This window comes from Halalkalicoccus subterraneus (assembly GCF_003697815.1).
In the GTDB taxonomy this organism is placed as follows: domain Archaea; phylum Halobacteriota; class Halobacteria; order Halobacteriales; family Halalkalicoccaceae; genus Halalkalicoccus; species Halalkalicoccus subterraneus.
The window spans coordinates 1-46952 of sequence record NZ_RDQG01000034.1 but is presented as its reverse complement, the minus strand read 5'-3'; the positions used below and the strand labels follow the sequence as shown (position 1 = coordinate 46952).

Here is a 46952-nt window from a genome sequence, read left to right as displayed (position 1 = left end):
CATCACGGCTCGCTCTCGAAGGAGGCCCGGATCGAGGTCGAGGACGCGTTCAAGGCGGGCGATCTCGACGGCCTCCTCTGTACCTCCTCGATGGAGCTGGGAATCGACGTCGGGCAGGTCGACCACGTCGTCCAGTACGCGAGCCCCCGTGAAGTCTCGCGGCTGCTCCAGCGCGTCGGCCGGGCGGGCCACCGAAGCGATCAAGTCTCGCAGGGTACGGTAATAGCCACAAGCCCCGACGACGCGCTGGAGGCGCTGGCGATCGTGGATCGCGCCCGGCGTGGAGACGTCGAACCCGCGGAGATCCACACCGGCAGCCTGGACACGCTTGCGAACCAGGTCACTGGGATAGTAATGGGCCACGGGGAGATCAATGCACGGGAGGCGTACGGGATCGTCACCCGCGCGGCGCCCTTCGCCGAATTGCCCGAGGAGACCTTTCGGGAGGTAGTGCGGGAATTGAGCAGTAACAGAGTCCTCTGGCTCGACGAGGAAGCGGACAGCCTGGAGAAATCCGGCGGAACGTGGCAGTACGTATATGCGAACCTCTCGATGATCCCCGACGAGGCGACCTTCGAAGTCCGCGACGTCGCGAGCGGCAGGGGCGTCGGCACCCTCGACGAGCGCTTCGTCACTACCTTTGCGGAACCGGGCGCGACGTTCATCCAACGGGGCGAGATGTGGCGGATCGTCGAGATCGACGAGGAGGAGGAGAAGGTTCGGGTGAGCCCGGTCGAGAACCCGACCGGCGAGATCCCCTCGTGGGTCGGCCAGGAGATCCCGGTCCCCCAGGCGGTCGCCGAGAACGTCGGCGAACTCCGGCGGGTCGCGGCCCCGCAGTTCGAGGGCGGCGCGACCCGGGAGTCGGTCGCCCGCGAGTTCGTCTCCCGATACCCGACCGATCGCCACACCGCCAGCGAGGCCCTCGAACCGATCGAGCGCCACGTCGAGGCCGGCCACCCGATCCCCGCAGAGGACCGCCTCCTGATCGAGTTTTCAGGTGGGACGGTAGTAGTGAACGCCTGTTTCGGCCACAAGGTCAACGAGACTTTGGGACGGTTGCTGTCGGCCCTGTTGGGCCAGCGTACCGGCTCTTCGGTAGGGCTCGAAACCGACCCGTATCGGATCGAGCTGACCGTTCCCTCGCGGATCGCCGCCCGCGACGTGATCGAAGTCTTCGAGGAGACTGATCCCGAGCACGTCGAGGCGCTGATCGAGTTGAGTCTGAAGAAGTCGGACGCGTTGAAGTTCCGTCTGGCGCAGGTCGCCGCGAAGTTCGGCGCGCTCAAGTCGTGGCAGGGCTCGCGGGGCTCGATCTCGATGGATCGTCTGTTGGGTGCCCTGGAGGACACCCCGATGTACGAGGAAGCCATCAGGGAAGTCTTTCACGAGGATCTGGACGTGCCCGGAACGGCTCGCGTGCTGGAGCGGATCCAGTCGGGCGACCTCGCCGTCTCGCGCGTCGGCGAGCGAACCCCGTTGGGAATCGGCGGGCGCTCGTCGAGTACGGAACTACTCTCGCCGGAGAACGCCGACGCGAGCGTGATCGAAACCGTGAGGGAGCGGATCAAGGAGGACCGCGTGCTGCTGGCCTGCCTGCACTGTAAGGAGTGGGACCGGACCCAGACGGTCGAGCGAGTGAGTGAGAAGCCCGAGTGTCCGAAGTGTGGATCGACGATGGTCGCCGCGCTCAACCCGTGGGCCGAAGAGGTCGTCCAGGCCGTCCGGAAAAACGAGAAGGACGCCGAGGAGGAGAAGGCCACCCGACGGGCGTACAAAGCCGCGAGCCTCGTTCAGGGCCACGGCAAGCAGGCCGTGATCGCCTTGGCGGCCCGCGGAGTCGGGCCCCGTAACGCCGCCTACATCATCAACAACCACCGCGAGAGCGAGGACGACTTCTACCGGGATATTTTGGAGAAGGAACGCGAGTACGCCCGGACGCAGGCGTTCTGGTAGCTTCGTTCAGGGACGATAGCCGACGAGGACCGAGACGTTCCGCCCGAGATATCTGAGACTGGAGGCGACGATGGTGAGACCGAAGACGACGCCGAGCGCCATGAGGAGGACACCTCTGTTGAACGAGGACGCGACGATCAGCAGTCCGAAGACGGACGAAAACGCGAAAACAACGGTGAGGAGGCTCGATTTCGCCGTCTCCCTGAGGACGTCTTCGACGACTCGTTCGACGATATCATGCTCTTGATCCATCTGAGACTCGGTGTAGTATCATCATACAACATACATATATATCTGCTGGCGACCGTCGGTCGGTTCGGATGCTGTGCTGAAAAGGGCCTCAGACAGCACTTAGCGCAAGCGAAAGACCCGTATGACAGGGGGTTGAATCGCGAGCCATGAAGTTCGCCTCGGGAGCGTGGTGGTACGTCGTGCCCCTGTTGTTGCTCGCCTTTCCGGCGTTCGTCGTCAGCCCGATGCTCGGAGGGCTGTTCGTGATCGGTGCCGCCGGGACGCTGTTTTTCTTCCGGGACCCCGAGCGCACGCCGCCCTTTACGGGGATCGTCTCGCCCGCCGACGGCAAGATCTCGGAGATCAGAACGGAGGGCGACCAGCTGCGAGTCTGCATCTTCATGAACGTCCACGACGTCCACGTCGTGCGCGCGCCCGACGACGGCGTCGTTCAGCACGTCGAGCACGAGTCGGGCGGCTATCGCCCCGCGTTCTCGAAGGAGTCGGACAGAAACGAGAAGGTCCGGATCGGGTTTCCGGACAGCGAAGTGACGATGATCGCCGGGGCCTTTGCCCGCCGGATCACGCCCTACGTCGAGGCGGGCGACGAACTCGAACGCGCCGACCGCCTCGGCCACATCGCCTTCGGGAGTCGGGTCGACGTCCTCCTTCCACCGGAGATACGCTATCCCGACCTGCGGGTCGAGCGCGGCGAGAAACTCACGGCGGGCGAGACGAAGATCGCGAGCAAACCGGGGGCGAACGACGAGTGGGAGTGGCCCGAAAGCACGGACAGCGCGGGAACCGTCGAGGCGGACGAGACGGACGAGAGTGCGGAGCCGGCCGACTAACGGGAGGGCTCGATCCCCTCGCGTGCGGCCTCGAAGTGTTCCTTCCTGATCCGGATCTCGTCGGCGCGTTCGATCGCCTCCTCGGGGCCGTACTCGGTTGCGATCTCCCGGATCGCGCGCATCGAGGCGGCCCGACAGAGCGCCGCCAGATCCGCGCCGGTGAAGTCGTCGAGTTCGCTCGCCAGTTCGTCGAGATCCACGTCCTCGCCCAGCGGCTTCTCGCGGGTATGGATCTCCAGAATCGCTCGCCGGCCGGCCTCGTCGGGCGCGGGCACCTCGATATGCGTTTCGAGGCGGCCCGGGCGGATCAACGCCCGGTCGAGCGCGTCTTTCCTGTTCGTTGCGGCGAGCACCACGAGGTTGGGGTTGTCCGCCAGCCCGTCGAGTTCGGTCAACAGTTGCGAGACGACTCGTTCGGTCACCTCGTGGCCCTGCCCGCGTTCGGCGGCCAGCGCGTCGATCTCGTCGAAAAACACGATCGACGGGGCGGTCTGGCGCGCACGCTCGAACACCTTGCGGACGGCTTTCTCGCTCTCGCCGACGTACTGATCGAGCAGTTCGGGGCCGGCGACGTGGATGAAGTTGACCCCGCTCTCGCTGGCGATCGCGCGCGCGAGCAGCGTCTTTCCGGTTCCGGGCGGCCCGTAGAGAAGGACACCCGATGGTGGTTCGGTTGCGGTCTTCTCGAACAGCTCGGTATACGAGAGCGGCCATTCGATGGCTTCCTGTAACGTCTGTTTCGCCTCGTCCAGCCCGCCGACGTCCGCAAAGCTCGTCCGTGGGGTCTCGGCGACGAACTCGCGCATCGCCGAGGGATCGACCGCGGCCCGCGCTCCATCGAAATCCGCGCGAGTGACGATGAGATCGGCGAGAGCGCCACCATCGGAGCGAAAGCGCCGAAGGGCGTTCATGCCCGCCTCGGTCGCCAGCGCGTGGATGTCCGCGCCGACGAAGCCATAGGTGCGCTCGGCGAGCCGATCCAGCGAGACGTCCTCCGCGAGCGGCATCCCTCTGGTGTGGACCTCGAAGATCTCCCGGCGGCCGACGGCGTCGGGTACCCCGATCTCGATTTCCCTATCAAAGCGCCCGCCCCGGCGCAGCGCCGGGTCGAGCGAGTCCACCCGATTGGTCGCGCCGATGACGACCACGTCCCCGCGGGCGTCCAGCCCGTCCATCAGGCTGAGCAGCTGGGCGACCACGCGGTTCTCGACGTCGCCCGAGTCGTCGCGCTTTCCCGCCACGGAATCGATCTCGTCGAAGAAGACGATCGACGGCGAGTTCTCCCGAGCCTTCTCGAAGACCTCCCGGAGCTGTTCCTCGCTCTCGCCCTTGTATTTGGACATGATCTCCGGGCCGGAGACGGTGTGGAAACTGGCGTCGACCTCGTTTGCCACCGCGCGGGCGATCAGCGTCTTGCCGGTACCGGGCGGGCCATACAGGAGGACGCCCTTCGGCGCGTCGATACCCACCTGTCGGAAGAGTTCGGGTTCGGAAAGGGGTAGCTCGATCATCTCCCGGACGAGGTCGAGTTCGTCGTCCAACCCGCCGATGTCCTCGTAGCTGATCCGGCCGTCCGACGCCCCGTCGACGGTTTCTGCGGCCTCGACGTCGGCGGGTACCGTCACTCGGGTGGAGCCGGTGATTCTGACCGTCCCGTCCGGATTCGTGTCGGTGATCGAGAAGGGGCCGACCCCGAGGCGTTCGATCCGCACGCGCTCGCCGGTTCGGACGGGCCGGTCGCGCAGGTCGCGTTTGACCGCCCGCTGGACGCTTTCGGCGTCCTCCGCGGAGATCGAGACGGGCGGCGTGATCGTCACCGACCGGGCGTCCTCGACGGTCTGTTTTCGTACTCTCACCGTATCGCCGATGCTCACACCGGCGTTCGCGCGGGTATCGGCGTCGACCTGGACGGTGCCGCCTTCAGCGCTCGGGCCGGCTGGCCAGACCTTCGCAACGGTGGTTCGCTCGCCCTCGATGAGGACGGTATCGCCGCTGAGAACTGAGAGGACCTGGCGGGCGTCCTCGGGCAGACGGGCGACCCCGCGACCCGCGTCGCGCTTCTCGGCGCCGCGGACCGTCAGGGTCACGTCGGAGTCGCTCATGGCGGGATCTGGGAGTCGGCCCGTCTTTACCGTTCGGGCTCGCCGCCGTCGTTGGGATCGACGTAACGCATTTGGTTCGTCCTAGCGGACTATGTGCTATGGTAGTACAGACCGAGCGCGACGACGGGACGTGGTACGAGTGCGAGGCCTGTGGACTCATGTTCGACGAGCGAGACGACGCCCGCCAGCACGAGGACAACTGCGACGCCGAGGACCCCTCATACATCCAGTAGCCGTCGGCCCGTTCACTCCTCGGTGTCGTTGACCAGTTCGTAGGAGTGTTCGCTCATGTCGTCCTCGGCGAAGACGAACACCCGCCCGCGGGCGACCTGAGGATCGGCATCGACGAGGATTCGATGGCCTTCCGCGCGGACCTCGACGCCCGGGAAGGCCTCCTCGCGCTCGCCGGGTTCGACGATCACCCGCCCGACGCCGGTCGATTCGAGCACGTCGTCATGGGTCTTCAGGTCGTTGACGTACAGCATCACGCCCTCGGTTTCGGTCGGATCGGTCACGAGGACGTGGACTTCCTTTCCGGGTGGCGTTCTGAGGGTTTCCGAGACCGTCTCGGGGATGCCGTGGTAGAACACCTCACGGCCGTCGGTATACCGGACTGCGATCCCGCTGTCGGCGAGTTCGATTCCCAGCGTCGATGGCGAGACGTTGCTTCGCTGGCTCATTACCTGTCACTACGTGCCTCGGCGGAAAAGCGCCGCGTTCGAAGCCGATAAATGGGGTCTCCGAGTGGATCCGGTATGGACGGCCGAGCACACGCGCCCGCGGCGGGCACGATCCTCAACGCCCTGGCCAACGAGCGGGGCGCGGCGTTCGCGATCGATCTCGAAACCACCGCGACCGTCTCGCTCGATGACTCCCGGGAGGTACGCGGCGAGATCGACGGCGCACCCGAGGCTGACACGGCGCTGATCGAGCGCTGTGTCGAACTCGCGATCGAGGAGTACGGCGACTGCGGCGAGCGCTCGCTCGGCGGTACGGTACGAACCGAAAGCGAGGTACCCCTCGCCGCGGGGCTGAAGAGTTCGAGCGCCGCCGCCAACGCGACGGTGCTCGCGACCTGCGCCGCGCTCGGCGTCGACGTCGATCTCCTCGACGCCTGCCGGCTGGGCGTGCGGGGGGCCCGCGAGGTCGGGGTCACGGTAACGGGAGCGTTCGACGACGCCTCGTCGTCGATGCTCGGCGGCGTGACGGTCACGGATAACGCCGAGGACGAACTGCTCGCGAACGAGGCCGTCGAGTGGGACGTTCTCGTGTGGGCACCCCCCGAACAGGCCTTCAGCGCCGACGCCGACGTCGCGAGCTGTCGGAAGGTCGCCCCGGTCGCCGACGTGGTCTGCGATCTCGCCCTCCAGGGTCGGTACGGGCGGGCGATGACGGTCAATGGCTTTGCCTTCTGTGGCGCGCTCGGCTTCCCGACTGAACCGATGCTCGACGGGCTGCCCGACGTTCGGGGCGTCTCGCTGTCGGGCACCGGCCCGAGCTACGTGGCGATCGGCGAACGACAGGTTTTAGCCGAACTTCGAGAACAGTGGGAGGTACGGGACGGAACCACATGGCTAACAACGACGCGAACCGAGGGCGCGCGGACGGAGTGAGCTTGGACGAACTACGCGAGGAGATCGAGGAGATCGACCGCGATCTCGTCGAACTGATCGCTCGGCGGACCTACGTCGCCGACACCATCGCCGAGGTGAAAGACGAACGCGACCTGCCGACGACCGACGAGGGTCAAGAACAGCGCGTGATGGATCGCGCCGGCGCGAACGCCGAGCAGTTCGAGGTGGACTCGAACCTCGTGAAGGCGATCTTTCGGCTCCTGATCGAACTGAACAAGGTCGAACAGCGGGAGAACAGGTAGCCGGATTCGGGCAGTTCAGGGATTTTACTGCTGTTCGGATTGCAAACGTTTCTTCCGGTAGTTGCTCTTTCGTTCCCGAATCGGTGAACGATAGTATCGATTCGCAGGAGCCACGAACACTGATTCAAAACGGAACCTTACGGCAAGTGAGGAGATATTCGACGCGTTCGTTCACGAGGCAGTCTACTGCTGGAAATCGCTACTCCGTCGATGCGTATCGATAATCGGCGTTCAGTAGTCCGTTAGATAACGGGTCGTGTGCTGCATATAGAGACTACATTCAACACGTCGCGAAAGATCGCGCGGTATTTTCACCGACCCTCACCTACGATCGGTCTATGCCAGTGATCCAGTGCAACGGGGCAGACCTCTACTACGAAGACCACGGTGAGGGGCAACCGATCGTATTCCTTCATGGAGCCACAGCGGGTCTTCGATACTTCGAACCGCAGTTAACAGGAATGTCTGGCGAATATCGGACGATCGGAGTCGATTTTCGAGGTCATGGTCGATCCGAGAAGACCGATATCGGTCACACCCTACAGCACTATGCTGAGGATATCGAAGCGTTCCTCGAACAACTCGAACTCGACGACGTCGTTCTCGTCGGCTGGTCGATGGGAGCTATCGTTACGTGGGAGTATGTCCATCAGTTCGGAACTGATCGGATTCGGGCGCTCGTAGATATCGACATGGAACCCTCGCCGGTGAAACGAGAGGACTACGACTACGGGAGCTATGGCATCGATGACCTCAAGGAGGCCATCAGTCAGATTCAGACGTCTCCTCTCGAACTGCTTGACCAGCAAGCGCCGGCAATGCTCAAAGATCCGCCATCGCGGGAACTCCACAATCTAATACTCGACGAAGGGTCACGATCGCCCGCATCAATCCAAGGGGCGTTACTCTTTGCGTTACTGTACCTGCGTGATTACCGGGATGTACTTCCGAAGATCGACGTACCAACGTTAGTGTGTGCTGGAGCAGATGAAACGTGGCGGAGCGTTGCATCCGTCGAGTATGTCACAGAACTCGTACCGAACACTCAGTTCGAACTTTTCGAAAATAGTGGTCACTGTCTCACGGTTGAAGAGCCCAAGCGGTTCAACCAAGTTCTCATCGACTTTATCGGTACGTTGTGACCGAGACGCGCGATGTCTGTAGCACGGTTCCTGAAACCGATCACTGATTGATGGTTTCCACAAGTAGAACACAGGCACGTCAGAAATAATCGCTTGGATTACGCGGTACAGCGGCCTTTCTTTCACAACCTCTTCTCGCTGACTGGCTGTTCAGTAGAGGCGAACTACAGAATGGCCAACAGCCAGAGAGGGACAAGACAGATATCTCCTGACTATTCTTTTTTTATGTAATGTCCTCCAGGCGTAAATCGATTGGAATCCAACTCGGAATTTTTGCTGTGGTGCTGCTTGTTGGAATCGCCCTATTCATCGTGTCTCAGCCACCGCCAGATACGCCGAACGGGGAGACTATGCATATTGAGTCCTATCCATCTGGTCCCGAGAAACCGAGTCCGTTGAATTCCTCGAGTGCCGTAAACTATACTGTTACGTACGAGGAGCGCCTGTTCTATAACGACCTGCTTGCGAGCAATAACCACCGTTTCGATAGCGGTGAGCGGGTGGTAGCCGACTGTACCAACATCTCCGTCTCAAACACGGATACGGACGGGTTCCGCGTCCGTTTAGAGTGCGGAGGCGGGGTTACCGACGCATCGCAACTGCCCGAGTCGAAGGAATTCACTTACTCAGTGACCTACCGTATAACGGAGGATGCGACAGAACAGGCCGAACTTCAGAAGTACCCCTTTGAAACGGATAGAAGATTCAATAACGAGAGAACCTAAGTCAGCAGTAGTCGATGAGAAGTTCTTTCATTCAGATTTGAGGGTAAAACTCGCAGTAAGCCCGCAGGTGTACTTTGCGAATCCCACTCGTTGTTTCCCCTGGGGAGTCAGTGACTGAGGGGGAGCTTCGCCTTTTATCGAATGGGTAGGTTGGCTTGGGGCGTCGTTGATCCTCGTTTCCGATGGAACAGAGGGGTCCACCGGATCGACGCGACCGTTCTGGAATTTGGACGCAACCAGCGACGGGCTCGATCGGAAGCCGATCGAACGCCCGGCATGAGATCCGATCGACCGAGACCGACACGTTCAAACGGGCGAATCGGTACGATGAAGTACAGTGGTTCATATACGCGTCAACTCACGGGGAGCGGTCGCTATGAGCAGGCAGTGGTCGAGGACCTGCCGCCGATTCTGGGGTGGATCCGCCGATCGAGTTCGGATGACTATCGGGGACGACTGAGATGGATCCGTGGGCACCGTTCGGACTCGAAGGAACCGATCGGGCGACCAAGGGGTTTTTCTTCGGGACGATCACCGCACTCGCGGCGCTCGTGCTCGTCGGACTGCTGTACCCCACTCTCTTGGAGAACGTGCTCAACAGCGCGTTCGAATGGGTGATGTACCGTTTCGGCTGGTGGTTCATGGCGCTGGGCGTCGCGCTGGTGGTCTTTACGTTCTTCATGGCCTTCTCCAGGTACGGCCGGATCCGGATCGGGGGCGAGGGCGCCGAACCGGAGTTCGATACGTTCTCGTGGATCGCGATGGTCTTTACCGTCGGGTTCGGGAGTTCGATCATCGTCTGGGGGGTCGGCGAGCCCATCTCGATCGTCACCCAGCCGCCGCCGTCCTCGCCGGTTCCGGGCGCGTCGATCGAGTCGCTCTCGCTTGCCTTCATGTTCCTCCACGAGTCGTTCCCCGGGATGGCGATGTGGTATCTCCCCTTCGCGCTCGGTTTCGGCCTGATGGCGTATACGAGCGGGAGCGACGACTACCGCATCAGCTCGATGATGTCGGTGGTCCTCGACCGGGAGGACCACGGCTGGCTGTTCTGGCTGGTCGACTTGACCGCGCTGATCGCCATCGTCGGCGGGCTCGCGACCACGCTCGGGTTCACCGCCCAGCAGCTCGCGACGATCCTGAGCGACGTTTTCGGAGCTGAGACGAACCTCGTTACGTATGGCTTGTTCGCGCTCATCGGACTCGTCTTCCTCGGCGACGTCTGGCTCGGGCTCCACAAGGGGATCCGCAACGCCGCACGCGCCACCTTCGTGCTGATGCTGATCACCTCGGGCGTGCTGCTGGTCGTCGGCCCGACACTCTTCATCCTCAACATCACGCTGGACGCGACGGGAATCTGGCTCAACAACCTCCCGCGGCTCGCGCTGTACACTGCCCCGACCGAGGGCGCACAGTGGCCCCAGAGCTGGACGAGCTTCTGGTGGGCGTGGTGGGCCGCCTGGGGACTGTTCGTGGGAAGTTTCGTTGCCCGCGTCTCGAAGGGCCGGACGATCCGCGAGACCTTCGTGGCGCTGGTCGCCGCGCCGACGCTCTTGACGTGGCTCCAGCACGGCATTATCGGTGGCTGGGTGCTCGCGCCGGGTTACATCGGGCCCGTAAGCGAGGCGTTCGCCCAGAACGACATCCCCACGGCGGTCGCGACCGCGATCACGCTGACGCCCTACAGTACGGTGCTCGGCGTCCTGCTCGTCCTCATCATGGCGGGCTACGTGCTCACGACGCTCGATTCCGCCGTGTATATGCTCAGCGCGATCACGCTCGGCGAGGAGGATCCCAACGCCAAAAACCGGGCGTGGTGGGGCGCTCTGCTGACCCTGATGGGGGTTATGACGCTCAACCTGCCCGCCTTTAGCGCGATGGAGTCGTTCTCCCCGGTGATGGGGCTGCCCTTTACGCTGTTTTTCGTCGTGCTGATGTACACGAGCTACATCACTGCGCGCCGCATCTACCGCGAGGAGTACAAGGAGTCGGGCGAACAGCCGTACTTCGAGATCTCCCGCCCGAGTGACGAGGACGAGGGGACGTAGCCGACCCGCGATCCGAGCGGCTTTGTCGCCGGGTTTCCTACCGACAGGCGGATGGAGACGTTGTACGACGTCCTCGGCGTCGCTCCGGACGCCGACCCCGAGACGATCCGCCGGGCCTACCGCGAGCGGGCCAAGCGTCGTCACCCGGACGCCCCCGACGGCGATACCATGGCGTTTCGCCGCATCACGACCGCCCGCGACGTGCTGCTCGACGACGCTCGACGGAAGCGCTACGACGCGCTCGGTCACCGCCGGTACGCCCGCCACCACTTGGGCGAGGAATGGCCGGCCGAGGCCCCGTCGCGTGCCGTGGGATCCGGACGGCGGTCGCGGTCACGCCGGCGAGGCGAAACCGGATCCCGACCTCGGCGACGACGGACGCGACGGCGGCGGCCGAACGGGGAGCGACGCGAGCGCCGGGAGCAGTCGAACGGGCCGGCCGACGCCGCCGTGGCCCTCGGAACCTATCGGTCGGTGCTCGTCCGGGCCGGACTGATACTCCTCGCGCTGTTCGCCCTCGCGGTCGTCCTCTCGGCGCTGTCGATCTAGTAGTCCGCCGCGAGCCGGTCGAGCGCCTCGTGGTGCTCGGTCGTGTGGGGCGCGGTCAGCGGGGAGACGCTGACAGCGCCGTCGACGACCGCCCGCCGGTCGGTCCCCTCGGGGTCCTCGATCTCCCCCTCGGCCATCGCCTCCCACGAGAGGTCGTGCAGCGTGATCGAGTCGCCGTCCTGGGTCGCGGCCATCTCGTAGACGGTGGATGGGCGGGTCACCCGCATCGGTGCGGACTCGTCGCCGGGAAGGGGCGCGTTGACGTTCAGGTACTCGGCGTGCTCGAAGACGCCGTTTACGGGCGCGCACTCGACGAGGTATCGGGTGGCGCGGCAGGCCTCCTCGTACTCCTCGACGCCCGTCTCGCGGGGCCACTCGTCCTCGGGGATATAGAGGGACACGGCGATCGCCGGCACCCCGCAGAAGGCGGCCTCAACGGCGGCGCTGACGGTGCCCGACCGCCCGAGGACGTAGGCCCCGAGGTTCGCACCGGTGTTACAGCCCGAGACGACGAGGTCCGGATACGACCCGAGCGCTTCGAGGCCCGCGACGATACAGTCGGCGGGCGTGCCCGCGATGGCGAACCCGAGTTCGTGCTCCTCGACGCCGACCTCGCTCGACATCGCCCGGCCCACGGCGCTCTGATCGCTTGCGGGCGCGACGGCGGTGACGTTCGCCACCGCCGAGAGGGCGTCGTAGAGCGCGCGAAAGCCGGGACTGTCGATCCCGTCGTCGTTGGTCAGTAGGACCTCCAGATCCGTGTCCATACGTCCGTCTCGAACCGGGGGACGAAAAACGCAGTTATCCGGCCCGATCGACCACGCTCTCATCGTCGACCACGAGGTTGTACGCCCCCTCGTCGTCGTTCCAGAGGACGAGGGTCGACTCGAAGACCAGGACGTCGCCGTAGTCGGCCTCGACCAGCGCACGGTTGAGCGCCGTCTCGCGGGTGAGGACGGCGTAATGGCTCTCCGATTGGCTGCCGTCGCCGAGCAAGAAGAGGGGGTTCCCCTCCGACAGGGAGTGACTGAGCTTGACCGCGATGCAGTCGACCCGGTCGGTGACGTGGGCTTCGCTGTCGGCGAAGGGAGCGAAGCGCTCGGGGCTGGCAGTGGCGTCGAGGCGCCGCTGGCCGTCCCGCCGGAGGATCGAGTAGGCGTACTGGACGTCCGTGTTGAGGAACTCGCCGGTCGCCGCGTCGCGCTCGTCGCGTTCCCCATCGGCGCGCCGTCCCTCGTCGAGATGCCGCTGGAGCGCCGGAACGTCGAAATCGGGTTTCCGGTCGAACGACCAGCCGTGGTCGGTCGGCTCCCGGTCGGGCCAGAGCCGCAGTGTCGGCGCGAACACCGTCTGCTCGCGTCCGTCGACCACCTCGTGTTCGACTTCCCGCAGTCCGGTCGCGGTGTTCTTATCGGCCGGCTCGATCGCGATCAGCGAGCCGTCGGACGCGAGATGCGAGAGGTAGTTTTCGAGCACCGCGGCCGGCTCCGCGAGCTCGCTCAGGACGTTCGCGAACAGGAGCAGGTCGTACTCGCCCTCGGGCTCGAACGCCTCGGCGGTACTTCGGTGCACCGTCGGGTGGAAGTTCCGTGGGGCCTCCTCGAAGAGGTCCTCCAGAACGTCTGCGGCCGCACTCGGTTCGACCGCGTGGTATTCGACGAGCGCGTCCTCGGCGTACTCGGCGAGGCCGAGTGCCGGGCCGCCGACACCCGAACCCACGTCGAGCACCCGAAGCCTCGCGGGGAGCAGCCCTCGGGAGCCCAGTTCGTCGAGGACGTACTGGCCCGCGGCGTAGTAGTCGGACAGGTGGTAGATCGCGTAACCGAGCGCCGCCTCGTACGAGTACTCGACGGCCTCCTGGCGGTAGTAGCGCTCCTTGAGCCGGCGGATCTCCGTCCTGAGCGTTGCTCCACTCTCTCCGTCCGCCCAGTCCGGGCCGAAATGCTCGACCAGCAGGTCCTCGAACCGGGTGTGATACCGGTCGGGAATCGTGCTTACCCCGTCGAAATCGGTGGAAATCGGCTCGTCGCTTGCGGGGACGAACGTGCCGTCCTCGCGTTCGACCAGTTCGAGCGAAAGGGCGTTGTCCCGAAGCGTCTGGCTGACGACCGCGGGGTGTGTGACGCCCTCGACGTATTCTACGACTTCCTCGGGATCGATCGGGCGGACGTTCCTGAGGTATTTCGCGGTGTCGAGGATCGCCCGCTCGCTCATTCGCCCGCCTCGCGGTACAGCGCCTCGAAGGACTCGCGGTCGGCCTCGGCGATCTCGATGGCGGCCTCCGCGACCGTCTCGGCCCCCGGAAACGTCGACTGGATGTCGGCGTACACCCGCGAGTTGCCGTCGGTGACGGTCTCGACCAACCCGTCGAGCTCGCGCGAGACCGGCGTTTCGAAGCCGTCCGGTACGTCGTCGGCCGCGAGCGCGTAGGCGAGCACCGCCGCGTGGGCCTTCGTCTGGATCGTCTCCATCGCCACGTCGTGTTCCTCGGGCGTGGTCTCGACGAGGGCGTTGCCGGCTCCGCGGAGGCGCTCACGGATCCATTCGGCGGCCGGCCCTTCGCCGGCCACGATCGGGACGTTACCGGGGGCGTTCTCGGGCGAAAACAGCGGGTGGAGGCTGACGTGTTCGCGTTCGGGCGCGTGGGTTTCCATCGCGGCGACCGGTGCGCGCATGACGCCGCTGACGTCCGCGATCGCTCGGTCTGCAAGCGGGGCGTACAGCGCGATCGCACGCTCGACGGCGGGGATCGGTACCGCGAGACAGACGATACCGAACCGTTCGGTCGTCCGTTCCGAGATCGTCCGTCCGCCGACCGCGTCGGCGGTCTCGCGTGCGACCTCCTCCTCGCGGTCGACGAACGCGACCCGTCCTTTGTCGCCGACCACCTCGCCGAACCAGCGACCCATCGCCCCCGCGCCGACGATCAGTACGTCCATTGCCTCCACGTTACGCGCCGGTCGAAAAAGGCGTTCGCATACGCGTCGTTCGCGACCGTCGAAAAACGGCGGATGCTACGCCGTAGGGGGCGTCGGCTCGCGTGGGTCGACGTACCCACAGTCGGGACAGGTCTCGTAGCCCTGGACGTTCGCCAGTCGGCTGCCACACTCCGGACAGTCCATCTCGTTCTTCCCCTTGATTCGACAGTCCATAAAGATGGGTACGACGATCGACGAACTCAGCGGCTACGATAGGCTGTGTTGCAGGCGCATCACACAATAACCCGTACACAGGAACGTTAAACCAGTTAAGGCAGCAGCTCCGACGGATGGCGACACGAGATACGCGAGTCCCGAACAGACGGAGAATCCGGCTGTGGCGACGAGATCGAACAGCCGGGTTCGAACAGTGTCCGTCAGGAGTGCAATGAGTAAGACGAGGCCGAAATACGGGCCGATCAGGCTGGTAGCGATGCCTGTGATCCCCTCCGTGTTGAAGGCCATGGACATCAGATAGAGCTGGAACAACAGGAACAAGACTGTGAAGGGGACTAAAACGCGACGTTTTCGGACGTTACGGTGGATCTCAGTCCTGTAGCTCATATATATTTTCGATTGTTTTCTAATGGACAAAATTATTTTCGTCGCGATCCAGTTCGACTGTCGGTTAGAGTACGAACTCTTCGGGATAGTCGGTCAGGTTCTCGTATCCATCTTCGGTGACGACCACGAGGTCCTCGATCCGGACCCCGCCGACTTGGGGGTCGTAAAGGCCGGGTTCGACGGTGATGACGTGTCCCGCCTCCAGTTCCGTGCCGCCGGGGGCCAATCGGGGAAGTTCGTGGACGTCGAGCCCGATCCCGTGGCCCGTCGAGTGGATGAAGCCCGTCTCCGTCTCGGGCTCCGCTCGAAGGGTCGGCAGGCCAGCGTCCTCGTAGACGTCACAGACCGCGTCGTGGACGTCTTCCCCCGTTGCGCCGGGTTCGACCGCGTCGAGGGCCGCCTCCTTCGCTCGTGCGGTGAGGTCGTACCACTCGCGGGCGCGTTCGGAGGGGTCACCGACCGAGAAGGTGCGGGTCATGTCGGCGTGGTAGTTCGTTTCTTTGCTCTTGGGAAAGATGTCGATTACGACGGTTTCGCCCGCTTCGAGGAGGCCGCTTCCCCCGTCGTGGGGATCTGCGGCGTCCGCGCCACAGGAAACGATCGTCTCGTCGAGGGCACAGCCCTCGCGCAGTAGGGTGATCTCGATCTCTCGACGGACGCGCTCGCTGGTCAGCGCTTCGCCGTCATGATACAGAACGCCCTCCTCGACGGTCGCTTCCCGCAGGAGGGTTTCGGCGCGCTCCATCGCCTTCTCGTTGGCGTGCTGGGCCTCACGGATGTGCTCGACCTCGGTGTCGGTTTTGGCCGCGCGGATCTCGGTGATCACGTCGTCGGTCTCGGCCTCGACCTCGATGTCGCGCTCGCGGAGGCCGTCGGCGGTCGCGAGCGGGAAGCGTGTAGGGACCGAGAGCGACGAGACTTCGTGATCCGCGAGGAAGTCGGCGAGCATTCGATACCGCTCCTCCGGCGAGCCGTACTGGTAGTCGTAGTCGGCGTATCGGGAGACGGAGTCGGCACGACTCTCCTTTTTCGCGCGGCCGTACTCCAGCCCGGAGACGAGGAGGTGTGTCTCGCCGTCGTACAGGGTGAGAAACGGGTCGTGGGCGTCGAAGCCCGAGAGGTATCGTTGATCCGAGTCCGAGGAGTCGGCGTCGATCAGGTAGCCGTCGGTGTCCGCCTCGGTGAGGAACGAATCGAGATCCGAGAGGTCCGGGTCCATACGGCCGCTGGGCACCGCGGAGCAATAAACGGTCGATGTCCGACCTACGTGCCGATATCGGCCCTGGAAAACATGAAACGGGCGAGAAACGCTAGCAAGACGGTCGCGACGAGGAGAACGGCCGCGCCCGTCAGGTCGTAGCTCCCCTCGACGAGGACCGCCGTCGGGTCGTAGTAGTGGGTCGGACTGACCGAACCGATCCATTCGAGGCCGTCCGCGCTCGCCGAGACGGACTCGACGAGGAAGAGAACGAACACGAGCGCGATGGCGATCCGCTTTGCGACGTCTGCGCGCGAGACCAGCACCGAGAGGACGAGTCCGACCGCCCCGCAGGCCAGCAGGTAGGGGATCGAGAGGGTATGAACCATCGCCAGATCGAGGGGATCGATCGACTCGCCGATGACGAGTACGGCGGCGTAGATCACCGTACCGACGACGGCGTTGAGCGCGAGGATCGGGACCAGAAGCGACAGGAACTTCTCGACGAGGACGCGCGACCGGGAGACCGGCAGCGAGAGAGTGAGATCCATCCGGTCGCGCTCGACGTCGTCTGCGATCAGCCCGGCGGCGCTGTAGGCGAAATACAATCCCAGCAGGAGCACCCAGACGAACTGGTAGACCTCGACGGCGAGAAAACCCTCGACGGTGCTGAGGGTGGCGATCCCGAACGCCTCCCGCACGGCAGGCGGGTACGCCTCGAGCATGGCGTCGATGTCGACGTCCGCCCCCGCGAGCGAGGGGAAGAAGGCGACGAGCACGAGCGCGAAGACGGCCACGCCGACCACGAGCGCGGCCGTCCCGCGCAGGCGCTTCGTGACCTCGTAGCGGGCGATCTCAAGCATCAGTGGCCTCCTCGGGCGGTGCATCGGCGGACTCGCGCTCCGCGGTCGGTTCCTCGCCGTAGTAGTGCATGAACACGTCCTCCAGGGGCGGTTCCCCGATATCGACGTCGAGGACGTCGTGGTCCGCGAGCCGTCTCAGGAGATCGTTGTACTCGCCGACGTAGGTGAACGTCGCGGTGTCGTCGGTTAGCTGCGCGTCGAGCATCCCGTCGGTGAGAAATTCATTATTGACGGGTTCGGCGAACCGGACGCGGACGCGCTTGCCGCCCCGATCCAGAAGCGTTTCGACGTCTTCGAGCGCGACGAGTCGTCCCTCTCGGAGGATCGCGACCCGGTCACAGACCTGTCGAACCTCGCTCAGGACGTGCGAGGAGAAGAACACGGTCGTCCCGCGCTCGCGTTCGGTTTCGAGGAAGGCGTGAAACGCCTCCTGTTTGAGCGGGTCGAGCCCCGAGGTGGGCTCGTCCATGATCACCAAGTCCGGGTCGTGCATGAACGCCTGGACGATCCCGAGCATCTGCTCGTTGCCCGTCGAATACTCACGGATCTCGCGCTCCACGGGCGGCGTGAACAGTTCCAGCAGCTCCGCCCGGCGCTCCTCACCCTTGATCGCGGCGTGGAAATCTAGTACCTGCTCGCCGGTCATCCTCTCGTCGAACCCCAGATCGGCGGGGAGGTAGCCGACCTTTCGTTTGGCCCCGATCAGGTCGGCCTCCTCATGGATGTCGGCCCCGAGGACCCGTGCGGTGCCCTCGGTGGGCGAGAGCAGCCCCAGTAACGTCCGAATCGTCGTGGTCTTGCCCGCCCCGTTCGGCCCGAGGAACCCGAAGACCTCGCCCTCGCGGACCTCGAAGGAGAGCGAATCGACGCCGACCACGGTACCGTAGCGCTTCGTGAGATCGGCCACTTCGATGGCTGCCATGACCCCTGTAGGTGACAGCCCCCGTTATCGGTTCCGAGACCTGTTAGCTGCCGAGTACCTTGACCGCGACCGCGTGGCGCCCGTCGGGGGTCTCGATCTCGACGGTGTCGACGAACGCTTCTGCGGCTCGCGCGCGCCACTCGTTCACCCGCTCGACGTGGCGCTCGTGGTGGCGTTCGGTCGAGTAGGTCCCGTCGGGATCGGCGCGGATCTCGGCTTCGGTCTCGGCGGGTTCGGGGTACGCGGGCAGACGATCGGAATCGAAGAGACCCGCCGGCGGAATGTGGATCGCCCCCGAGTCGTCGGGCTCGCCGACGTGGAGTCGGGCGCGCATCCGGCCGGCGAAGGGCGGCGTGACCCGAAGGACGGGGTCGGCGGCGCTTCGCTCGCTCGCTTCGTAGGCCGAGACGGCGTCCTCGGCGGTGACGGCGATCGAACGGATGGTTCGCGGGTCCGAGGACATACTGTGGGCTACGCGCCGAGCGCCTTTGGGCTGTCGCCATCGACACCGTGATAGTTCGGGGGATGTACGCTCGCGCATGGACGTGACCATCACGCGCTCCTCGCTTCGCGGGAGCGCGCGGGCCCCGCCCTCGAAGAGCTACACCCACCGGGCGATCCTCGCGGCAGGCTACGCCTCGGGTGCGACGGTGTCCGGACCGCTGACGAGCGCCGACCCGCGCGCGACCGCCCGTGCCGTCGAGGCCTTCGGCGGCGACGTGAGCGAAACCGACGACGGGTTCGTGGTCGAGGGCTTCGCGGGCCGACCCGAAGTCCCCGACGACGTCATCGACTGTGGTAACAGCGGCACGACCATGCGACTCGTCACAGGAACCGCCGCGCTCGCCGACGGGATCACCGTCCTCACGGGCGATAGCTCGCTTCGCTCGCGCCCGCAGGGGCCGCTTCTGGACGCGCTCTCGCAGTTGGGCGCGCGCGCCGAGAGCACCCGTGGAGACGGGCACGCGCCCCTGGTGATCGAGGGGCCGATCTCCGGAGGACGCGTCTCGATCCCCGGCGACGTTTCGTCCCAGTACATCACCGCCCTGCTGATGGCCGGCGCGGTCACCGACGAGGGGATCGAGATCGAACTGGAAACTGACCTCAAATCCGCACCCTACGTCGACATCACGCTCGAACTTCTGAGTGATTTCGGGATCGAGGCGGAGCCGATAGACGCCGACGGCGGCGACGTGCGGTCGGCGGGCGCGTCGGGCTTTCGGGTTCCCGGAGACCAGTCCTACGAGCCCGCGGGTGAGGGATACCGCGTCCCCGGCGACTTCTCCTCGATTTCATATTTATTGGCGGCGGGCGTGCTCGCCGCCGAGAGGGGGCTGACGGTCCGCGGTGCCGAGCCGAGCGCGCAGGGCGATACGGCGATCGTCGGGATCGTCGAGCGCATGGGCGGTGCGGTCGAATGGGATCGCGAGATGGGCGAGATCGAAGTCTCGAAAAGCGATCTCTCGGGCGTGACGGTCGACGTCGGGGACACGCCGGATCTCCTGCCCACCATCGCGACGCTTGGAGCCGCCGCAGCGGGCGAGACGCGGATCACGAACTGCGAACACGTCCGGTACAAGGAGACCGACCGGGTGAGCGCGATGGCCAATGAACTAGAGAAGCTCGGCGCGAGCGTCACCGAACACGAGGACGAACTCGTGGTTCATGGTGGCGATTCGGAGCTGTCGGGGGCGACCGTCGAGGGCTACGACGATCATCGCGTCATCATGGCGCTGGCGCTCGCGGGGCTGGTCGCGGAGGGAGAAACCGTAGTTAGAGGAGCCGAACACGTCGACGTCTCGTTCCCGGAGTTCTTCGACGTGCTTTATGACCTCGGAGCCACCATTCAGCGACAATGAACGGAAACTCGTTCGGCAGGCTGTTCCAGGTGACGACCTTCGGCGAGAGCCACGGCGAGGCGATGGGTTGTACGGTATCGGGATGTCCCGCCGGCCTCGAACTCGACGAGGGGGACATCCAGGGCGACCTCGACCGGCGCAAACCGGGCCAGTCGATGATCACCACCAGCCGAGGCGAACCCGACGCCGTCTCGATCAAATCCGGTGTTCAGGACGGCTATACCACTGGAACTCCGATCGGAATGGTCATCCAGAACAAGGACGCTCAATCCGGTAAGTACGAGCCCTTCATCACCGCACCCCGACCCTCCCACGGCGACTTCACCTACTCGGCGAAGTTCGGCACGCGCAACTGGGGCGGCGGCGGGCGCTCCTCCGCCCGGGAGACGGTCAACTGGGTCGCGGCGGGCGCGATCGCGAAGAAGGTCCTCTCCTCGCGGGGCGTCGAGATCAAAGCGCACGTCAATCGGATCGGGGACGTCGAGGCCGAGGGCGTGAACTTCGAGGAGATGGTCGAGCACAGCGAGGAGAACGACATTCGGTGTGGCGATCCGGAGATCGCTCGAGAGATGCAGGAGTTGATCGAGGAGTACCAGCAGGCGGGCGACTCCATCGGTGGCTCGATCGAGTTCGAGATTCAGGGGGTTCCGCGAGGGCTCGGCGCACCCCGGTTCGATTCGTTGCCCGCCCGGTTGGGTCAGGCGATGATGAGCGTCCCCGCGACGACCGCCTTCGAGTTCGGCCTCGGGCGGGAGGCAAGCGAGTATTCGGGTTCGGAGCGAAACGAGGACTGGGAATTCAACGAGGACGAGGATCCTGTCCCCGTGGGCAACGACCACGGCGGGATCCAGGGCGGTATTTCTACTGGTGAGCCGATCACCGGCGAGGTGACGCTTCACGCACCGACCTCGATCCCCAAAGAACAGACCACGGTCGACTGGGAGACCGGCGAGGAAAAGCGGGTGCAGGTGATCGGCCGCCACGATCCCGTCTTACCCCCGCGGGGCGTGCCGGTCGTCGAGGCGATGTGCGCGCTCACGGTCGTGGACTTCATGTTGCTTTCCGGGCGGATCAACCCGGACCGCATGGACGACCGGCCGGGCGAGTACGACACCGACTACCATCCGCGGAGTCCTGACAACGAGTAGCCGGCCCGTTCGGATCTTCGGATGATCTCCGCGCTCATATGCGTGGCATCCTCAAGGGTAACTGCTAAGACCGTACCGCCGTTTTCACGGGTAACGGGATGTCACTTTCCGAACTCATCTCCGGGGTCGAGGCCCACGAGATGACTCTGACCGTCTACAACGCCGACGGGGCGGTTGAGGACCTCCGTGAGCGCTTCGCCGACCGGAACCTCACGGTCGAGGCCGGTGCGGCCGACAGTGGGCCTGACCGGTTCGTCACTCTCGATTCCGACGGAACGTTCGTTTCCGCGACCGGATTGGACGACCTGCTCAAAGAGCCCTCCGAACGGACGAACTTCGAGAACGACCCGTATCGACCGATCCTCGACCACCTCGACGAGACGATGTTCACCTCCTACAGCCGTCGGAAGATGCTTGCGGCCTCTCGCGAGATCGAGGACCGCGCCTGGCGAGTCGGGAAGGGCCAACTCCACGCGGGCTTCCAGCGGATTTCAGTGTTGGAGTCGCAACTGGAGACCTACAGTGCGCTGGGGTCGCGCGACGCGCTGACGGTCCACACCTACGGGACTCCCGACATCGAGATCCCCACACAGACGGACTTCCTCATCCACGCGGAGGGCGCCGAGGAGATCGCCACCTCCTGGTTCGTCGCCTTCGATGGGGCCGACATCGACGAGATGAAATGCGCGCTGCTAGCCGAAGAGCGAGATCCCGGCGAGTTCTACGGTTTTTGGACCTACGATCCCTCGACGATCGACTACATCGTCTCACATCTCACCTCGACGTACGTTCCGGTCGACGCCGATGGCAGCGGCGGGGAATCGCGGTTCCGTCCGGGCCGCTAAACGGTCGATAGCGGCCTCGAATCCTTCACAATCGTTCCTTGCTAATGGATGGCAAAGGCTTTACTAAGTCCCCGGCGAACTATTCTATAATGGCCCACGCGGGCCGGGATTTCACACATGGCAGACAACGAACTCATCTGGCGAATCGCGGGGGGTTCCGGCGACGGGATCGACTCGACGAGCCAGAACTTCGCGAAGGCCTTGATGCGATCGGGGCTCAACGTATTCACACATCGACACTACCCCTCACGGATCCGCGGCGGCCACACGTACGTCGAGATCCGGGCGAGCGACGAGGTCGTCGACTCGCGCGGGGACGGCTATAACTTCCTGCTCGCACTGGGTGACTCCTTTGCGCGCAACCCGAAGGAGAACGCCTACTACGGCAACGAGGAGGTCAAGCCGCTCTCCGAGAACCTCGACGATCTGCGCGAGGGAGGGATCATCATCTACGACTCGGGACTGCTCGATGCGAGCGAGATCCCCGACTTCGAGGAGCGTGCCGAGGAGAACGACTGGCACATCTTCGACCTCGATCTCCGAAGCATGGCCCGCGAACACGGTCGGGAAGTCATGCGAAACACGGCGGGCGTCGGTGCCACCGCGGCACTGCTCGAGATGGATCTCGACGAGATCGAGAACCTGATGGAGAACGCGATGCCCGAGAAGATCCTCGAACCCAACCTCACGATCCTGCACGAGGCCTACGACATGATGGTCGAGGACTACGAGTTCGAGCACGACCTCCGGATCCCGACGGGCGAGCACGACGAGGAGCAGGTGCTCATTTCGGGCTCGAACGGCGTCGCCTACGGCGCGCTCGACGAGGGATGTCGGTTCATCGCGGGCTACCCGATGACCCCCTGGACCGACGTCTTCACGATCATGTCCCAGCACCTCCCGAAGTTCGGGGGGATCTCCGAGCAGGTCGAGGACGAGATCGCCGCCGCCGCGCTCGCACTGGGCGCGAGCCACGCCGGCGTCAAGGCGATGAGCGGCTCCTCCGGTGGCGGGTTCGCCCTGATGAGCGAGCCGCTCGGCCTCGCGGAGATGAGCGAGACGCCGATCGTGCTGGTCGAGGCGATGCGCGCGGGCCCCTCGACGGGCCTGCCCACCAAACCCGAACAGGGCGACCTCGAACACATCCTCTATACGAGCCAGGGCGACTCCTGTCGGGTCGTCTTCGCGCCCGGAACACCTCAAGAAGCCTACGAGCAGACCCGGACGGCCTTCGAGATGGCCTACGACTACCAGATCCCCGCGATCGTCGTGATCGACCAGAAGCTCTCGGGCGAGAACCAGAACGTCCCCGAGAGCGCATTCGACCGCGATCCGAACCCGTCGCTGGGCCCGACGCTCACCGAAGAACAACTCGAGGATGCCCCGCACGACCCGTCGGGCATCTTCCAGCGCTTCAGCCACGACGACCCTGAGGACGACGGCGTCCGGCCGCGCTCGCTGCCCGGTCAGAAGGGCGGACGATTCCTCGTGACCGGCAACGAGCACAACGAGTCGGGCCACATCGAGGAGGACCCCGACAACCGGATCACCCAGATGGACCTGCGGATGAAGAAGCTCGAATCCATCCGGGAGGACCTCGACAGCGACCCCGAGACCTCGAGCCAGACGTACTTCGGGCCCGACGAAGCCGACTACGGCATCGTCACCTGGGGGTCGAGCCAGGGTGCAGTCCGCGAGGCCGTCGAGCGGCTCAACGACGACGGCCAGTCGGTGAAGGCCATCGGCGTCAGCGACCTGATGCCGTTCGCAGAGAAGGAGGTCACGGAGTTCTTAGAGAGCGTCGACGAGGCGCTCGTCGTCGAGATGAACGCCACCGCGCAGTTCCGTGGGCTCACCCAACGCGAACTCGGTCAGTTCGGCGAGAAGCTGACGAGCCTGCTGAAGTACGACGGCAACCCGTTCGAACCCGCGGAGGTCGTCGAAGGGTTCGAGATCCAGATCGCCGGCAACGAGGAAGCACCGACCGCGAACACCAGACTCGAACCGGCAGTAAGCGACTGATACAATGAGTGCATTCAACGCAATCGGAGAGGAGCGAGAGATCGACCGCGAGGAGTTCACGCCGGGCATCGAGCCCCAGCCGACGTGGTGTCCGGGCTGTGGCGACTTCGGCGTGCTCAAATCGCTGAAACAGGCCCTACCCGAAGTGGGCCGCACCCCAGAGGAGACGCTGCTCGTGACGGGGATCGGCTGTTCAGGCAAGCTCAACAGCTACCTCGACGCCTACGGCTTTCACACCATTCACGGCCGGTCGCTGCCCGTCGCCCGGGCCGCGAAGCTCGCGAACCCCGGTCTCGAAGTGATCGCCGCCGGCGGCGACGGTGACGGCTACGGGATCGGCGGGAACCACTTCATGCACACCGCCCGGGAGAACCACGATATGACGTATATCGTGTTCAACAACGAGATCTTCGGCCTGACGAAGGGCCAGACCTCGCCGACCAGCCCGAAAGGCCACAAGTCGAAAACCCAGCCCTCCGGCTCGGCGAAGGACCCCATCCGACCCCTCTCGCTGTCGCTGACCTCCGGTGCGAGCTACATCGCCCGGACCGCGGCGGTCAACCCCAATCAGGCCAAGGAGATCCTCAAGGAGGCCATGGAGCACGACGGGTTCGCCCACGTCGACTTCCTGACCCAGTGTCCGACCTGGAACAAGGACGCGAAACAGTACGTCCCGTACGTCGACGTCCAGGAGTCCGACGACTACGACTTCGACATCAACGACCGCGGTGAGGCCCAGGACATGATGTACGAGGCCGAGAACGTCCTCAAGGACGGGACCGTCCTCACGGGTCGGTTCTACGTCGATGAGGACCGCCCGTCCTACCAGGAGGAAAAGCAGTCGCTCGGCGAGATGCCCGAGGAGCCGCTCGCGGAGCGGTACTTCGACGACGACTACGAGTGGGAGCGCAGCTACGACCTGCTCGACCGGCACAAGTAACGCACCGATCCGCCGGTTTCAGTTCGTGGGACTGTCGTTCGCCCGTCAGACAAACCGCTTTCCGGTTCGCAAGGTATTTTTTCTCCGACGCAAAAGAAGGGATGTGGCGACCAATTCGACATCGGACAGGATCCTCGCCGTCCTCGAGGAGGACGCGCAAGCGTCGTACGCGGAGATCGCACGCCGCGCGGGGGTCTCGAAACCGACGGTACGGAAGTACATCGACCAGCTAGAGACCGACGGCGTGATCGTGGGTTACTCCGCGGACGTGGATCCGAAGAAGCTCTCGGGGCGTTCGATCGCGCTCGTGGGGATCGACGTCGAGAGCGAGCGCTACGTCGAGGCGACACGCACGCTCGGCGAGATCGAGGAGGTCGAGGCGCTGTACTCCTCGTCGGGCGACCATATGCTGATGGCCGAGATCCGTGCGACCGACGGCAACGAGGTCGGCGATATCATACGCAATGAAATCCTCTCGGTCGAGGGCGTGACCGCCGCCCACCCCTCCTTCCTCCAAGAGCGACTCAAGTAGCTCGCATAGTTTTACGGGGTCGGTTCGTATCCCCACCATGGCGACCTACGAGCGCGAGACGTACGTCGACGCGCCGCTGGAAGACGTCTGGAAGTTTCACTCGCGAATCGACAGTCTCGAAGCCCTCACACCCGGCTGGATGGGACTTTCGGTTCAGGAAGTCAGGGGCCCGGACGGCGAGCGCGATCCCGCAGTTCTCGAAGCGGGATCGGAGATCGATATGCGATTGAGTCCCCTCGGCCTCCCCGGCGACTCGTGGACCTCGGTGATCACCGAGCGAACCAGCAGCGACGAGCGCGGTCTGTTCAAGGACGAGATGCGCGGTGGGCCCTTCGCCCGCTGGGTCCACGTCCACCAGTTCCGCCGCGAGGGTGAGGGGACGAGGATACGGGACACGGTCCACTACGAGCTGCCCGATCCGGTGCGAGCTACCTCCCCGCTCGCGGTCGTCGGCTTCGAACCCATGTTCCGGTATCGCCACCGGAAGACGAAGGAGCTCCTAGAGGGTTAGCGCCGTTCGACGACGAGGATTCCTTCAGGAACGTCGCCGGTCCGCACGTAGCGTTTCGGATCGCGTTCGACGGCGAAGACGGCCAGCCGGATCACGAGCCTACCCGTCGAAACCGACGCGCGCAGTACCGGCCCGGTGCCGGTGATCGTCACGTACGGCGGGGCGGCGACCGGCGCCGCGGGAAGCGACTCCCCGAGGGCATCGACGGCACTCGTGAGCAGGGTAGGATAGGTTTCGAGGATACCGGCGCGATCCAGCGCCGCCCGCAAGGGGATGACGATCTCCTCGCGGCGGGTTGCCGGCCCGTCAAGCGACTCCGCGACGGCGTCGGCACAGTCGATGGTTCGCTCGAACGTTTCGAAGTGAGTTGTGAGTAGATGATCGCGGACGCGGGGTTCGAGGTCGTTCACGGTCTGAGAGTCGCGCGGGCGGATCTAATCGGTTCCGTCCACTACCGTGGCGATTACCGTAGATGATATATTATAAATGTAGTAAATAAAAAACATCAGGTACATGATTGAGGTCGCTACCGTGTTCATCGCGCTCGTACTGGCCGTCGGCGGCGTCGGGGCGTTTCTCAACGGCCTCTACAGTGAGGAGGAACCTCCCGCGCAGGTGGGTTGTGGACGACTACGCTGCCGTCTCGATGCTCCAGAGTATGGCTGGCGTCACCGTCTTTGGATCGCACTGTACGGTCCGCCGACCGTGTGTGGCTCCTGGCGGCGCTCCCGGTCGTGCAAATCTTCGTCTCGCTCGTCCAGTGGCGGATGCATGAGGTGATGGGGTTCGAATCGCGTCTGAACGCTGGCTCTCGGGACAGGGTGTCTGAGTCCGAACCGACCACACAACGGACGATATAAGCGCCCGCCGGGCAACCCTCCTCCGTGGCTCGGATCTCGCCGGCGGGCGCGCTCGCGGTGTCGATCCTCGCGTTGAGCACGAGCGCGATCCTCGTACGCTGGAGCGCGGCCCCGAGCGTCGTCGTCGCCTTCTATCGCGTTCTGTTTACCCTGCTCCTTCTCGCGCCGGTCGCACTGCTGCGAAACCGGGGCGATTTTCGGGCGCTTTCGCTCGGCGACGCGGGCGTGGCGATCGTCACGGGCGTGGCGCTTGCGGTCCACTTCGCGGCGTGGTTCGAGAGCCTGAACTGGACGAGCGTCGCCGCTTCCGTCACTCTGGTCCAGACCCAGCCCGTCTTCGTCGCGATCGGCGCGTACCTGCTGCTCGACGAGCGGATCACCGTTCGGACTGTGGGCGGGATCGCCCTCGCGCTCGCGGGTGCGGCCGTGATGTCCGTCGGTGATCTGCTGGCCGACTCGGTCTTCGCGGGTACCGCCCTCTATGGGAACGCCCTCGCGCTGATCGGCGGCGTCATGGCCGCCGGCTACGTGCTCGCGGGCCGGTCGCTGCGCCAGCGGATCGCCCTGTTGCCCTACGTCAGCGTCGTCTACGGGAGCTGTACGCTCACCCTGCTCACGATCGCGTTGGCGGGCGGCGACCCCCTACTCGGGTATCCGCCCCGCGAGTGGATGCTCTTCCTCGCGATGGCGGTCGGGCCCGGCGTGTTCGGCCACACGGTGGTGAACTGGGCGCTGGCTCACGTCGATTCGAGCGTGGTGAGCGTCTCGCTGCTCGGCGAGCCCGTCGGTGCGTCCCTCCTCGCACTGTTCCTGCTCGCGGAGGTGCCGGGAACGGCGACCGTTTTCGGTGGTATCGTCGTTCTCACGGGAATCCTCGTCACCGCGCGCGCCCGGTAAGCCGGGACCTAAAACGCGAGCCAGTCGCTCGATTCGGGCCCGAGACCCGTGATCCGAGCCTCACGCCTGCCCTCGTTCTCTCGAGTCTCGATCCGGACGTCAAAGGGATCGAGGACGGTATTCGTCGTTCGTTCGTCGTGCATGGTCGGGTCGAACGTCGCGAAACACGCCCACCCCGCACTCCGGACCTGTCCGGTGAACACCTGCAGGAACCGGTAGACCGACCGGAGTTTGGAGTAGATCAACAGCGGCGAAACCGAATGCAGGCCGACTCGACCGACCGTCTCGGAACGGCGATCGAGGAGATCGGTAAAGGCAGTCCCGATCCGCGTCAGGTTTCCCGGCCCCGAGACGTACCGAACGCCCTCCGCGTCGGCAGTTTCGACACCCCGAGGACGGCTCGCACAATCGACGACCGAGAGGGTGCCGGTGCCGTCCTGAGCGCGATAGTCCTCGCGGATCGTCGCCGCGTCCGTATCGGTCGCCACCGCGAGCGCGTCGGCTCCTGCGAGCAGCCCGACGAGCAGCTCGTACTTCCCGGTCATCGCCGGCCCGGAGAGCAGAAACGAGCTGCCATCCGGAGCCGAGTCGACGAGCTCCCCCACCCGTCCTGGAACGCTCATACTACGTGGTGGTCGACTATTCGTATATAGCTTGCATTTTTTTATAGAGAAAAACTAGCTATAAATAGTCAAATACTAATATTTTCATATATCAATAAATACGGTTAAAACACCCTCGAACGTAGCGACGATATGGTTGAACTCGCTGCAACGGGGATTGCTGGCTTGGATACGGTGCTCGGTGGGGGGTTGGTCCGCGATTCGACGGTGCTCGTCAGCGGCAATCCGGGGACCGGAAAGACGATCCTTGGTATCCAGTATCTCTACAACGGCGTACAGGAGTTCGACGAACCGGGGGTCTATTTGACCTTCGAGGAGGACGAATCGGATATCCGCGAGGCTGCCGAATCGCTCGGCTTCGACGAGTGGGGATCGTTCGTCGAAAACGGCGACATCGCCGTCTACGACAAGGGACTCCTCCTCCGCGAGCAGTCGTTTTCGACGACCCTCGAGGAACTGCTCGCGGAGTTCGAGCGCACGCAGTACGACCGGCTGGTCGTCGATTCGCTGACGATGCTGTCGCTGTTCTTCGAGACCGAGCGCGAAAAGCGGACCTACCTGCTGAAACTCTCGGACATCCTCAAGGAAAACGGGCTGACGACGCTGTTCGTCGCCGAGCAGGGATCCCGGTTTCCGGGCCACGAGGTCGGTCTCGAACACTTCCTCACCGACGGTAACATCTCCCTGATTCAGGCCCCGACCGATTCGGGCGTCAACCGATACGTCTGGGTCGCGAAGATGCGAAAGCGCCCGATCAAGACGGACATCTTCCCCATCGACATCGGCGAGGGCGGAATCACCGTCCACGATCGTGCAAGCGGGTTCTCCCTGATGGGCGACGAGGACGTGTTCTGAACACCTGTCAGAGTACAGCAATTTTTATATATGCCAATAGTGTATTGTAGTTAACGTGTTTGTTATCTGCATCTACCGAAACCGGAGTCGGGACCGACGCGGAGATCGGGCGGAACCCCGGAGGAGGGGATGAGTTCCGACGTGTGGCTCGTGACGAGGAATCGAGCGCTTGCGGCCCGCTATCGGGTCGCACTGTCACCGCTGGTCTGTCGGCGTGAAACGAAGTGGCCGCGACCGGGATCGGAGGCGAGCGTCGTCCTGTTCGATCCCGCCACCGTCAGTCCGCCCGGCGAGGGCGCAACCCGGTATCAGCGGGCGATCGAACTCGGGGATGGAGTCGAAGCCACCGTTCGCCGGGTCGAGCGGGCGATTGTAGGCCAACGGTTCGAGGCGGCGATCGACGCCCGCTTCGAGGCGCTGTCGGCCGGATCGGCGAATCGACCGCCGATCGAGGTTCCTGATGGGCTCGGCGTGAGCGCGCTCGGGGATCTGTACGAGGTGATCTGATCGGATCGTGACCGATCGCACCCCTGCGTGTCGGTGGCGGTCGGATCGAAAACGATGATCCGTTTTCGCGGGATCCGCCGACGCTTCTGGGGGTATGACACACCAGTACCATCAGAAAACATATCTCCTCTCTATGAGATATCCGGTTCGGTCCTCCCCCGATTATCAGTTCCGAGTATCATCAGCGAAGACTTATGATTTGTAACGCATGTATTTGTGACAACGAGCCTCATGAGCACGCAACCAGCGGAGCGGGGCATCCCACGGGCGGTGGTCGTGGACGACTCGTCGTTCATGGGGACGGTGATCGCCGATCCCCTTCGGAAGGAGGGGATCGACGTGGTCGTTGAGGCCCCGGACGGCGGGACGGCGATCGGGGAGCTTACGAACGCGATCGTCGGGACGATCAGCGAGGGCGCGACATGAGTGATGACCACGTCGAGGCGTTCCTGGTCGAGGCCGACGAGCGGATCGCCGAGCTGAACGAGTCGTTACTGTCCTTCGAGGCCGATCCTGGGGACCGCGAGTCGATAGACGCGGTCTTCCGGACGGCCCACACCCTAAAGGGGAACTTCGCGGCGATGGGCTTCGAGGAACAGAGCCGGCTGGCACACGCTCTCGAGGATCTCCTCGATGAGCTCCGGGGCGAGCGTCTCGACCCCTCGCCTGAGGTGATGGATCTCGCCTTCCAGGGTGTCGACGGGATCGAAGCGAGCGTCCGGGCCATCGAATCGGGCGGCGAGGCGGTCCCCATCGAGCCGACCGTCGCGGCGATCCGTGCGACGCTCGACGGCGATACGGGCCTCGTCTCCGACCCCGAGCTCGAACCGTCGGAACGGGCGGATGCACGGGCGCTGTTCGAGGCCTGCGGTGACGACGAGTCGGTCTTCGAGGCCGCGGTCGTCCCGCGTGAGGGGGCGATGGCGAGCGTCGAGTCGATGCTCGCCGCAGAATCCATCGCGGCGGCGTTCGACCGCGTGGCCTTCAAGTGCGAGAGCGACGACCTCTCGGGGCCGTTTTCCGCGTGGATCGTCGCGACCGGAATCGGCGAGATCGAGGCAGCGATCGACGAAATCGGACGAATCGAGAGTGTGACCGTCGAGCGAAGCGAGCCGCCTGCGGAGGACGGAAACACGACCGGCAGGACCGATTCGACGGGTGATTCGACCGGGATCCGGACGGTTCGAGTCGACGTCGATCAGCTCGACGAACTCCACGGGCTCGTCGAGCAGCTGGTCACGAGCCGGATCGAACTCAGGCGGGCGGCCGAGACCGGCGGCGGTTCGATGGCCGACGCGATCGACGAGCTCGATACGATCTGCGCGACCATTCAAAGCGTCGTCACGGACGTCCGACTCATCCCGCTCGAAACGGTGGCCAGCAGGCTGCCGCGGCTGGTGCGCGACCTCGCGCACCAGGAGGGCAAGGCCATCGAGTTCTCGATGACCGGCGAGGGCGTCGAACTCGACCGGACGATCCTCTCGCAGCTGGGCGATCCCCTGATGCACGTCCTCAGAAACGCCGTCGATCACGGGATCGAGCCGCCCGAGGAGCGTGTCCGCGCCGGAAAGTCCGAGACGGGCACGATCGAACTGCGCGCGAGGCGCGAGCGCGATCACGCGATCGTCGAGGTCGAGGACGACGGGCGCGGGTTGGATCGCGGGACCATCGAGGCGAAGGCGATCGAGACGGGCGTCGCCACGGCCGCAGAACTGGCGGAGTACTCCTCCGAGGCGGTCTACGAGCTGCTCTTCCACCCGGGGTTCTCGACGGCCGAGGAGATCACCGAGGTCAGCGGTCGTGGCGTCGGGATGGACGTCGTCCACAGCACGGTCGAGGCGCTCGACGGCCGGATCGACGTCGAGAGCGAGCCCGGCGAGGGCACGCTGGTCAGGTTGTGCCTCCCGGTGACGGTCGCGACCGTCACCGTACTGTTCGTGGCCGTCGGCGAGGAGAGCTACGGGATCCCGATCAGGGCGGTCGACGAGATCGGACGGGCCGACGGGATCCGGACCATCAACGGCGAGGACGTCATCGAGCACGACGGCGAGATCTACCCCGTGATCGAACTGCGCGAGACGCTCGACGTCGAGGGAACCGACCCGGGGGAGATGCTCGTCCGGGTGAGACGAACCGAACGCGCGGTCGCGCTCCGGTGTGACGACGTGTGCCGTCAGGAGGAGGTCCTCGTCAAACCCCTCGATGGCGACCTCGGCTCGACCGCCGGCGTCGGCGGGACGGCGGTGCTCGGCGACGGAGAGACCGTCCCGATCCTCGACGTGAGGGGCCTCTGATGGCCGAGACGACCACCCAGTTCGATCGCCTGCTCGCCCCCAGCGGCCCTCTGGTCATCGGGAAGACCGAAACCGTCCCGCGGTCGTGTGCCGACCGACTCGAACCGATCGACGAGCCGCTGCGGATCTACGGGCGAGCGTAGATGTCGCTCTATCAGGCCGAGAAGGACGGCGATCTCGATGCGCTCGTCGCCGCTCTGGAGCGAAGCGGAACCGAAACGGTCAGAAAGCGCGCCGCCCAGCTACTCGGCGGGTTCGACGACGGGGCCGTCGAGGCGCTGATCGGGGCTATACGGACCGACGAGTCGGCCGCCGTCCGGGCGGCGGCGATCGATAGCCTCGACGCCATCGGAACCGACGCCGTTTTCGCGTATCTGGCGACGGTCGCGGACCTCGAAGGCGGGGTCGGGGCCGGCTGGGCCGTCGTCGAGGAGGTGGCACCCCTCCTCGACTCGTCCGCGCCCGAGACGCGAATGGCGGCCGCGAGTACGCTTGGCCACCTCTCGGACCCGCGAGCGGTCCCCGCACTGGTAGCGGGGCTCTCGGATACCGACCCGCGGGTCCGCGCCCGCGTCGCGCGCGCCTGTGGCGCGCTCGAACACCCGCGGGCCGCCGGCCCGCTCGAGGACCGACTCGACGACGACTCGCCGGCAGTCAGACGCGAAACCGCGCGGGCACTGGGTCGGATCGCGACCGACCGGGCGCTCGATGCACTGCTCGCGCGAGTCGACGATCCGAGCGAGACGGTCCGGTACGTCGCGGTCGGCGCGCTCGGGGAATCGGCACGTTCCGAATCGGTCGCGGCACTCTCGGGGGCGCTTTCGGACCCGAGCGCGCTCGTCCGGCGCGGGGCCGTCCTCTCGATCCTCGAACTGCTCTCGGCCGCGTCGAGCCGTCGGGGCCGCGCGATCCGCGAGACGGTCGCAGAGACGGTGTCGCCGAGCGTCGACGCGGCGGTTCTCGATCCGCTGGTCGAGATCGTCGAATCGGGCGAGGGGTCGGTTCGGAAGCGAAACGCGGCGTGGCTGCTCGGGGAGCTCGCCGGGGAGGTACGGAGTCGTCGCGTCGTCGACGGGCTGGTCGGGCTCCTCGACGACGAGGACGGAATAAGCGCCCAGATCGCGGTGCGGAGCCTCGTCGCCGTCGGCGGAACGGTGGTCGAACACCGGCTTCTGGCGTTTGTCCTCGATGAGACACACGACGAGAGCGCCCGGGCGAAAGCGGTCTTCGCACTCGGACGAGTGGGCGGCGAGCGCACGAGAGAGCGTCTCGATCGGCTGATCGAGACGACCGATTCCGGGTCGGTTCGCCGTCAATCGTTCTCGGCGGTCGCGAAACTCGAACGGAGTGATACGTGATATGAACGGGGACGAACACGAGATCTCGGACACGCGCGGACGGTTCACACAGGTAGTCGCTGACGGGCACACCCTTCGGGACGTCGCCTGGACGAACGGGCGCGTCCTGCTCTCGAACAGACGCCTGGTTCTCGTCGGCAACGGCGGCAAGCGGACGATCCCGCTGCATCGCGTCCGGTCGATTTCGGGTCGCCAGGACGTCAACCAGCGGGTCGCACGCGTCTCGGCGTACGTCACCATTCGGTACGACGGCCACGTGATTCTCGTCTCGGTCGAGGCCGACGAGGACGAACCGTCGTTCGAGGAGGCGTGTTACGGTGCCCTGCTCGATCAACGGGTCGTCCTCGCGAAACACCCCGCGGTCAAAGGCGGGGTCGTTCGGGACACCGACTGGACGAACGGACGGGTAAAGGTCGACGACGACGCACTCGCCCTCGCGCTTGCGGACGGGACGTTCGTCGCGATCTCACTCGACGACGTCGGTGCCGTCGACATCGTCGATCGCACCGTCCAGGGTTCGACACGGGCGGTCGTCGAGGTCGAACACACCGAAGACGGCGCGAGCGTGCGGACGTATCTCTCGGGCAACGACCGACATGCCGGACTGCTCGCGTCGTTCCTCGAACGCGGCGAGGGCGGGGGCTCGTCCGGGCTCGATCTCAGCGACGAGGACCGGGAGATCCTGATGGCGCTTTACTCGGGGGTCTCGCCGTTCGACATCCCGGACTTCCTCGGCAAGGAGATCGACGTGGTCGAGGCGGCCTTCGAGCGGTTGATCGACCTCAGGGTTCTCGAAGAGATCCGACTTCGTCGGGACGTCTCGCTCACCGCACGCGGACGAACCGTTGCAAGCGAATCGATAAACGAGCAGTAGGCCCGTACCTCAGACGTCCAAGAACAGGTCGACGAGATGTGTCGTTACGACGGCGGTGAGACAACCCAGCCACGTCAGAAACACGAAGTGGATGTAGGAGTTCGCCTTGTTGCCGCCGTCGACGGTGCGGATCATGATCGCCGAGAGCAACGCGTTGAACAGGATGACGACCAACAGCAGGTAGCGGATGAGGTCGATGTCGTAGACGTCGGTGTAAATGAGCTGTCCCAGCCCGAGCTGTTGTGTCGCCGTCATATCGATGTCCATCCCCGAAAGGATCGCGACGACCTCAAGGCCGATGAAAAATGCGAAGGCCGAAGCGGCGGTGATACCGTAGAGGAGGCCGATCAGGGTCGTCGCCGCCTGCTGGCGCTGTTCACGGAGCTGGTTTACTTCGCTCATGTTCGTACTGATCAGTTCGCCGAGTCGACGTGGACTACCACCCATCTCCCGGCCGACGAGGTACATTTCGCTGAACTTCTGGATCAGATACGAGCGCGCGTCGGTCGCGAAGTAGCGCCACGAGAGCGAGGGGTCCAGTCGCATGTTGAGGCGCTTGTAGAGGTCGTCGATCTCGTCCGAAAGCGGCCCGAAGTCCTTCGTCCGGAGCGTCGAGAGCACGTCCGAGGTCGTACTCCGCTTCGCGCTCTCGCTTGCACCGAGCGCGCGGATGAAGCTCGGAAACTCCTCGTCACGACCCATGATCAACTGTTCTTCGTGCCGGATGACGAGCCCGGGGAGCAACAGCGGCGTCAGCGGGAGCGCGAGGTACAGCGGCTCGGGAAACGAGTCGCGCAAGAACAGCGTGTGCAGGCCGATCGGCCCGACCCCGAACAGGCCGAACGCCGCCAGCACGATCAACAGCACCGACAACGCCCCGCCGACGACGAAACTCGCGAGGAGGCGCCCCTCGCCGCTCGGACGGAGTTTCTCGGGGTGAAACCAGATCGGGTCGTGGGGCGACATCGTCCGAATGACGAAGTAAAACCCGAGCTGGACGAACATGAACATCAGTAACACGGCCGCCACCGTATAGGTGGGGTTCGTCCCCGTTAGGATCGGGAGGACGATCGCGAACACGAGCGCGAACGTCATCGAGAGGATCATCGACATGTAGAGGTCCTTCATCACCTCGATGTTGCCGAGCGTGCTCTCGTAGACGGTGGTGTACTGGCTGATCATGACGTCCTGTTCGGAGACGAGGAAATCGGAGAGGGCTTGGCCGGCACCGAGCGTGTAGGCGAGGCGGTCGAGGAAGTCCGCGAGCGCATCGCTGGGAACGACGGCCGCTCGCCGGCGGCAGGCGTCGTCGAGGCTCTGGTTCCACGTATCGACGATCTGGACGATCCGGCCCATCTCGCGGGCGAGCTCGCCGTATTCATCCTCCCGGGAGAGGATCCGAAAGACCTCCATCCGATCGATGTTGGTCGTCGAGAGGATCGTCATGTGAGTGATCAGCAGGTGGAACTGGTTTTCGATCTCGATCTTGCGCCTGCTTGCGAGCAGTTTCGGGTAGACGAGGCCCGCGCCGAGCGCGAGCAGTCCCAACAGCGGGATCGGGAGGCGGACGAACAACGGGTACGGAAGGAGCAGGCCCGCCACCAGTGAGCAGAGAAACAGCACGCCGGCGGGTAGCACGACGAGCATCACGTACCGCTCGACAGCCATATCCATATAGCGGTAGGACTGGATGGTCTCGCTCATCGTCGTCGAGAGCGCCTCGGAGATCCCGTCGCGAAAGTTGCTCGCCGCCATCATCGCCTCGTCCGGTGGATATCGAAGGGGAGCCCCTCGATACCGTCGCGCTGGAACGTGGCGATCGTCTCGTTCACGTCGTAGTACTCGGTGATCCCCTCCTCGATCATGTGCTCGATGATCTCGGCGCGGAACTCCAGGTCGGTGTAGATTTCGCGGGTGTTCGCGTATCCGAGCAGGGTGGCGATTTGCTCTTCGAGCACGTAGGAGTTGTTCATCCCCTGGAAGACGATCTCGTCCTCAACGGGGTCCCAGTAGAACACCTGTCGGGTGACGACGCCGTCCATCTCCTTCGAGTAGCCCTCGATCTCCTGGACGCTCGTGACCCGCCGGAGGACGTCGTCGCCCTGCTTGACGCGGTTCTGAAAGATCGCGACGTCCGCGTTGTCCATGAACGTCTCGGGGATGTTGATCGGATCGCCGGTAAAGCGCTGGACCATCGAGACGATGTCGCTTGCGTGGAAGGTGAGCATCACCGGGTGGCCCGTCTGGGCGGCCTGAAACGCCATCCGCCCCTCCTCACCACGGACCTCGCCTACGACGATGTAATCGGGCCGCGAACGCAGCGCCGCGGCCACGAGGTCGAACATGCTGACGCCCTTGCTGTCGCCGCCGCGGCTCTCGCGGGTCAGCAGCTGCTGCCAGGTGTCGTGGGGTGGCAGCACCTCCGCGGTGTCCTCGGCGGTGTAGATCTTCGAGTCACGCGGGATGAACGACATGATCGCGTTGAGCGTCGTCGTCTTGCCCGAGGCAGTCTCGCCGACGACGAAGACCGTCTGTTCGTTTTCGAGACAGAGCCACAGGTAGGCGGCGAGCTCGGGCGAAAGAGTGCCCCAGTCGGTGATCTGTGCCACCGAGAGGGGAACTTCGTCGCCCTGTCGGATGGTGAGACTCGGGCCCTTGATGCTCACGTCGTCCGAGTAAATCAGGTTGAGCCGCGAGCCATCGGGGAGCGTGGAGTCGATGATCGGATCGGCGTCGCTGACGGGGTCGCCGATGCGTTCGCCCAGGTTCCGAATCCACTGCTGGAACCGTTCGGGTGTGCCGAAATCGACGGTCGTTTTCATCATACCGAAGACGCTGTGGTCGACGTAACACTCGTGGGGCCCGATGACGTGGATGTCCTCGTTTGCGGGATCCCGAAGGACGGCTTCGAGGGGGCCGAGCCCGACGATGTCGCGGTTGAGACGGTAGCGCAGGTTCGCGTACGTCTCGGGCGAGACGTGATACCGGCCCGTCGAGAGCACCCCCGAGAGGGACTCCTTCCAGCCGGACGGCGCGTCCTCGGTCGTGGTCGTCGCCGCGAGCAGTTCCTCGATTCGGTCGCCGTACTCGCCTTCGTTTTCGGGGGCTGTGTGGTCGACGCTCTTTCGCAGCAGCTCGCTTTTGACGTCCTCATAGAGGTCGAGATCCGTTTCCGAGAGCGTCGGTTCGACGACGTGGTAGGTCGTCGCTTTACCGACGTCGCCGTAGATGTGACAGTAGATCGGCCCGCCGACGGGGTACAGGACGTTCGGGTAGTGGGTTTCGTACTCGCCGTCAGCCTTCTCGATGAGGAGGGGAAACTCGCCGCTGATCTGTTTCATCTTCAGCAGGTGCTCGCGCAGATGGGGTTGATCGGCGACGAGCTCGCGGATCTCCCGCGACGGTTTGACGGTACCCTGGTCGGTCATCTCAGGCGATGTTACGGTTCTCGATTACGATCCCGGTTCCCGAGCGCACGGAGTAGCCGATCGTGTCCCCGACCTGCTCGCCCATACCAGCAAAGCGTTTGACGGAGATCTGGCGGCGCACGTCGTTGCCGACCTCGATCATCTGGAGCTGGAAGAACACGTCCGCGATCGACCGGAAGGGACCGATGGCTTCCTCGTCGACCGTCGAGGGATCGACGGTGAGGACGATCGTCTTGCCCCGCGAGGTCAGCTCGCGGAAAAACGAGATGATCTCTAAGGCGGCCTGGCGCTCGTCGTTCTGTCTGACGAGCGCCTCGAACGTGGGATCGTTCCGGAGGATGGCGTCGAACGTATCGAGGATGATGACCTCCGGTTCCCACATGGTTTCGGCCTCCATCAGCCGGGTGAGCAGCTCTCGGCGTTCCCCGTCCGATCTCTCGCTCGAGAACGTGTGTCCGGTGTCGAAGTCGGCGTGCAGGAACAGCAATCGCTCGTCGAGCAGGTGGGAAACCACGTCGTACGAAAGCGAGTGCATCTGATCGACGAACCCGCCGATGGTGAGTTCGGTCGAGAGCAACGTTACGGTTCGGTCGGTCTCACAAAAGCCGTAGCTGAACCGCTGAGAGAGCGCGCTCTTTCCCGCGCCGTAATCGCCCTCCATGAGGACGATGCTGCCCCGTGGTAGGCCGCCGCCGAGTGCCGTGTCGAGCCGGTCGTGATCGCCCAGTCCGAGCGGGAGGAGTCGTCCATGTGCGCTCATAGTTGGGCCCGTCGTGACTCGTCGTTCCATCCGTCGAGGACGACCGAGGCCGAGGTGCCACTCGACAGCTGGCAGATGTAGCGCAGACTCTGTGTGTGATCGGCGACCGAGAGCGCCGGGTCGTCCTTCCCGTCATCGACCTCGTCCTCATCGGCGTCGAACCCGTCGACGAACGCCCGGAGCTGGTCTGCGGCCTCCCCGTCGATCCACTGGATCGATTCGTAGTATTCGAAGGCGTCCTCGGCGGCGTCGAGCCCGGCCGTCTCGACGAGGTGTTCGAGCCATTCGAGGATGAGGAGATCGGCGACGTAGCCGTCGGCGGTTCCCCGAAGGTACGGTTTCTCGGCTTCGGGGGCGTCACTCAGCGTTCGCTCGGCGTACGTAAGCTCCGAATCGATCGAGACGAGGGTGCCCTCGACCCGCTCCGACTCCGCGTCCTCGACCGCCTCGTCCCAATCGGCATCACCGGACTCGTACTCGTCTTTCAGGTCATCGAAGCCGGTGCTCGCGTCTTCCTCGTTGCCGTCGACTGCCGGATCGACGCCGTCGTCGTCGAGATCGTCGTCGAAGAAGCTCTCGGCATCGGCCGAGGCGACGTCCGCATCGAGGTCGTCGTCCTCGCCGTCGTCGAACAGGCCGATCGAGCCGCCGGCACCGCCCATATCGACCTCGTCGTCGGTGAACGGGTTGATCCCCCTCGTGACCATCTCGTAGACGTTCAGCAGTTTTCGGATGTTCTCTTCGATCTCGCTGACGGCTTCGCTCATCTCCTCGTTCTCGCTGCGGATGGTGTTGACCGTCGAGGAAACGCTCGCGAGCTCCGTCTCGATCTCGTCGATCCGACGTTCGAATTCCTCGTCGGCGTACTCCTCGGAGTCCTCCCCCATCGAGAGGTCGTCGAACCCGTCCGTCTCGTCCATCTCCCCGTTGAGTTCCTCGTCGAACGGGTCATCTGACTCGGACCCGCCGTCCGTCGCTGGCTGGTCGGACGCAGTACCCTCTTCGTCCCCGCCGCTACGAAGGCGATCGAACAAGCTCATGCCGACCACCCCGATCGAAAACCCAGCGTGACACCCAATATTTCTAACATCATATATCTAAAAATATGTATTTACTATTGAATGTTTCGGCCACTTTATCAATCGCGAGATCAGAACGACCGGGTCGTCTCGCCGCGGATCGGGATCGACAGCTCCGATACCTCGGAATGTGGCGGCGACGTTTCGGTGGCGGATCGCCGGCCCGTCGAGCGCGAGCATCGTGCTACCGCCTGCGAGTTTCGCGACCAGTTCGGTCCGGTTCGCGTCGGCGTCGGGGTGGGCGTCGTAAGCGCACTGATCCCGCTATCGACGTATTTCGCCGGATGGGAGGCAGGCGCCGTGGACCCGAGGCAACGTCGCGTGGAGCAGCCCGCCGATCCCGCCGGGTTCGTCGATCGCGACGGCGACACACGAGCCGAGCCCGCTCGTCGAGAGCGGACACTCGCGTCCGATGGCGTAGTCGGCCACCCCGACGCGTTTTCGGGGGAACAGCTCCGTCCGGCGTCCGAGCGGCTGGTTTGGACACGGTCAGAACACCGATTCTGGGTCGGCTCCCGTCTCCTGTGTGCGCTCGACGAACAGTTCGTCGAGCGCGACCGGCGGACGCACGTCGATCGCGGCTTCGAGCGAATCCGCCCAGCCGTCGACCGTGTCACTGAGCATGATCGAGCCGAACTCCTCGATCCCGTTTTCGATCACCGCGGCCTCCGTCTCGGGCGCCCACTCGGCGAGGAAAGCGCGCGCGGTCCCGGTCGAAGACGAGCGTCGTCTGGCCGGAAAGCGATCCCTCGAACTCGAGTTCGACGCCCGTCATCGACCGCGAGAACCGCTCGCGGGCGCTCTCCCGCGAAATGAGTGTGACGCTCGTCGTCTCGACGCGCGTTTCGACGCCCGTCAGCTCGTAAAGGGAATCGGCGGCGTGGCGTGCGCCGTCGACGGCTATCGTCCGAACGGCGCCGAGCGCGTCGGTATCGACGTGCATCTATGCGGGCACGACGTCGTCGATGGCTTCGAGGACGCTCGGCTTCTGGAACGGTTTCGTGATGTACCCGCTCGCGCCGGCTTTGACGGCCATCTTCATCTTCTCCTCCTGGCCGACGCTGGTACACATGATCACTCGCGCGTCGGGGTCGTCCTCCGTGATCGCCCTCGTCGCCTCGATCCCGTCGCGGATCGGCATGACGATATCCATCATCACCAGATCCGGGTCGTGCTTTGCGTACAGTTCGACGGCTTCGACGCCGTTTTCGGCCTCGGCGACCACCTCGTGTTCGCCCGTGAGGATCTCCCGCAGGAGGCTCCGCATGAACTCGGAATCGTCGACGATCAGCACGCTTCGTGTCATTAATACGTTATCTCTCTCCGTCACATGAGACGGTGGAGTCGATCATCAGTTCCGCGTTTCGAGGGCAGAACAGAGGTCGGCGATCGAATCGTCGGGGGAGAGGTCGTGGCGGTCGAGCGCCGTCTCGATGGATCGGCGCGGCCCGATCGGGAGATCCGATTCGGCGACGAGGATCTGGAGGACACGCCCGGGAGGGAGTTCCAAATCGACCTGCGTCGCGTACCACCGGACGAGCTCGGAGAACACCGTCACGACGTCGTCCGACTGCGTGCGATACGTCGAGGATCGGTTCTCGATACGGGCCTCGATCTCGACGCCGTACCGTGACGAAGCGGTATCGGGCAGCGAGGTCCCGCCGTCTTCGGGCGAACGGGACGGCTGGATGTCGGGTGAGGTCGTATCCGTCGAGACGACGTATCGTCCCTCCTCGATCTCGTCGACGTACTCGCTGTCGGTGATATCGAGCTCCGAGGGTGAGAGGATGCCTTCTTCCTGCGGGTTTGGTTCGTCCCCCGTCATACAACACGTGTTGTCAGCGTACGCTAAGTATCTATTGGCCGGACGTTTCGTGATAGAAGTCGAACGTCGCCCGGGAGCCGTGAGCGATCACGGTCACGCGGTGATCGCCTCCATCGAGGCGACCGTCGAGGTCGATCGTGACCGCCGCGACGGCCCCCGAGGACCACCGCTGCCCGCCCGAGACGAGATCGACCGTCCGTTCGTTCCGGTAGGTCCCGTCGAGCAACACGTCCAGCTCCGATCCGTCGAGCGTACTCCGGCCGGTGTTTTTCACGAGGACGGTCACGGTCCCGTTTCCGTCCTCTTCCTCGTAAATCGCCGTGCTGGCGGGGTCGCTGATCACCGTGAGGTCGGTGTCGACCTGCTGTGAGAGGTCCTCGCTCTGCTCGTCGACCGAGTTGCTGACTTGCTCGACGCTCGCGATGAGGGTACCCGCGACGCTCGCCGCGATGAGCAGGCTCGCGATGAAGATGATCAGATGGGAGATCGAAACCGAGCCCATCTACGCTCCCTCCGAGGCGTTCTCGACGCCGGCCGTCGCGGCGACGCCGCCCTCGGTGACGACTTTGACGCTTGTCGCGTTCGATTCGAGTTCGTATGCGAGCGTCGCTCCGGGCACCCATAGGTTCGTCTCGTCGATGACGTTGCCGGTCGCGTCGATCACTATGGGATCGTCGGTCGCGTACTCGCCGTCGACGAGTAGGTCCGTGCGATCGATCGAGAGTGCAGTCGAACCGGTGTTCGTGACCGAAACGGAGACGGTCGTCTCGTTGGTAGCGTTGCCGAGCGGTTCGATCAGTGTGAGATTGCCGGTCGTGTTCCCGTCGTCGGGTGAGTCCGTGGAATTGTCGGTCGTGTTCCCGTCGTCGAGCGGGTCGTCGCCGAAGATACCATCGTCGTTGGTCGTGTTTTCGTCGTCGAGTGAATCCGTGGAATTGTCGGTCGTGTTCCCGTCGTCAAGTGGGTCCGTAGAATTGTCGGTCGTGTTCCCGTCGTCGGGTGAGTCCGTGGAATTGCCGGTCGTGTTCCCGTCGTCGAGCAGGTCCGTGCGATCGATCGAAAACGCGGTCGAACCGGTGTTCGTGACCGAAACGATGGTCGTCCCGTTTCGGGTCGCGTCACCGATCTCGATTGCCGTGTTCTGTCGATCGAGAAGGCGATCAGCGCGGTCGTCCTGGGCGGTCGTGGTCCTATCGAAGCTGTCGGTTGCGACCGTGAAGGCCGCACTGAACGCTATCAGACAGCCGATGAGGATGACCACCGTGGATCCGCTGACGCTGAAGCCCATTCGATTAGTGTGTTAATTCGTGGAGTAGTTGGAAAGCGATACGTGCCTTAGAGCCGGACGGAGTCGCCAGTTTCGGAGCCGGCGAGCGTGTCGGGAGCCTGAACCGTCACCATCTGCTGGGCGCCCGATGCCGTCGTGATCGTCACTTCGGCCTCGTCGCCTTCGCTGAGGGCACCGATATCACCGTCGAGGTCCGAGAGGCTAAGGCTCACTCGGTACCGGTCGCTCCGGTCCGTCATGACGCTGTTGTCCCCGTTCTCGGCGGAGACTGCGGCGACGGTGAAGCCGTCACCGGCAGCCTCGGCGAATCCGATGTCCTCAGCACCATCTGGCCCGAGGAACTGCACGGACGCGTCCTCGAGGTTGATGTCACCCGCGCCAGGCGATTTCTGGAGGAGGAGGTCGACTTGGTCCACAGTAGCGGTACCAGACTCGTTATCGACAGTACCGATCTCGCTGAGGACGCCGACGTTATCGGAGACCTGCTGGGTGCTTTCGGCACCCGTGTCTTCCGCTTGCGTCTGGAGGAAGCCGGCGGTGTTGATCAGCACGCCCGCCGCGATCGCCGCGACGAGAACCATCGCGATGAACACGATGAGGGTGCCGATGCCAACTTGACCCCGCTCGGAGGAGTTTCCGTCAAACATCCTTAGAGCCTCACTGTGTCGCCCTCTTCGAGGACGTCAGGTGCGTTCAGGCTGTGGTCGGTCTGTGCGCCCGAGCCGGTCGTGATCGTCAGATCTGTGCTTTGACCCGGATCGAGAGAAAGACCCGTCAAGGAGATCGTTGCTCGTTCGCTGGTCTCACTGAGGACCTCTATATCCTCAGTAGCAGAGTCCACGTCCAGTTCACCAGAGACGTCACCAACCCACTCGATGAAGAGTTGGTCGAGAACGATGTCACCCGCACCGGGTGCCTTCTGGATGGTCAGTTCAACGGCTTCGGCTGAACCGCCGGTCACAGTCCCGGTCGACGAGAGGACCTGCACGCGGTCGGAGACCTGTTCGGTACTCTCGGTACCGGTGTCCTCCGCTTGCGTCTGAAGGAAGCCGGCGGTGTTGATCAGCACGCCCGCCGCGATCGCCGCGACGAGTACCATCGCGATGAACACGATGAGGGTGCCGATACCCACCTGACCTCTCTCAGCGTTGTTTTTCTCGAACATCCTTAGAGCCCCACTGCCACTTCATCACCGGAGATGTAGTTGGGAGCGTTCAGGGTGTGGGTCGTCTGTGCGCCCGAGCCGGTCGTGATCGTCAGATCTGTGCTGTCCCCTTCGGGGATGGTGAGGTCGTCTCCAAGGGTAATCGTCACCCTGTCAGTAGTCTCACTGAGGACGGCATCCTCGTAGCCGGTCTCCTCACTCAGATCTAGTGAGCCATCGACCCAGTCGATCAGTATGTCCTCGACGACGATGTCACCCGCGCCGGGTGCCTTCTGGATGGTCAGGTCGACGGTGTCAACCTGACCAGCAGAAAATCCTGTCCCAGTCGATGAGAGAACTTGCACGCGGTCGGAGACCTGTTCGGTACTTTCGGTACCAGTGTCTTCTGCTTGTGTCTGCAGGAAGCCGGCGGTATTGATCAGCACACCCGCTGCGATCGCCGCAACGAGTACCATCGCGATGAACACGATGAGGGTGCCGATACCGACCTGACCCCTGTCTTCTGTTTGTGTTTCGAACATTATTCTGTCGGTTCTGCCATGCTGGCGAACCGTATATATATCGGATCTCATATGTTTATAAATTTATCTTTAAAGTTATCAGATATGATTCGGAAGCGGAGGGTGTGATATCGACGAGTTCGGGGCTCTACCGGCCATTTCGTCCAACGGCTTTGCTCGATTCGCGTGCAAAACACGTCTATTACTAACACACAACATGTCATTTTCCACAAACCTCGGAAAGAAACTGCCGTCTATTTCCTTAGCCAACATCTTTATTGTTATCGTATATCTCCTAGTATCTAATAAATGTATTCCGAAGCAGTCATCCACGCTCTGGGCAACGAGTATAACGCGGCGATCCTCGGGGCCGCCGACGAGGCCCGGTCCGCTCAGGCGCTCAGCGACGAGCTCGACATCCCGATCGCGACCTGCTACCGGCGGATCGAGGAGCTAGAGGAGGCCGATCTGCTCGAACACGAGGGACGGGAGCTCTCGGAGGGCCGCCGCCGAGTGAGCGTCTATCGACGCACCGTCGACCAAGTCGTCGTGGATTTCGAGAGGGGTGGCTACGACGTGACCGTCGAGGAGCGCGCCAGCGTCGCGAACAAACTGGACGAGGTCTGGCGCTCGATTTCGAGTTCCTGATCGCCCGACATCGAGCAGTACGAGTACGAGGTGGATCGCGCGCATCCGAGGTGGCGGTGGAAGCCCGCGTTCGCTCGAACCGGCATCAGCCCTCTTCGGGTGAGGTCACCGGGTTCGATCCGCCGCACGTTCGACCGCCTTCAGTACCTCGCTGCCCTCGACGACAGCGCTTCGGTCCCGAATCTCCTCGTAGAGCGCCGCCGCCTCGTTTCCCGCGTAGTTTCGCACCTCGAACGGGCGCTCCTCGACGAGGATCAGCGAGTCGCTCTCGCCGGCACAGTGCAGGTTCGCGAGGTTTCCCGACCCGATCTCGACGTCGCCGACGACGGTCACGTCGGCCGCACGAACCAGCTCCGTGACGCGCGCCCGGGTTTCGGATCCGATCGGGGCGAACGGCTCGACGGAGACAGTCTCGATTCCGAGTAGGCGGGCGGTTTCGAGGTCCGAATCTCCCTCGCCGAGCGCCCCCACGGAGACCTCGTAGCCGGCCGCCGAAAGCACGTACAGCAGCCTGGAGACCGTTCCGCCCCCGCCGATGACGTGGACGTGTCCCTCTCGGTCGTCGCTCCGGTCGGGGAGCGCGGTGACGTAGACCGATCCGGTCACGGGGTGGCGACTGACCACCGCGCGCGTGTCGAACGCCCGTTCGAGGTTCGACCCGGTGAGCACGTCCTCGGGCGGGCCGCTCTCGAGTATCCGCCCCCCCGAGAGCAACAGGAGGTCATCACAGTAGTGGGCCGCGAGGTTCAGGTCGTGGATCGCCGCGATCACCGTCTTGCCGTCGTCGACGAGGTCGCGAACGAGATCGAGGGTGCGGACCTGGTGATTGATGTCGAGGCTTGCGGTCGGCTCGTCGAGCAGCAGTATCGGCGTGTCCTGGGCCAACGCCCGCGCGAGGACCACCCGCTGGCGCTCGCCGCCGCTGACGGCGTTGATGGAGCGGTCCGCGAACTGCGCGGTCTCCGTCCGGGCGAGCGCACGCTCGACGGCCTCCTCGCCGGACGGATCCGCGTTCGAGCGAACGCGCGACCGGTAGGGGGTCCGACCCATCGCGACGACGTCGCGCACGTCGAAGTCGAAGGAGAGGCTCGTGTCCTGCGGGACGGTCGCGACCCGGCGGCTGGCCGCTCTCGACGAGAGGTCCTCGACGGACTCGCCGTCGAGGAGTACGGTACCGGCCTCGGGTTTCAACACCGCGCCGATCGCGCGCAGAAGCGTCGACTTCCCGGCCCCGTTCGGTCCCACGAGTCCGACGAACTGCCCTTCGCCGACGTGGGCGCTGATCGAATCGAGGACCGCCATGCCGCCTAGCCGCACGTCGAGATCACGAATCTCGATCACAGCGCGTGCACCTCACGGGTTCGAAGCAAGTAGAGGAAAAAGGGCGCGCCGATCGCGGCGGTGACGATGCCGACCGGTACTTCGGCGGGGCCGGCCCGCGCCACGGTGTCGGTCGCGACCAGAAACACCGCGCCCGCGAGCGCGCTGGTTGGGAGCAGGATCCGGTGATCGGGGCCGACGAGCAGGCGCATCATGTGGGGAACGATCAGCCCGACGAAGCCGATGACGCCCGAGACAGCCACTCCTGCAGCGGTGATGACGCTGGCCGCCGCCAGCAGCAGGCGCTTGGTGCGCTCGACCTCGATCCCGAGACTCTGTGCGTCCTCCTCGCCGAGCAGGAGGACGTTGATATCGCCCGCGTAGATCAGCAGGAGGGCGAAGATGGGGAGGACGACGGGTAACGAGAGACTCACGTCGTGCCAGGTACTGGCATGCAGGTGCCCCATCAGCCAGTAGACCACCTGTTCGAGGCTCTCGCCGGCGCTCAACTGCATGTACGAGATCATCGCGCCCAGGAACGTCTGGACGGCCACGCCCGCCAACAGCAGCGTCGCAACGGGGGTTCGCCCGCCCGTGCTGGCGATCAGGTAGACCCCGAAGGCGGTAACGATCGCACAGCCGAACGCCATTGGACGAAGCCCGACCGACAGCGGCAGGACGATCGAGGCGACCGCGCCGAGTGCGGCCCCCGAGGAGACGCCGATGATCGAGGGATCGGCCATCGGGTTTCTGAAAAAACCCTGCATCACCGTCCCCGCAGCCGCGAGCGCGAAGCCGACGACCGCCGCGAG

General features: G+C 64.4%; 55 protein-coding genes. 25 read left to right on the top strand and 30 right to left on the bottom strand.

The annotated features are described in order from the left end of the window. A partial coding sequence (locus EAO80_RS09225; protein ID WP_162993943.1) for a helicase-related protein occupies positions 1-1956 on the top strand: 1956 nt, incomplete at its 5' end. Positions 1957-1962: 6 nt separating this feature from the next. On the opposite strand, the gene EAO80_RS09220 is transcribed toward EAO80_RS09225, so the two are convergent. Further along, positions 1963-2208: a hypothetical protein gene (locus tag EAO80_RS09220; RefSeq protein ID WP_122089626.1), complete on the bottom strand. Its 246-nt coding sequence runs from the start codon at positions 2206-2208 to the stop codon at positions 1963-1965. A 146-nt stretch (positions 2209-2354) separates the two neighbouring features. Between EAO80_RS09220 and EAO80_RS09215 the strand changes: the two genes are divergently transcribed. Then, positions 2355-3038, top strand: a complete 684-nt coding sequence (locus EAO80_RS09215; protein WP_122089625.1) for a protein sorting system archaetidylserine decarboxylase — start codon at positions 2355-2357, stop codon at positions 3036-3038. Here EAO80_RS09215 and EAO80_RS09210 read toward each other — a convergent pair. After that, entirely contained in the window at positions 3035-5140 is a 2106-nt protein-coding gene (locus EAO80_RS09210) for a CDC48 family AAA ATPase (RefSeq protein WP_122089624.1), read from the bottom strand. The genes EAO80_RS09215 and EAO80_RS09210 overlap by 4 nt on opposite strands. A gap of 98 nt (positions 5141-5238) precedes the next feature. Between EAO80_RS09210 and EAO80_RS20620 the strand changes: the two genes are divergently transcribed. After that, positions 5239-5373 carry a DUF7128 family protein gene (locus EAO80_RS20620; protein WP_281273029.1) on the top strand — a complete coding sequence of 45 codons (135 nt, stop codon included), beginning with the start codon at positions 5239-5241 and terminating at the stop codon, positions 5371-5373. Between the two features lie 12 nt (positions 5374-5385). On the opposite strand, the gene EAO80_RS09205 is transcribed toward EAO80_RS20620, so the two are convergent. Next, the gene (locus EAO80_RS09205) at positions 5386-5820 is read right to left on the bottom strand and encodes a DUF5796 family protein (protein ID WP_122089623.1); all 435 of its coding nucleotides are present in this window, start codon (positions 5818-5820) and stop codon (positions 5386-5388) included. Positions 5821-5895: 75 nt separating this feature from the next. Here EAO80_RS09205 and EAO80_RS09200 point away from each other — a divergent pair, with 75 nt between their 5' ends. The 6 genes from EAO80_RS09200 to EAO80_RS09175 all read left to right on the top strand — a co-directional run bounded on the left by EAO80_RS09200 (position 5896) and on the right by EAO80_RS09175 (position 11477). Continuing rightward, a complete protein-coding gene (locus EAO80_RS09200) occupies positions 5896-6753 on the top strand; it encodes a shikimate kinase (RefSeq protein ID WP_122089622.1) in 858 nt (285 codons plus the stop codon). Beyond that, entirely contained in the window at positions 6711-7016 is a 306-nt protein-coding gene (locus EAO80_RS09195) for a chorismate mutase (RefSeq protein WP_122089621.1), read from the top strand. Before EAO80_RS09200 ends, EAO80_RS09195 begins: the two co-directional genes overlap by 43 nt. A 338-nt stretch (positions 7017-7354) precedes the next feature. After that, positions 7355-8158 (top strand): alpha/beta fold hydrolase, encoded by an 804-nt coding sequence (locus tag EAO80_RS09190; RefSeq protein ID WP_122089620.1) that lies wholly within the window; start codon positions 7355-7357, stop codon positions 8156-8158. A gap of 230 nt (positions 8159-8388) precedes the next feature. Beyond that, the gene (locus EAO80_RS09185; RefSeq protein ID WP_122089619.1) at positions 8389-8883 is read left to right on the top strand and encodes a hypothetical protein; all 495 of its coding nucleotides are present in this window, start codon (positions 8389-8391) and stop codon (positions 8881-8883) included. A 461-nt stretch (positions 8884-9344) separates the two neighbouring features. Continuing rightward, on the top strand, positions 9345-10928 hold the full coding sequence (locus EAO80_RS09180; protein ID WP_122089618.1) for a BCCT family transporter: 1584 nt from the start codon (positions 9345-9347) through the stop codon (positions 10926-10928). A gap of 51 nt (positions 10929-10979) precedes the next feature. After that, positions 10980-11477, top strand: a complete 498-nt coding sequence (locus EAO80_RS09175) for a J domain-containing protein (protein WP_122089617.1) — start codon at positions 10980-10982, stop codon at positions 11475-11477. On the opposite strand, the gene surE is transcribed toward EAO80_RS09175, so the two are convergent. From surE to EAO80_RS09135, 9 genes are all read right to left on the bottom strand, one after another. Further along, complete coding sequence (surE, locus tag EAO80_RS09170) at positions 11474-12244, bottom strand: 5'/3'-nucleotidase SurE (protein ID WP_122089616.1); 771 nt, start codon at positions 12242-12244, stop codon at positions 11474-11476. The genes EAO80_RS09175 and surE overlap by 4 nt on opposite strands. A 34-nt stretch (positions 12245-12278) precedes the next feature. Further along, positions 12279-13691: a small ribosomal subunit Rsm22 family protein gene (locus tag EAO80_RS09165; RefSeq protein WP_122089615.1), complete on the bottom strand. Its 1413-nt coding sequence runs from the start codon at positions 13689-13691 to the stop codon at positions 12279-12281. After that, complete coding sequence (locus EAO80_RS09160; protein ID WP_122089614.1) at positions 13688-14416, bottom strand: prephenate dehydrogenase/arogenate dehydrogenase family protein; 729 nt, start codon at positions 14414-14416, stop codon at positions 13688-13690. The genes EAO80_RS09165 and EAO80_RS09160 overlap by 4 nt, the downstream gene beginning before the upstream one ends. A 75-nt stretch (positions 14417-14491) precedes the next feature. Then, positions 14492-14629 carry a hypothetical protein gene (locus tag EAO80_RS19670; RefSeq protein ID WP_162993940.1) on the bottom strand — a complete coding sequence of 46 codons (138 nt, stop codon included), beginning with the start codon at positions 14627-14629 and terminating at the stop codon, positions 14492-14494. A 33-nt stretch (positions 14630-14662) separates the two neighbouring features. Beyond that, a complete protein-coding gene (locus EAO80_RS09155; RefSeq protein WP_211330670.1) occupies positions 14663-14944 on the bottom strand; it encodes a hypothetical protein in 282 nt (93 codons plus the stop codon). A 139-nt stretch (positions 14945-15083) separates the two neighbouring features. Beyond that, positions 15084-16238, bottom strand: a complete 1155-nt coding sequence (locus EAO80_RS09150) for a M24 family metallopeptidase (RefSeq protein WP_122089612.1) — start codon at positions 16236-16238, stop codon at positions 15084-15086. A 44-nt stretch (positions 16239-16282) separates the two neighbouring features. Then, complete coding sequence (locus tag EAO80_RS09145) at positions 16283-17080, bottom strand: ABC transporter permease subunit (protein WP_122089611.1); 798 nt, start codon at positions 17078-17080, stop codon at positions 16283-16285. After that, positions 17073-18002, bottom strand: coding sequence for an ABC transporter ATP-binding protein (locus tag EAO80_RS09140; protein WP_122089610.1), 930 nt, complete (start codon positions 18000-18002; stop codon positions 17073-17075). Before EAO80_RS09140 ends, EAO80_RS09145 begins: the two co-directional genes overlap by 8 nt. Positions 18003-18045: 43 nt before the next feature. Next, on the bottom strand, positions 18046-18465 hold the full coding sequence (locus EAO80_RS09135) for a hypothetical protein (protein ID WP_122089609.1): 420 nt from the start codon (positions 18463-18465) through the stop codon (positions 18046-18048). 76 nt (positions 18466-18541) lie between these two features. Between EAO80_RS09135 and aroA the strand changes: the two genes are divergently transcribed. The 7 genes from aroA to EAO80_RS09100 all read left to right on the top strand — a co-directional run bounded on the left by aroA (position 18542) and on the right by EAO80_RS09100 (position 25859). Then, positions 18542-19861 carry a 3-phosphoshikimate 1-carboxyvinyltransferase gene (gene aroA, locus EAO80_RS09130; RefSeq protein ID WP_122089608.1) on the top strand — a complete coding sequence of 440 codons (1320 nt, stop codon included), beginning with the start codon at positions 18542-18544 and terminating at the stop codon, positions 19859-19861. Then, a complete protein-coding gene (gene aroC / locus EAO80_RS09125) occupies positions 19858-21009 on the top strand; it encodes a chorismate synthase (RefSeq protein WP_122089607.1) in 1152 nt (383 codons plus the stop codon). Before aroA ends, aroC begins: the two co-directional genes overlap by 4 nt. 98 nt (positions 21010-21107) lie before the next feature. Next, on the top strand, positions 21108-21854 hold the full coding sequence (locus EAO80_RS09120; protein ID WP_122089606.1) for a DICT sensory domain-containing protein: 747 nt from the start codon (positions 21108-21110) through the stop codon (positions 21852-21854). A 117-nt stretch (positions 21855-21971) separates the two neighbouring features. After that, entirely contained in the window at positions 21972-23876 is a 1905-nt protein-coding gene (locus EAO80_RS09115) for a 2-oxoacid:acceptor oxidoreductase subunit alpha (protein WP_122089605.1), read from the top strand. A gap of 4 nt (positions 23877-23880) precedes the next feature. Continuing rightward, a complete protein-coding gene (locus EAO80_RS09110; RefSeq protein WP_122089604.1) occupies positions 23881-24816 on the top strand; it encodes a thiamine pyrophosphate-dependent enzyme in 936 nt (311 codons plus the stop codon). Between the two features lie 103 nt (positions 24817-24919). Further along, positions 24920-25348 carry an HTH-type transcriptional regulator LrpA1 gene (gene lrpA1, locus EAO80_RS09105; protein WP_122089603.1) on the top strand — a complete coding sequence of 143 codons (429 nt, stop codon included), beginning with the start codon at positions 24920-24922 and terminating at the stop codon, positions 25346-25348. A gap of 37 nt (positions 25349-25385) precedes the next feature. Beyond that, positions 25386-25859: an SRPBCC family protein gene (locus EAO80_RS09100; protein ID WP_122089602.1), complete on the top strand. Its 474-nt coding sequence runs from the start codon at positions 25386-25388 to the stop codon at positions 25857-25859. On the opposite strand, the gene EAO80_RS09095 is transcribed toward EAO80_RS09100, so the two are convergent. Continuing rightward, positions 25856-26269, bottom strand: coding sequence for a hypothetical protein (locus EAO80_RS09095; protein WP_122089601.1), 414 nt, complete (start codon positions 26267-26269; stop codon positions 25856-25858). The genes EAO80_RS09100 and EAO80_RS09095 overlap by 4 nt on opposite strands. 474 nt (positions 26270-26743) lie before the next feature. Between EAO80_RS09095 and EAO80_RS09090 the strand changes: the two genes are divergently transcribed. Next, positions 26744-27616: a DMT family transporter gene (locus tag EAO80_RS09090; RefSeq protein WP_122089600.1), complete on the top strand. Its 873-nt coding sequence runs from the start codon at positions 26744-26746 to the stop codon at positions 27614-27616. Positions 27617-27624: 8 nt separating this feature from the next. On the opposite strand, the gene EAO80_RS09085 is transcribed toward EAO80_RS09090, so the two are convergent. Then, on the bottom strand, positions 27625-28239 hold the full coding sequence (locus EAO80_RS09085; protein WP_245998545.1) for a DUF7504 family protein: 615 nt from the start codon (positions 28237-28239) through the stop codon (positions 27625-27627). 132 nt (positions 28240-28371) lie between these two features. On the opposite strand from EAO80_RS09085, the gene EAO80_RS09080 reads away from it, so the two are divergent. From EAO80_RS09080 to EAO80_RS09055, 7 genes are all read left to right on the top strand, one after another. Next, a complete protein-coding gene (locus EAO80_RS09080; protein ID WP_122089599.1) occupies positions 28372-29094 on the top strand; it encodes an RAD55 family ATPase in 723 nt (240 codons plus the stop codon). A gap of 129 nt (positions 29095-29223) precedes the next feature. Further along, on the top strand, positions 29224-29601 hold the full coding sequence (locus EAO80_RS09075; RefSeq protein ID WP_122089598.1) for a hypothetical protein: 378 nt from the start codon (positions 29224-29226) through the stop codon (positions 29599-29601). Positions 29602-29832: 231 nt separating this feature from the next. Continuing rightward, on the top strand, positions 29833-30027 hold the full coding sequence (locus EAO80_RS19665; RefSeq protein ID WP_162993939.1) for a response regulator: 195 nt from the start codon (positions 29833-29835) through the stop codon (positions 30025-30027). After that, a complete protein-coding gene (locus EAO80_RS09065; protein WP_122089596.1) occupies positions 30024-31895 on the top strand; it encodes a chemotaxis protein CheA in 1872 nt (623 codons plus the stop codon). Before EAO80_RS19665 ends, EAO80_RS09065 begins: the two co-directional genes overlap by 4 nt. Further along, positions 31895-32038 carry a hypothetical protein gene (locus EAO80_RS19660; RefSeq protein ID WP_162993942.1) on the top strand — a complete coding sequence of 48 codons (144 nt, stop codon included), beginning with the start codon at positions 31895-31897 and terminating at the stop codon, positions 32036-32038. The genes EAO80_RS09065 and EAO80_RS19660 overlap by 1 nt, the downstream gene beginning before the upstream one ends. Then, entirely contained in the window at positions 32039-33253 is a 1215-nt protein-coding gene (locus tag EAO80_RS09060; protein WP_122089595.1) for a HEAT repeat domain-containing protein, read from the top strand. Between the two features lies 1 nt (position 33254). After that, on the top strand, positions 33255-34127 hold the full coding sequence (locus EAO80_RS09055) for a CheF family chemotaxis protein (protein ID WP_122089594.1): 873 nt from the start codon (positions 33255-33257) through the stop codon (positions 34125-34127). A gap of 9 nt (positions 34128-34136) precedes the next feature. Here EAO80_RS09055 and flaJ read toward each other — a convergent pair whose 3' ends face one another. The 14 genes from flaJ to EAO80_RS08990 form a co-directional block, all read right to left on the bottom strand. Continuing rightward, positions 34137-35882, bottom strand: a complete 1746-nt coding sequence (flaJ, locus tag EAO80_RS09050) for an archaellar assembly protein FlaJ (protein ID WP_122089627.1) — start codon at positions 35880-35882, stop codon at positions 34137-34139. Then, the gene (locus tag EAO80_RS09045; protein WP_122089593.1) at positions 35882-37555 is read right to left on the bottom strand and encodes a type II/IV secretion system ATPase subunit; all 1674 of its coding nucleotides are present in this window, start codon (positions 37553-37555) and stop codon (positions 35882-35884) included. Before EAO80_RS09045 ends, flaJ begins: the two co-directional genes overlap by 1 nt. 1 nt (position 37556) lies before the next feature. Beyond that, positions 37557-38315: an ATPase domain-containing protein gene (locus EAO80_RS09040; protein WP_122089592.1), complete on the bottom strand. Its 759-nt coding sequence runs from the start codon at positions 38313-38315 to the stop codon at positions 37557-37559. Continuing rightward, positions 38312-39355, bottom strand: a complete 1044-nt coding sequence (locus EAO80_RS09035; RefSeq protein ID WP_122089591.1) for a FlaD/FlaE family flagellar protein — start codon at positions 39353-39355, stop codon at positions 38312-38314. Before EAO80_RS09035 ends, EAO80_RS09040 begins: the two co-directional genes overlap by 4 nt. 303 nt (positions 39356-39658) lie before the next feature. Then, on the bottom strand, positions 39659-39823 hold the full coding sequence (locus EAO80_RS19655; protein WP_162993941.1) for a hypothetical protein: 165 nt from the start codon (positions 39821-39823) through the stop codon (positions 39659-39661). A gap of 60 nt (positions 39824-39883) precedes the next feature. Then, a complete protein-coding gene (locus tag EAO80_RS20615; RefSeq protein WP_281273028.1) occupies positions 39884-40018 on the bottom strand; it encodes a hypothetical protein in 135 nt (44 codons plus the stop codon). Then, positions 40008-40337, bottom strand: coding sequence for a hypothetical protein (locus tag EAO80_RS09030; RefSeq protein ID WP_245998543.1), 330 nt, complete (start codon positions 40335-40337; stop codon positions 40008-40010). Before EAO80_RS09030 ends, EAO80_RS20615 begins: the two co-directional genes overlap by 11 nt. After that, on the bottom strand, positions 40338-40700 hold the full coding sequence (gene cheY / locus EAO80_RS09025) for a chemotaxis protein CheY (RefSeq protein ID WP_122089590.1): 363 nt from the start codon (positions 40698-40700) through the stop codon (positions 40338-40340). It abuts the gene before it with no gap. A gap of 45 nt (positions 40701-40745) precedes the next feature. Further along, positions 40746-41219 carry a DUF7500 family protein gene (locus EAO80_RS09020; protein ID WP_122089589.1) on the bottom strand — a complete coding sequence of 158 codons (474 nt, stop codon included), beginning with the start codon at positions 41217-41219 and terminating at the stop codon, positions 40746-40748. A 31-nt stretch (positions 41220-41250) separates the two neighbouring features. Continuing rightward, positions 41251-41721, bottom strand: coding sequence for a CARDB domain-containing protein (locus tag EAO80_RS09015; RefSeq protein ID WP_122089588.1), 471 nt, complete (start codon positions 41719-41721; stop codon positions 41251-41253). Beyond that, positions 41722-42507 (bottom strand): hypothetical protein, encoded by a 786-nt coding sequence (locus EAO80_RS20300; RefSeq protein ID WP_245998542.1) that lies wholly within the window; start codon positions 42505-42507, stop codon positions 41722-41724. A gap of 47 nt (positions 42508-42554) precedes the next feature. Beyond that, positions 42555-43154: an archaellin/type IV pilin N-terminal domain-containing protein gene (locus EAO80_RS09000; protein ID WP_122089587.1), complete on the bottom strand. Its 600-nt coding sequence runs from the start codon at positions 43152-43154 to the stop codon at positions 42555-42557. Between the two features lie 2 nt (positions 43155-43156). Continuing rightward, on the bottom strand, positions 43157-43672 hold the full coding sequence (locus EAO80_RS08995; RefSeq protein WP_122089586.1) for an archaellin/type IV pilin N-terminal domain-containing protein: 516 nt from the start codon (positions 43670-43672) through the stop codon (positions 43157-43159). A gap of 2 nt (positions 43673-43674) precedes the next feature. Beyond that, entirely contained in the window at positions 43675-44193 is a 519-nt protein-coding gene (locus EAO80_RS08990; RefSeq protein WP_122089585.1) for an archaellin/type IV pilin N-terminal domain-containing protein, read from the bottom strand. A 288-nt stretch (positions 44194-44481) separates the two neighbouring features. Between EAO80_RS08990 and EAO80_RS08985 the strand changes: the two genes are divergently transcribed. Continuing rightward, the gene (locus EAO80_RS08985; protein ID WP_122089584.1) at positions 44482-44820 is read left to right on the top strand and encodes a helix-turn-helix domain-containing protein; all 339 of its coding nucleotides are present in this window, start codon (positions 44482-44484) and stop codon (positions 44818-44820) included. 105 nt (positions 44821-44925) lie between these two features. On the opposite strand, the gene EAO80_RS08980 is transcribed toward EAO80_RS08985, so the two are convergent. Further along, the gene (locus EAO80_RS08980; protein WP_122089583.1) at positions 44926-46161 is read right to left on the bottom strand and encodes a heme ABC transporter ATP-binding protein; all 1236 of its coding nucleotides are present in this window, start codon (positions 46159-46161) and stop codon (positions 44926-44928) included. Beyond that, positions 46158-46952: vitamin B12 ABC transporter permease BtuC (btuC, locus tag EAO80_RS08975; RefSeq protein ID WP_122089582.1), on the bottom strand; the 795-nt coding region annotated here is incomplete at its 5' end. The genes btuC and EAO80_RS08980, both read right to left, overlap by 4 nt.

Excerpts from the sequence above, each read along its gene's own strand:
- EAO80_RS09220 (WP_122089626.1), bottom strand. The coding sequence starts at position 2,208 with ATGGATCAAGAGCATGATATCGTCGAACGAGTCGTCGAAGACGTCCTC.
- EAO80_RS09215 (WP_122089625.1), top strand. The coding sequence starts at position 2,355 with ATGAAGTTCGCCTCGGGAGCGTGGTGGTACGTCGTGCCCCTGTTGTTG.
- EAO80_RS09210 (WP_122089624.1), bottom strand. The coding sequence starts at position 5,140 with ATGAGCGACTCCGACGTGACCCTGACGGTCCGCGGCGCCGAGAAGCGC.
- EAO80_RS20620 (WP_281273029.1), top strand. The coding sequence starts at position 5,239 with ATGGTAGTACAGACCGAGCGCGACGACGGGACGTGGTACGAGTGCGAG.
- EAO80_RS09205 (WP_122089623.1), bottom strand. The coding sequence starts at position 5,820 with ATGAGCCAGCGAAGCAACGTCTCGCCATCGACGCTGGGAATCGAACTC.
- EAO80_RS09200 (WP_122089622.1), top strand. The coding sequence starts at position 5,896 with ATGGACGGCCGAGCACACGCGCCCGCGGCGGGCACGATCCTCAACGCC.
- EAO80_RS09195 (WP_122089621.1), top strand. The coding sequence starts at position 6,711 with ATGGCTAACAACGACGCGAACCGAGGGCGCGCGGACGGAGTGAGCTTG.
- EAO80_RS09190 (WP_122089620.1), top strand. The coding sequence starts at position 7,355 with ATGCCAGTGATCCAGTGCAACGGGGCAGACCTCTACTACGAAGACCAC.
- EAO80_RS09185 (WP_122089619.1), top strand. The coding sequence starts at position 8,389 with ATGTCCTCCAGGCGTAAATCGATTGGAATCCAACTCGGAATTTTTGCT.
- EAO80_RS09180 (WP_122089618.1), top strand. The coding sequence starts at position 9,345 with ATGGATCCGTGGGCACCGTTCGGACTCGAAGGAACCGATCGGGCGACC.
- EAO80_RS09175 (WP_122089617.1), top strand. The coding sequence starts at position 10,980 with ATGGAGACGTTGTACGACGTCCTCGGCGTCGCTCCGGACGCCGACCCC.
- surE (WP_122089616.1), bottom strand. The coding sequence starts at position 12,244 with ATGGACACGGATCTGGAGGTCCTACTGACCAACGACGACGGGATCGAC.
- EAO80_RS09165 (WP_122089615.1), bottom strand. The coding sequence starts at position 13,691 with ATGAGCGAGCGGGCGATCCTCGACACCGCGAAATACCTCAGGAACGTC.
- EAO80_RS09160 (WP_122089614.1), bottom strand. The coding sequence starts at position 14,416 with ATGGACGTACTGATCGTCGGCGCGGGGGCGATGGGTCGCTGGTTCGGC.
- EAO80_RS19670 (WP_162993940.1), bottom strand. The coding sequence starts at position 14,629 with ATGGACTGTCGAATCAAGGGGAAGAACGAGATGGACTGTCCGGAGTGT.
- EAO80_RS09150 (WP_122089612.1), bottom strand. The coding sequence starts at position 16,238 with ATGGACCCGGACCTCTCGGATCTCGATTCGTTCCTCACCGAGGCGGAC.
- EAO80_RS09145 (WP_122089611.1), bottom strand. The coding sequence starts at position 17,080 with ATGCTTGAGATCGCCCGCTACGAGGTCACGAAGCGCCTGCGCGGGACG.
- EAO80_RS09140 (WP_122089610.1), bottom strand. The coding sequence starts at position 18,002 with ATGGCAGCCATCGAAGTGGCCGATCTCACGAAGCGCTACGGTACCGTG.
- EAO80_RS09135 (WP_122089609.1), bottom strand. The coding sequence starts at position 18,465 with ATGTCCTCGGACCCGCGAACCATCCGTTCGATCGCCGTCACCGCCGAG.
- aroA (WP_122089608.1), top strand. The coding sequence starts at position 18,542 with ATGGACGTGACCATCACGCGCTCCTCGCTTCGCGGGAGCGCGCGGGCC.
- aroC (WP_122089607.1), top strand. The coding sequence starts at position 19,858 with ATGAACGGAAACTCGTTCGGCAGGCTGTTCCAGGTGACGACCTTCGGC.
- EAO80_RS09120 (WP_122089606.1), top strand. The coding sequence starts at position 21,108 with ATGTCACTTTCCGAACTCATCTCCGGGGTCGAGGCCCACGAGATGACT.
- EAO80_RS09115 (WP_122089605.1), top strand. The coding sequence starts at position 21,972 with ATGGCAGACAACGAACTCATCTGGCGAATCGCGGGGGGTTCCGGCGAC.
- EAO80_RS09110 (WP_122089604.1), top strand. The coding sequence starts at position 23,881 with ATGAGTGCATTCAACGCAATCGGAGAGGAGCGAGAGATCGACCGCGAG.
- EAO80_RS09100 (WP_122089602.1), top strand. The coding sequence starts at position 25,386 with ATGGCGACCTACGAGCGCGAGACGTACGTCGACGCGCCGCTGGAAGAC.
- EAO80_RS09085 (WP_245998545.1), bottom strand. The coding sequence starts at position 28,239 with ATGAGCGTTCCAGGACGGGTGGGGGAGCTCGTCGACTCGGCTCCGGAT.
- EAO80_RS09080 (WP_122089599.1), top strand. The coding sequence starts at position 28,372 with ATGGTTGAACTCGCTGCAACGGGGATTGCTGGCTTGGATACGGTGCTC.
- EAO80_RS09075 (WP_122089598.1), top strand. The coding sequence starts at position 29,224 with ATGAGTTCCGACGTGTGGCTCGTGACGAGGAATCGAGCGCTTGCGGCC.
- EAO80_RS19665 (WP_162993939.1), top strand. The coding sequence starts at position 29,833 with ATGAGCACGCAACCAGCGGAGCGGGGCATCCCACGGGCGGTGGTCGTG.
- EAO80_RS09065 (WP_122089596.1), top strand. The coding sequence starts at position 30,024 with ATGAGTGATGACCACGTCGAGGCGTTCCTGGTCGAGGCCGACGAGCGG.
- EAO80_RS19660 (WP_162993942.1), top strand. The coding sequence starts at position 31,895 with ATGGCCGAGACGACCACCCAGTTCGATCGCCTGCTCGCCCCCAGCGGC.
- EAO80_RS09060 (WP_122089595.1), top strand. The coding sequence starts at position 32,039 with ATGTCGCTCTATCAGGCCGAGAAGGACGGCGATCTCGATGCGCTCGTC.
- EAO80_RS09055 (WP_122089594.1), top strand. The coding sequence starts at position 33,255 with ATGAACGGGGACGAACACGAGATCTCGGACACGCGCGGACGGTTCACA.
- flaJ (WP_122089627.1), bottom strand. The coding sequence starts at position 35,882 with ATGGCGGCGAGCAACTTTCGCGACGGGATCTCCGAGGCGCTCTCGACG.
- EAO80_RS09045 (WP_122089593.1), bottom strand. The coding sequence starts at position 37,555 with ATGACCGACCAGGGTACCGTCAAACCGTCGCGGGAGATCCGCGAGCTC.
- EAO80_RS09040 (WP_122089592.1), bottom strand. The coding sequence starts at position 38,315 with ATGAGCGCACATGGACGACTCCTCCCGCTCGGACTGGGCGATCACGAC.
- EAO80_RS09035 (WP_122089591.1), bottom strand. The coding sequence starts at position 39,355 with ATGAGCTTGTTCGATCGCCTTCGTAGCGGCGGGGACGAAGAGGGTACT.
- EAO80_RS20615 (WP_281273028.1), bottom strand. The coding sequence starts at position 40,018 with ATGCTCAGTGACACGGTCGACGGCTGGGCGGATTCGCTCGAAGCCGCG.
- EAO80_RS09030 (WP_245998543.1), bottom strand. The coding sequence starts at position 40,337 with ATGCACGTCGATACCGACGCGCTCGGCGCCGTTCGGACGATAGCCGTC.
- cheY (WP_122089590.1), bottom strand. The coding sequence starts at position 40,700 with ATGACACGAAGCGTGCTGATCGTCGACGATTCCGAGTTCATGCGGAGC.
- EAO80_RS09020 (WP_122089589.1), bottom strand. The coding sequence starts at position 41,219 with ATGACGGGGGACGAACCAAACCCGCAGGAAGAAGGCATCCTCTCACCC.
- EAO80_RS09015 (WP_122089588.1), bottom strand. The coding sequence starts at position 41,721 with ATGGGCTCGGTTTCGATCTCCCATCTGATCATCTTCATCGCGAGCCTG.
- EAO80_RS20300 (WP_245998542.1), bottom strand. The coding sequence starts at position 42,507 with ATGGGCTTCAGCGTCAGCGGATCCACGGTGGTCATCCTCATCGGCTGT.
- EAO80_RS09000 (WP_122089587.1), bottom strand. The coding sequence starts at position 43,154 with ATGTTTGACGGAAACTCCTCCGAGCGGGGTCAAGTTGGCATCGGCACC.
- EAO80_RS08995 (WP_122089586.1), bottom strand. The coding sequence starts at position 43,672 with ATGTTCGAGAAAAACAACGCTGAGAGAGGTCAGGTGGGTATCGGCACC.
- EAO80_RS08990 (WP_122089585.1), bottom strand. The coding sequence starts at position 44,193 with ATGTTCGAAACACAAACAGAAGACAGGGGTCAGGTCGGTATCGGCACC.
- EAO80_RS08985 (WP_122089584.1), top strand. The coding sequence starts at position 44,482 with ATGTATTCCGAAGCAGTCATCCACGCTCTGGGCAACGAGTATAACGCG.